A 57,671-nucleotide genomic window follows, 5' to 3' on the forward strand; every position below is an offset into this window, starting at 1 on the left:
GTGCTCGTAAAAAGGAAAAGTATTACAAATCGGGTTGGGGCAGAAAAACGCTCAAATCCAAACTGGAGGAATGGCAGAGTGGTCGAATGCGGCAGTCTTGAAAACTGTTGAGGGTCACACCTCCGGGGGTTCGAATCCCTCTTCCTCCGCAAAGAAAAGCTTCACCCCAAGTGAAGCTTTTTTTATTTCCTGAAACAAGGGAAAGCTTGCTTTCCAGTTGTGAAGGGGAATAAAAAAACAGCTCCGACAAGGAGCTTTTCTTTGCAGGCCTCCCCTATTGGGATGCACGACCGAAGGGAGTGAATCCCCTTTCCCTCAAAAAACCAACTTGTTCCGGCCCGCCGAGAATAAAAAAATAGCCCCGCCAAGGAGCTTTTCTTTGTAGGCTCTCCCCTATTGGGATGCACGACCGAAGGGAGTGAATCCCAGCCGCATCCTCTGGCCCCTCTATTCAAAAGAAACTACTCATATCGAATCTAATCATTATTTTAGCTTAGCATACTTTTGCCTCTACCGCAACCTTGACGAATTGAGTTTCCATTGAATTTGTCAGTAAGATGTTATGGCATAAGAATCTTAGGCGGAATCCTTAGGTTGTAAAACATATAAAGCAAGTAATACAAAATTACCATTTTGCGAAAATTCATTTTTGAAAAAAGAAAATACGGATTCGAATTGCTGATGGATTTACATAGGTTCGAAGGGAATCCAAACGTCTTTTTTGACCCTGCTCCACACACAACTGATTTTTTTGAGATCCTAATTTTTGAAAAAGCAAATGGAAAGATCGAATTAAATGGACAGTTATTGGATATCGTGGAGAATAGCTTTTTTTTTATTTCTCCCTTTCAAAAAAAAAGTTGCAAAATAGACCTCTCTGGAATCAGAGGTTTTCATCTTGTTTTTCAAAATGACTTTTTGTCTGACTTTTTTGATGATAAACTCTTCACGTATCGGTTACAATACTTTTATAATTCCCAACACCCACAATATGTGCAGTTAGAAAATGAAGATTACCGTGTTATACGATTTGCGTTGGATGAAATTATAACTGAGATCAAAAATTTTCAAAATGATAGCCTGCACATATTGCGTCCACTTTTGTATTTCTCTTTGTCCAAGCTCAACCGGTTGTTTTCAAAACGCTACAATATTTCCCCCGACACACAATCAAATTCAACAATTTATAAGTTCAAGGAATTACTCGAATTAAACATTTGTACAATACATTCCGTTGAACAATATTGCAGTTTTTTAAACGTCTCCCGCCATCAATTAAATGCAATGGCAAAAGAACATTCCGGATGTACATCAAAGGAAATGATCAGCAATAGGTTGCTTCAAGAGATAAAAATGGAACTTCGATATTCCGATAAAACAATCTCCGAAATAGGATATGCCTTAAATTTTAGTGAATCCAATAATTTGACAAGATTTTTTAAAAATTTAGAAGGAATTAGTCCCTCTTCTTATAGGGATAATTACCAAAATGATAGTGATTAATAATAAAGTGATACAACGATAGAAGTTATAAAGACTGACATTTGTAAATAAAAAATGATGAAAAAACTTCTGTATCTATTAACCGCTTTATTGAGTTATCAACTATCCATTGCCCAAGACACTACAACAAAAATTGATATGGTCGCTTCTAGTTGGGACTTGCCCTTGGAAGCTACTTTTGAAAGATTTGACCATAGGGAAACCCTTCTTCTAAAGAGTGGAAGGGCTATGGTCAAAAATCAGAAATTCACCAATGGAACCATTGAAGTGGATGTGTATGCCAATGCAATCAGGAGTTTTGCAGGTATTACTTTTAGAAAGCAAAAAGAAAACATGGAGGAAGTATATATGAGGCTTCATAAATCCAACCAAGTGGACGCTATCCAATATACGCCCATTTTTAACAATGAATCAAATTGGCAATTATTTAGAGAATACCAGGCAAGGGTTTCCTTTAAAAATGCAGGTTGGAATACATTACGTGTTGAGGTGAACAATAAAAGTGCCGAGGTTTTTGTGAATGATGAAAAAGTAATGTCTATCGATCAGCTAGTTACTGATAATGGTGCAGGGGAAATTGGACTTTTTGCTCTATTTAGCAATAGGTTTTCAAACTTTAGATTTACCCCCAAGAATGCAACGGAGTATACTGAAACTGGGGATAACAATCCGATTGACCCAAATATTATAACCCAATGGGAAATTACGAATGCAAAGCCATACAAAGGGGAGGAATACCAACTTGATGATTTTTCAAAAGAAGAATACACGACTGTCACGACCGAAAAATCAGGACTTTTACCTATTTCCAAGTATATTAAGAAGACTTCTTCGGGCAATTTTGAGCAAAATAAGGAGGACTACATCATTGCGTCTACAACGGTTTATTCAAACAGCAGCGAAACAAAGCTTTTTTCATTTGATTACAGTGACAAAATAATTGTTTATTTAAATGGCAAAGCCATTTTTAGAGGCAATAATGCTTTTAGGGCAAAAGGAATACAACACATGGGGCATATGGGCATTGATGTCAACAAATTATACTTACCACTTGAAAAAGGAGAAAACAAACTTCAATGTGTAGTTATAGATAAGGCCAATGGTTGGGGTTTAATTGCAAAATTGGAATGATACACTTTACCACAGTTTTTATGTTCTTCAATCGCTTCAAAAATGAATTCGACCATAGCCTATGATTGCGGATTTAATGATGCCAATTATTTTTCAAAATCTTTTCATGGTAAATTCGGTGTATCACCAAAAATGTTCTGAAAGAGGTTTTCTTAAATTTCATAAAGTTGTCACACAATGGGAAAAACTTCATCTAAGTAAAAAGTGTATCATGGAAAATCCATTTTTAAAAGAATACAAAAGCGACATTGATGACCAAAAACTAGTTGCCGATGCTCAAGAGGGTGACAAAAGTGCCTTGGAAACACTTATTTTAAAACATCAACCTTTTATTTATAATATTGCTTGGAAGTTTGTACGCAATCCATCCGATGCCGAGGATATCACTCAAGAAGCTATTATAAAGATTATAACAAATCTTGCCAAGTTCGAAAATCGAAGTGCTTTCCGCACCTGGGCATATCGTATTGTGGCCAATCACTTTCTACTGATACAACGTAAGCCAATTGAACAGGTTTTTGAAAACTTTGAAGCAATGGCCAACGGGCTGGCAATGACACCGGATCAACCGCTTACAGATCTTGAGAAGGTTCAACAACAACAACTCATAAGAGAGATGAACTATAGTTGTATGAGTGGAATGCTATTATGCCTTACCCGTGATCAACGCATTGTTTATATATTGGGTGAAATGTTTAATGCAGATCACACTATTGGGTCCGAAATATTGGAAATCACCAAGGATAATTTTCGAAAAAGGTTATCCCGGGCACGTAAGGATCTGTATAATTTTATGCAGAATAAATGTGGTTTAGTAAACAAATCAAACCCTTGCAGGTGCCATAAAAAAGTAACCTTTGCTGTTGACAACAAGATCATTGACAGTAAAAATTTATTATTCAATAAAGAAGAGTTCAGCAACTTTAAACAGTTCATTAAAAAAGATGCAGATGAGATGCTGGATATTGTAGATGATAAATATGCAGAGCTATATGGAGCGTTACCCTATAAGGAAGATTTTGACAAAAAGACCTTTATGGAGGACATCGTGAACGATGACCATATTCGTAATCTAATGAAATTGAACTAGAGGTTTCAGCATTTATATTTTGAACCTGAGCATTTTGTTCAGGTTTTTTTATGCAAAGTTGTCACAGCTTCCCTTTTTCTTAATCTAAGTGAGAAACACAAGACGATGAAGTTTCAAATAACAAGACAAATCAACGTTCCAGATAGTAAAGTATGGGAAGAATTATGGGATCGGTATCACAATGTATGTGATTGGGCCAGTACGGTTAACAAATTGGATGCCCGCGAAGTAGGGAGCAATTATAAAAACGGAAGAACGTGTACCTCCACTTGGGGAGAAGTAAGTGAGATTGTAGATAGTGCGGATGAAGAAAATATGACCTATTCCTATTACGCGGACCGTCTGCCTAGTATGATGAAAAGTGCTAAAAACTCATGGAAAGTAGTCGCTAAATCCGTCAATGTAAGTGAAGTAGTAATGACTGGTAATATCGTTTTTGCGCCTTTACCAGGTTTGTTAATGGGTTGGATGATGAAACCTAAAATGAGAAAAGACCTGGAACAAACCCTAGACGATTTCAAATACTATATGGAAACAGGTAGGCAAACCGAGGCAAAGAAAAAGTCAGATACAAAGTTCAATAAGAAAAAAGGCAATAAGGCCGCATAATGAATACGCTTAAGTGAAAGCGTAAAAAACTAAAAACCAAATGAAAAGAACAGTCGTAAAATCTATAGTCATTTTAGCGTTAACCATAGGAATAACTTCTTGTAAGGAACAGGTTGAAGTTGCAGAAAAAGAAACCATCAAGGATGTTTCTAAACCTAAGGATATTCAAGTGCTAAAGGCACAATATGACCTTCAAGCATTCTTATTGTCAAAGAACTTGAGCGACGTTACAGATGCTGAAGCTAGCAAACACATTAAAAATGCCAATAGTCTTGCTTGGATTGCAGGGCATACGCTGGATATTCAGTATAACCTAGCCATGCTACTGGGGCAAGCAAATGAGAATCCCTATGCAGCGCAATTTGCTTTTGGAAAGAAGTTTGATCCCAACGCCTTTTATCCCCAGTTATCTAAAATGATTGCTGATTGGAATGCCTTATCCCCCAAAATTACGGAGGCGTTGGGTAAACTAACAGAAGAGCAACTGAACGCCACACCACCATTTCAAATTCCATTTCCTGAACAAACCATGAGAGGTCTTTACGCCTTTCAGATGCATCACTTAGGTTATGAGCTAGGGCAAATAGGTCTCTACAGAAAGTTCTTGGGGAAATCGAGCTTTAGGTATCAATAGCACAAATCATCTAAATTCTTACTACCATGAAAATTACAATCAAATCTTACATTACCATGGCCATTTTTGGCTTTGTAGCGACTTCAATTTCTGCGCAAAGTATGAGCAAAAAGTTCAAAACTATTAAGGTAGAAATGAAAATCAATGCTCCGGCAGAACGCGTGTGGGAGGCCATGGTATTGGATTATGGGGAAATCTCAAACTTCTCACCGTACATCTATACATCAGATTACATAAATGGCTCTGTAAAAGGAGTTGAAGGCGCTACCAGAAAATGTTCATTCAATGAGAAAGGCACACGTTGGACACACGAACGGATAGCCGAAATTGACAAGATAAATATGACCATGCGTAACGTAGTTATAGAGGCCCAGAAATTCCCGCTAAATATGGACAACTCGCAAGCCTTTTATACAGTACGTGACAATGGGGATGGTACCTGTACTGCGGGCTATGAATTTCAATATAGAACAAAACCTGCTTTTATGGGAGGCTTGGTGAAAGGCCAATTCAAGAAACAATTAGGTGGAACCCTTGTAGGGCTAAAACATTATATAGAAACAGGAGAAGTAGTACGAGCTGGCAATGGTAAATATGACGAGATAAAAAACAATTATCCGAAAGCAACAGCAATTAAAATCAAATCTTAATTCAAGTATAATGACAAATCAAGAAGTAGCAAACCGTTTGGTGGTTTTGCTAAGAGAAGGTAAGTTTAACGATGTTTATGATGAGTTGTTTCATCCAGACGCACATCATATTGAACCACAATCACACTATTTTGCAGATGTAAAGGGTGTAGAAGCCATTAAGGCCAAAGACGCTGCTATGGGCGAGCATCTTGCAGGGGTAGAATTTATGGACATTGGTAACGCAGTAGTTGCCTCTAAACATATTGCCATTCCTTATAAATTGACTGCAAATCTTAAAGATGGCAAGCAAATGATGTTGGATGAAATTATAGTATATGAAGTAGCCGATGGGAAAATTTTAAGTGAGCAATTCTTTTACTAATATGCTGAAGACCCAAAAGCCTGAACGTTGTGTTCGGGCTTTTTTTGCGAAGTCATTGCACAAAACCCTTTTTAATCTAAAATGTGCATAACATATATTCTAATGGCAACAAGCATTTCCTTTAAAGAAACTATATATAAGCCTAAAGAAATAGTAAGCATTGCTATCTTAGAGGCTTTTGAGATATTGAACGGATTTGGACATATTGAAAGCACAAGTTATTCTGGAAAGCATAGTATCTATTCTATCCTATTTAAGGATGGAATTATTTGTAAAAACATATTTAATGCTACTGCTGTGATATACTTTAAAAACAATAACAGGACTAACAGGGGTAATCAAACCAATATAGAAGCAATACTTTCCTATAGTATCACGTCAAACTCATTTTTGTCACGGCTTTACCTAAATTACTTTGGCAGACTTTATATTGAAAAAATATCAAACTATTTCATAAGTGATTTTATGAAGCGAATTGAGAAATAGCTGTGATTATTTCGTTGGAAAATTAAATTTTGGGACTTTTCGTCTCTGGAGGAACATTCTTACCGATTTACTATATCCTATGCAGAAAAACCCAAGTCTTTTAAGCTATTGGCGCGGGGAGGAGAATAGTCGGTTACGGAGAAAAGGCTTACTTCTTTTTTACTTTGTTCTTTGCTCTATTCCGTATTTTACCAACCAACATAGGACGGCGATTTTATCCCCATCATTCTTAAATAAACGACCAATTGTCCACGATGATGTGAGAGGTGGTTGTCCATAGTGAGCAAGATAGATTCTCTAGATACTTTTCCATACCACATTTCCACTATTTCAGCTAATTCCGAAGCATTTGTGTTTTCCAAAAAAGAGAGAATCCTATCAAAGAACTCCTCTAAGTTCTTAGCAATATCTTCCTTGGTTTTGGTGGAAGATTTTTCGAGTTCAGTTCCTGTAATAAATCTACTGTGGGTTCGCATCCAAGTAGTAATGTGGCTTAGCTGTAATTGGTAGGTTTTTGCTCCATCAATCGGTTTGAATTTTAAGTCTTCCTCATCAACCAAATCAACAAATTTCAACGTATAGCGCTTATTGCCTTTCCACTTTTTGATGAGCTGTTTAATTTCCATTGGTGCTAGATATAAAGGTTCAACAAATACATAAATCAGACTAACCCCTCTCGCGATACTCCGAAGGGGAAACCCCATACTTCCTGGAAAAAGTTTTCGTAAAATTACTCAGGTCCCCAAACCCACATTCATAGCAAACATCGCTAACCCTCTGGTTCGTTGAAGAAAGAAGTTGCGCCGCACGTTCGAGCTTAGTCCCGATAATATACTGCCCAGGTGAGCTGTTGTAAATCTCTTTAAACTTTCGCCTAAAAGTAGAAACGCTTAAGTTCATTAAGGTAGCAAACTCCTCCATGGACAGGTTATGAAAGACATGCGCCGTTACTACTTTTTTAAATTCAACTTGATGGGGATTGAACATATCGGATAAAATCTCCCTTACTTCCTCACTATCCAGTTGATATAGTATGGCGATAAGTTCCCTTAATTTGAGCTTAATCGTATCGGTATTGAACAATTTGGGATTGTCGAAATAAACCAGTAGACCATCTATATAACTTTTGAGAATGACGTTTTTTTGTATTTTCTGAAAAACACGATGATGGTTGTTAATGGGGTATTGCAAGTATTCGGGAATGCTATTTTCAAAAATAAATTTCAACACATCTGGAAAAAAATGGATGGTAATCGCTTCGTATGGGTTGACTTCTTCGGTTACCTTCCATTTGCTGATGAAGTTTCCACATTTCATTAATACACATTCATCTGTACTGATGGTCGAGGTTTTATCGCTACCATATACATCACTAGTACCATTAACGGCGTAAAGCATACAGGCTTCACTCTCCATAATCTCCGCACCGCTGATAGGAGGTTTGAACTTTATACGTTTAAAAACGGTCTTGTCTAAAAGTTCTATTTTTTGAAAATCGAGTATCATGTTGTAAAGATATGGGTTGAGCAAGAACACCAACTCAACCCATATCTGTTTTTTAATTGAATTTCTTGTCGAATTGAGCCATCGCCTCATCTAAAGCAGACCCCAAAAAGCCTAAAAACTGCTCTTTCGTCATATGTGGGTTTTCGACAAATGTCCAGCTTGTAGAGTTCCAAACCACCATCGACTTTTTGTAGCCTAAGTCCACAACCTTGAACATATTAACCATATCCTTGGCAGGAACGCCGGAAACCGCGTAAGAATAGAAACGTTTCTCATCATCAAACTCCGAAATGGTTTCGCTATAGGAAACAGTACCTTTCTTTTGTCCAGGCGAAGTACATTTTCTTACTAAACCTTCTTTAGGAACCTTATAATCGTCAATCCAAACTTCAGCTATGAAATTTGGAAACAACTCACCAAATTTGTCCAATTGTCTGAGTTCCTCCCAGACATTATCTACCGAAGCATTGAGAACTACCGATTTTGTCATAATGGCGTTGGCCTGTTGTGCTTGTACATTCATTGTCATTAAGATTGTGATTACTACTGCAATTGTTTTAATAGGATTTTTCATTATTTATTAATTTTATAATTGTTTAATGGCTTTTTTAGCTTAAAGAAATTCCTGCATCGACAGTTATTTCCTCTCCGGTGATATACGCTGCTTCATCAGATGCCAAAAAGGCTACTACGTTCGACATATCTTCGGGTTGAGCAGGTCGTCCCAATAGAATTTTAGGCATCAATACCTCCTCCAAACCTTCTATTTGTTTCTCTGTCATCCCTGTTTTCATAATAGCTGGTGTCTCAGTAAACCCAGGGGAAATGGCATTTACTCTTATTCTTTGCGGCGCTAATTCTGCTGAAAGTGCTTTTATCAATGAAAGTAATCCACCCTTACTAGCCACGTAAGCGCTCATCGTGGTCCAGGCTCTGTCTCTTGCGGTTGTAATGTTAAAAATGAGACTCGCTCCTGCATTCAAATGTGGAACAGCAAATTGAGTCAAGAAATAGGGTCCTTTTATGTTTACATCAAAACTCTCATCAAATATCTCTTCAGAAGTGTCTGTGAAGCCTGCGAACTTTACCACACCTGCATTGTGAAAAATGATGTCAAGCTTGCCATATTTTTGTATTGCTAAAGCTATCAGCTTCTTATTTTCTTCTATTTTTCCTTGGTCAGCCACAACCGTAGTGAAATCCCCTTCCACATTTTGAAACGCTTCTTTAAGGGCTTCTTGTCTTCGGCCCGAAATCACAACTTTTGCTCCTTCTTTTATAAATCTGAGGGCAGATGCATAACCGATTCCACTATTACCTCCAGTAACAATGGCTACTTTTCCTTCTAATTTTCCCATTTTGTTCTTAAAATTTGAATAAGAAAAGCTGTTAAATGATAGATTATTAAACAGCTTTTTATGATAGATGTTAAGCAGCCGTGGTAGCTAATTCCTCTAGCTTAGAGGCACCCTCAGCATAAATATGTTCAATCTGTCCTTTCAGTTCTGTGAAGATTTCGTCAGATGCTACGTTCATCTCTACTGACCAATACATCGTCGTTGAATTACCGTTTTCTTCCAATTTAATGTAACCTACGATGTCCGTGGCTGGAAAAGAGTGTTGTTTGTGAATCTGGTAAACAAATGTTTTCTCAAGATCGGAAACCAAAAAGATTTCTTCAAAAATGTCTTTGTTGCCATCTGGAGTAGGCACATCACAAGTTCTAGTGTTGCCTACTACTTTTGAACCCGCAAGGATAGGTAACCAATCTTCCCATTTTTCACCTGTTTTAATCAAATCCCATATATCGGTGATTGGAGCTTTGATCTTATGTTGTGTTTGAATTCCTTTTTTCATTGTACTGATTTTAAAATATTATTGAATAATTTAACAGTACAAAAGTGCAAAGTTGAAGAGCAATTCCTTTGGTAAATGTGTTCAAGGATTTGGTAAATTCAACCAAAAACATGAAGCTGCAGTACAAAAGTCTGTCGTTTTGAAAGTGCAGAAAGTGATTCTCGCGACCAAAAAACACCAGAAAGGGGAAACCCAATCCTTTTGACCGGTTTAAACGTACTATTTCGCCATGCAAATCAATCGTATCGTTTGACGCTTTATTCCGTTTTTGAATTTGATAACAAATGGTATTTAGCGGGGGACAAACCTAGGTTGGAAAAACAGTACTAACGGTAATTGGTGATGGCCATGACCTGCCAATTTATCCGCCCTTTTAGGGCACGACAGCCTGTTGCACCTAGCGTCTTGCCAAAATATAAATAGGAAGGTAACGCCGGTATTTGATTCAATCAAACGATGCCTTCCTCTATTTCCCATATTCTAACATTTCTGCCATCACCCAGGAAAGACGTGTCTAACCAAACGTTCAAAAACGCTTCCGAAATATGGGAAGCACCTTCCTTACAGACCTTGTAATAAGGCACATTGGGGAGCAGGTCGTTATTTACCAACCTTCTTCCGTTGTAAAATTCTGGAGCGCACAGGGCATAGGCTTCTATGTGGTCTGCCTTATTGCCTTCAAAGGGGGAACATGAAATTTTCACTAAGGAATACCCCACTTCGCGAGCAATAAAAGCATCAAAATCTGACCGTTCAACCTTTCTTAATACGCCGTTTGCCACATCGGTGGTCTTCCCAGTATATTGCAGGTTGAACACGCCAAAATATTCGTCCCCTCTTTCTGGGTCATCATAGATTGGCCTACTTCTCACATTTTCATCTGGATCATAATTTAGTACTCTTTTGACGCCCATTCCCAATACAGGTAATAATTCGGTTGAACTTTTAATAGCTACTGAAGAGGAGTATTGATTGATCAGACTACCATACCCAAACAAATAAAAACCATCAACCGAGTTAAGAAATTCACGCCATGGATAGGATATTAGTTTTTCACTGCGGTTCATGCGCTCTAGTAAGTTTTTTTAATTCTTGCCATCTGGAATAACATATACCATAGGTTAACCAATTATTTTCCCTGACGGAAACAAGTAATTGTTCGGCTTCTATTTTTCTTTTCGAAGCAACTTCCGTATTCCCTATTCTATAATTCGTAAGTCCATCTAAACACAGGGCCCTAAAGTACCTCATGGTCTTGGCCAATCCATAGGTTTCACAATCCACAACACTCCTGTTGGCCATATCCAGTGCTAAATCGTATTTTTCATACAAATAGTAAAGTTCCGCCAACTCCGTTGATCCAAGAACCATGGATTCATGGTATTTAACCTCTTTCAACTCCTGGTAACTTTCCAATAGTATTTCTTCGGCTTCTTTAAATCTGCCATTACTTTTAGACATTCTTGCCAACAATCGACCATTGCTTTGCTTGTTGATTAAAAACCATCCATAGGGGCCTTCCTGTTTTAAAATATTGTATGCTTCTTCAGCTTCCGTTTTCCCCCTTTTTAAGTCCCCGGTATCGGCGTATAGCAATGCTAAATTGGTTTTGAAACCGAGAATCCACCTATCTTCCCCTAAATTTTGATAATTCTTTATGCATCTTTTAAAATACGTCTCTGCCATTTCCGCATCACCAATTCTCCAGCTAAATATTCCGGCATAATTCAAAACCTTGCCCAGTTGTACATTATATCCCTCTAAATAACCCGCAGCCTTTTGAAAATTGTCTTTTGCCAGTTTTAGCTCCCCGCGTTTTTCATAACGTTTGGCGTCCTCCAGAATGATAAAAGCATAGTTTGAGATACCCAAGGCATTTTGCTGTTCTTTTGAAAAGTTTAAGACTTTTTCGATGATAGATTCCCGTAGTTCAAATTTCCCCAGCTCTGCCGACAGATAGGTGCCTATCCTATAACATTCACCAAGTGTGGAGTTTATTGACTTTTCTGCCTCCAAAATGTTTATGGCCTCAATTATAAGATCCATGCTTTCATGTCTTAAATTGGTACTTTTTACTACTCTGGCCTTGGACATTAGTAATCTGGAGCGCTTTACACCATCCTTAAAATGCTGCAGGAGGGGGTCATATAATTCTTTGAGAATTATATAGGGCCCGGTTTCATTTAGTACCCGCTCGATTCGGACCAACAAATCGACCGCCAGGTCTTTTCTATGCTTTGTGCACCATTTAATGAAGTTCTCAATATTTTCCAGATCAAGTCTGACCTCTTTTACAATTTCGATGTAGTTTAAATCCTGTGAAGTTTTACCAAAAATTAGTCTTTCTATTTCAATTATTCGATCCAGGTATTTGTGGCATATCGCCTCGAGATATTCATGCTGTAAGCTTATGTCTTGAGAATCCATTGTAATCTCAAGCATTTGCCGCGCAAAAACATACATCTCGTACTTAGGTTCAGAACAGTTGGGGTATTCCATGTAACGCAGTAAACTATGCTTGAAGAGCATAATGGCCGTATCCTTGGTTTCACCCTGATTTTGGTGGCTGGGCCATATGGGAAGGTTTTTCAAAAAGAAGCCATTTTTAAAAAAGCTCAAATAGGCGAAGAACCTCTTTTCTTCTGGTTTCAATAAATTAAAACTCCAAGAAAATGCGTTGTACAAAGACCTTTGTCTGTCCGACAAATCACCAAACGCAATGGGAATTTCTTGTTTTAAAGTGTCCTGAAGCTCTTGTTTAATGTCTATCAATTCTTTGTCTATACTTCTTACGGCCAATAACCTAATGCCCAAGGGCAGACTGGAAACGCTGTTGCAAAGCTCTATAATTATTTGACAATCATTTTCGTTGAACTTTTTTCGCGTTCTACCTTCTTCAAAGCACAGTTGATTATGAATTTTAAAAAAGAGTTTGATTGCGGAATATCTATCTGCCAGTTCCTTTATCGTAAGTCCTTCGGTAGAAATCGCATTTTTAAGAGGTTTAAGCTCAAATAGCTTAGCCCTGTAAATACTGATTCGGCTGGTAATTATAATATGTACCTTTTCGTTCTTCCGAAAAGGATCTATCAATTCTTTTCGGATTTTAGCATCCAATTTATTGTTTTGAACTATTTGCTCATAATTATCGATAAAAATCAGCGTAGGGACCGATATTCCCATCGCTATCATCTCCAAATCTGAATTTTGTTCCAGATTTATCCCTCGATTGAACGCATTCCTAGCAGATTTAAAGGCGTCTTCCACGGTTTCCCCTTCTTCATTATCTGGTGGATTGACATCTTCCAAGTCAATTTCAAATTTCTTTTTGAAAAGCTCGAGCTTTCCTGAATGGCAAACTTGTTGAACCAACCTTGTCTTACCCACGCCAGAAGGGCCTAACACACAAACCATCTTGTTATTGATGATTACCTCACTTAACCGATCAAGATTGTCGCCATCTGAAACATATACACCTTCAGGGTTCTCCACCGTAATGTCTTTGGCTTTATCTACTTTTTTTTCCTCTCTTTTCCTCCTAGCGTTCTTCATCCATGGGAGGTTGTTCAGCCACCAATCGCGTTTGGTTTCATCGCTCTTCGCAGTGCCAAAACTGTTCACATATGCAAAAAACAAGGAAAGAACAGCTACAGTAACAAGAATAATGGTTTGCCAAATACTATCCTTTGAGAAAATCCGATCTAAAATTCCTTCAAGATCTTGAACGATAGGAATTGATAAACCGACTTGTAAAATTTTGGTTAGCATTGGTGGCTTTGAGAGGATTTAAAAATGTATAGATTTTCCCTTGAATAATTTCAACTACGGGGATAATTAGTTGAATCAATTAAGTTTAGGGTTGAAAATAATTTATAATTAAATAGCATGCAAGAATTTATCTCCTTGAATTGGACAATGTTACACCAAAACTTGTCCCGTCAGGAGTGTTTTTGGCAATTGTTATTCGGAAATAACAAGAATCAATCGAATAATAGGTCATTGAAAACTCGAGAAACACCCTCAATTATCCCCCAACTGTCCGCCAAAGTAAGTATGGCCTGTTTTAAGCTGTAATACACAGGTATTTTTTTCTACCTTCCCAATGAAATAGCGTGCTGGCTCTAACAAACCGAGTCAACCAGTAACAAACACCCAACCCATCGGCTCAACCCTCCATGAAACTTGCGACAATACCTAAGAATGAAAATGCAAGAATTGCGGATTTGCTTTCCATAAACCTATCCGCGTCGGATAAAAAAGCACAGTTTGACCGCATTGTGATGATCGTGTCCAAATGCCTCGATGTGCCCATTGCCTATATTTCGTCCATAGGATCTACACAACAGAACATCCATGCCTCCTGTGGTCTAAGTTTCCAATCCTCTGATCGCTCCACCTCCTTTTGCGGGCATACCATCTTGCAACCCGAAACCCTTATCGTGGAGGATACCTTGCAGGATTCCAGGTTTTTTGACAACCCTATGGTCATCAACGACCCTAAGATTCGATTCTATGCGGGCTTTCCCTTAACCAGTTTGCTGGGCAACGGCATAGGTGCGCTTTGTATAGCTGATAGCATTCCTAGAAAACTGAATGAAACTGAACGCTTAATATTCGAAACCATCGGCAACCTCCTCGTAGAGCGCATTCGGATGTATAAGCTGGGGGATCTTCAGAAACAAATAAATATTTCCCAAGAAAAGTTGGAAAAAGTCAATAATCAACTTAACCAAAGCAATCAATTTTATCAGCAATTGTTTGGTCAGTATATGAGTGAGGCCTTGTTGAGAACCATCGTGGAGGACAAGAAAAATACCAAGTTGGGAGGAGAAGAACGCTATGCCACGGTATTGATAAGCGATTTGAGGAGGTTCACCTCCATGTCCGAAGCCTACAGCGCCGATACCATCGTGAACATCCTAAACATCTATCTCGAAAAAATGATTACCATCATCCATAAACACGAAGGCTTTATCAATGAAATTCTGGGGGATGGCATACTGGTCATCTTTGGAGCACCAAACGCTCTGGAGAACTGTGCGCAGCGAGCCATTGAATGCGCAAGGGAAATGCAGGCCGGACTCCAGGAGGTCAATAAGGAATTGGAGACCAAAAAACTTCCCTCCCTAGAAATGGGTATCGGCATTAACAGTGGCTTCTTGGTGGCCGGAAATATTGGCTCCAAAAAGCGAATGAAATATGGCGTTGTAGGGGAAACGGTAAATATCGCCGCAAGAATAGAGGCGCACACCATTGCCGGACAGATCTTAATCTCCGAAACCACCTATGACATCGTCAAGGACTGGGTGGAATACATCGGGAAAATCCGGGTGAAGATCAAAGGCATCACTAATCATATCACTATTTATGATGTTTCCCAGGATGCCTAACCGATATCCTATTGGTCAGTTTCCATCGCACACGCCATGATTTGGCGCAAAGACATAGGTTACATTGCCCTGTTTCCATTTTCCTGCAATCATTTTTTGGATATCTATGGGATAGTAGGTCTTTGCGTTGGACGGATCCGTGATTTCCAAATAATAGGCTTTCTCGTATTCCAAAACGTCCCAATCGCCAGAATTGGCCGCTTTGCCCGCACCATAGGCTCTGTTGTCTCTATTGGTAGTGTTCTGGGTGCCTTTGACCGTGTACGATCCCTCGTAGTCGTAGTGGTACCTCCCATCGGAACAAAAATTGACATAGGTAATCGCACTGGCCGAATTGTCCGTGACATAGGAAGATTCCGAATAGATGACCAATTGGCTCCCGGCTATGTACTCCTTTAATTTTTGTATCTCGTCCTGAGCGTTCATTTTTGGGCTTATGGCCATCAGGATCGCCGTTAAAAAAAATATTCGATTTCGCATGGTTCTGATTTTAATTATTCGATGAGTTTATTCAATTCCTCCAAGGTGATGGTTTCATTGTAGATTCCCGATCCTACTTGAATTCCTAAGCTTTTTACGGTCATAACGTAACTGATCTTACGCATGGGGTCTCCCCCCTGGGGTCTCGGCCAAATGTATTCCACCCACACACCTTTGGGTCGGCCACTTTCCTCACACATTTTTACGCCATAGCGAAAGCCATTGAAGTCCGTGTGCTGCTTGATATCGCCCCCTACCCGATCGGGAAATGCCGGATTGGCCAACACCTTGTCCTCGGCACAATTGAAGGAAAACACATAGGTATCCTTCCAGCTAAATTCCGAACTGCCGTCCCGTAAGACCTCCAATCCCTTCATACCCTGATCTTTCAACAGTTGGGCCGCCTTTTTTACCTTGGTCACCACCTCTTGTGGTGTTGCATGTTCCGTGCTCGGGTTTTTACAGGACGATAGCCCCAAAAAAGTTATTAAAATTATAAGGAATCCGCTGTGGGTTCCCCTCTTAATCCGGTTTAATGTTCTGATTTTTTCTAAATAGGTTTTCTGGATCATATTTCTTTTTGATTTTTTTTAGTTTGATAAATGTACTGTCCGAATAGGCATCCTTTACCCTATTCTCCCCTTCATTATCCATGAAGTTTACGTACACTTTGCCTGTTCCTTTTTGTTTTAGTTCGTTAAACAGTCGGTTTGTCCATAGTTCTTGCTCCGTAGTCTTTAGGGAATCGAGCCAGCGGGTCTGAATGACCATGCCAAATCTTGATTTCCGGTTGCCGAATGCAGTGGCATGCTCGGGCATCCGCCCGAACGCGCCCTCTAGATGTTGGATTTTAACGTCCGAATACGGCGAGCCCTGGGGAACATTCCGCTGGAGTACCTCGACAATTTCATCCGTTACCTCCATAAAATAATGGCCCTTCCAGATGTTATGGAACCCGTTGCCCCAAGCCCCATCCAAACTGGACTGCCATGCGGTATACGTCCTGGTCTTTACCAGATCTGCCACTGGCGGGACGATATTTCGTAAGGGAGCGCTGTAGTCTTCCCCTTCCGATATTGGACCGTTATAGGTTATGGCAATAGCTACAATGGGTTCTCCATGTATTTCCTCGGGCAACTGGGCCGATATAGGGGCCTTACGAAACAATAACCAGGTTCCCAAGGCATCGGGCACCTCTTTTATATACTCTCGATAAAACCTAACCACTTTTTTGGCATCCGACATCCTGTAGAACACCAAACCGGCCAGGATTTCCGGCCCTACTTCGTGCAATTTGAACTCAAAGGAAGTGACGACACCAAAATTGCCGCCACCCCCTCGAATCGCCCAGAAAAAATCCCTGTTTTCATTTTCGCTTAGTTGAAGCAGCGCTCCGTCTGCCGTAACCATTCTTGCGCTTATCAGATTATCACTAGCGGCACCCAGCGACCTATGGAGCCACCCGAGACCACCCCCCAGGGTATAGCCACCAATACCCACTTGGGATATGATGGCCCCTGTTGTTGCCAGTCCATAGGCCTGTGTGGCCTCGTCCAACTGACCCCATCTGACACCAGGTCCTACCCTAACGGTCTTTTTTTCGGGATCAACGGCAATAGCATCCATTTGCGATAGATCCAGTACCACACCCCCATTGTTGAGGGCGAAACCGCTGCTGTTATGTCCCCCTCCGTTAACGGACAACAGAAGACCATGGGTCCTTACAAAATTGATAGTCTTGACCACATCTTGCTCATTCTGGCACTTTATGACCACTGCAGGACGTCGCTTTTGTCGTTTGCTGTTCCAAATCTCAATAGCGGTTGTATATTCCGAATCCTCTTCCGTAAGTAGTTGACCTGCAATCGATGCTTTCAGTTTTTCCAAGGTATCGCTTGCAATACTGACATAGCCAGCATCCATAGATTTAATGGATAAGGAAGATACTTTCTCTTTGTTGGGATGGCAACCGTACAAACCGACAATTAGAAGGCCTAATAAAAAGATAGGGATAGGATTGATGCTTTTCATCATACGAATTCAATTAGGTTTTAAGACCCAAGGTTCCTTACACCGGGACCTCCGTTAACCTCAAATAGGGTTTTACGGTCTCAAATCCGTTGGGAAACAATTCAGAGGCCTGTTCGTCGGATACCGAAGGAACAATGACCGCCCTATCACCCTTTTTCCAATTAACAGGTGTGGCCAGTTTGCGGTAGGCCGTTAGCTGTAAGGAATCAATGACCCGCAGCAACTCCTCGAAATTTCTACCGGTGGAAGCCGGATAGGTAAGCGTTAGTTTCACCTCTTTCTCCGGTGATATCATAAAAACGGACCGTACCGTCATCGTAGAATCTGCATTGGGATGGATCATCCCGTATAATTCTGACACGCTCCGATCATCATCAGCGATAAGGGGAAAATCCACCTTCGCGTTTTGCGTTTCTTCGATATCCTTTATCCATCGCACATGGGACTCCAGGTCATCCACACTGATGGCAGCTACCTTTACATTTCGTTTTTGGAACTCTTCCCTATAGTTGGCCATGGCACCAAGTTCGGTGGTACAGACGGGGGTAAAGTCGGCCGGATGGGAGGCCAGCATGCCCCAGCTATCGCCCAGCCATTCATAAAAATTGATTTCTCCTACTGTTGTTTTCGCATTGAAGTTCGGGGCCTTATCCCCTAATTTAATTGCATTCATATATTGGATTTAAAAATTAGATTGTTGTATATTTTTATGGGTAATCTTGTTTTGCCCGGATATACCGCCCATGGTTTAAGCGCCAACCTCTGTTGGCGCATGTTCTACGGAACCTATATCATAACAATTCTCATCATCTCCCTTACAAGAGACGAACATCAGGGCAGTACAAGCGAGCATTAAAATAATCTTGACAGTTTTCATAATGTATGTATTAGTTTTAGCCAAATGTACGGGCAATGGGCCGGCTATTTTTAACCGAAAAGCAGCAAAAACCAAAATGGCGGAAAACAGGTAGGGAATACCTTATGGCAGTTAAATAAGGCCCTTGTGGATAGCGTATTTTACCAGTCCGGCAGCGTTTTTTAGCCCGAGCTTCAGAAGAATGTTTTTACGGTGGGATTCTACCGTATGGACGCTCAGGAAGAGCTTTTCGGCGATTTCGTTGGTGGTATACTGGTCCGCTATAAGCTGTATGATCTCTTTCTCCCTGGGGGAGATTTCCGTGGAATGCTTATCGTCCTTTAAACTGTCCATGACAATGCTCACCGTCTCGGGCGTATGGAAGGTGCCGGTGCTATGCACGGTACTTATGGCTTGGACGAGTAGCTTCTTTCCAGAATCCTTGGGGACATAGCCATTGGCCCCCGCCTTGATGATGTTTTTAATGAATTGTGGGGATTTGTGCATGGTAAGCACCAGGATTTTGGGAACATTTGGCATTTTCCTTACCGCGCGCATGGTGTCAAAGCCATCCATGCTGGGCATTTCGATATCCAATAGCAGTACGTCTATTGGCGCTTCCTTTAAAAGAGCCAGCACTTCCACGCCGTTGCTTGCCTCCCCTATCACGGTCATAGTGTCCTGTTCCTCCAAAAGGGAAGCCAATCCTTCCCGGAACATGGTATGGTCATCTGCTAGGGCAACGCGTATCATATTACAGCGGTATTAAGATGTTCATGGTGGTACCTTTTCCCAACACTGAATCGATGTCTACCGTACCTTTTAGAAAGGCCACTCTTGATTTAATGTTGGACAGTCCCATCCCTGATGGGGTGTCTGTCTCCATGCCAAGGCCATCGTCTTCGACCATCAGGTTCAAATGTTTTTTGTGCCTATTGAGGTAAATATTCAACTGGCTCGCCTTGGCGTGCTTGATCACATTTTGGATGATTTCCTGAAGGATCCTGAACAAATGAATTTCTTTGGTAGGGTCAATTCGGCCCTCCATGTCGTGCACGTACAACTGGGCTTTAAGTTCCGTATCCTGTAATTGATCCAAGGTAGTTTGGATGGCCGAAACCAAGCCAAACTTCACCAGTTCACCGGGCATAAGGTTATGGGATATTTGCCGTACCTGTTCCGATGTTCTGGTCAAGGTTTGTAAGGAATCTTCCAACTCCTTGGACTTCCCCTGGTCTTTTTCATAGAGACTCAGCAATTTGTTCTTTGTCAGGGCCAAGGATCCACCAACGCTGTCGTGCAGGTCCTGTGAGATGCGTTTGCGTTCTGCGATCTGGGTGTCCGCAATGGCGCCAATAAGCTCCTTTTGCTTTCTATTTTTACTATACTGTCTAAAGATGACGAATATGGAACCGAACAACAGTATGGCTCCCAGTAGGCCTAGGGATAGCCGGCGTATCTTTAAATTTTGTTTGGCCATGGCAGCCTCGTCCTTTAATTTCTGTTGGGAAAGTGCTAAAATGTCCTTTTCCTTTTTCTCCGTGGCGTACTTTATTTCCAGTTCGCTCACGTTCTTTAAGTGCTCCTCGTTGACAATGCTGTCCTTCCATTTTTCGTACAACTTGCGGTGGGCTATGGCTTTGGACAGGGCACCGATCTTTTCATAAGTCTCGGCCAGACCCAAATAATTGTTCAGCACCACGTCCCTATAGTCCAGCGCCTTTGCTATTTCCAGACTTTTTTCAAAGTTGTCGATGGACAGGGTATACCTTTTCTGTTTCGAATAAAGGTTGCCCAAATTGTGCAAGACACTGGTAAGGGTAGATTCATACTGTTCGGCTTCGGATGTGTTAAAACACCTGGTGTAATATTCCAGTGCCAGGTCGTAGTTCCCTTCCTTTTCATACAGGGCCCCAATGTTGTTGTAGTTTCTGGCGATGGCCCGTTGATCGCCCAGTTCCTCACAGATGACATTGGATTCTAGGTACGCAGCTATGGCATCCTGATAGCGGTCCAGATGTTTGTAAATAATTCCCAGGTTGCCCAAGGTATAGGATATGCCCCTCTTAATGTCATACTTTTTGCAGATTTCGAGGGATTTGTTCATATATTCCTCCGCATTGTACCAATCTTCCAATTTGATATAGGCAATACCAATGTTGTTGAACACCTGGGCTTTGCCCTGCTCCATTTCGTGGGCACTACTAATTTTTTCCGACTGTAAATGCGAGGCGATGGCCTTGGCGTATTCGCTTTTATAAAAATGGGCCGTGCCCTGCATGGTATAGGTATCGATCAACTGTTGGGGACCAAGACTTCCTCGCTTTTGTAAGGCCAGTTCCACGTAATGGAGTACGCTATCGTACCGGTTGTTGAGCATATGATCCTGGATCTGGGCCACGATGACCTTGCCGACCAGGGAATCGTTCTCGGTCCTTTTTGAAAGCAATACGGCCTGTTTAAGATGAAGCTGGGAGGAATCCGTATTGCTTCGCTGTAGTTGTTTGAACAGGGTTAAATGCAGCTTTGCTTTTTGACTGTTGTCTTTGGCCAAGGCGAGTTCACTCCTTAAACTATCCAAGAGTCCAAGGTTCTGAGACATTGTAACTGAGGGAGATAGCAGTGTAAGGTATAGGAGAAAAAAAAAGACTACACGCATATATCAACCAAAAAACATGAAGAAAGCCAAGTGTAAAAATACGATGGGTGAGGCTATTTTTTCCTAAAAATTGTGTAAACATCCTCTTTTGGGACATAAACGGTCGTGTAATCTTTATAAACGACTATTTCAAACCCTGATCCTAAAAAAGGCACCGTAGATTATGGCTCCGTATACCCCTATTTGTGCCGTTTAAGCTTCCCTCCAAAACGATTACCAACTCCTATACCCTTTCCGGCTGTCCCTTTAAGCGCTTTTCTATTTTTTTCTTTTTGACCGTCAACCGTTTCATGATATCCATGAGATTGGAATCCTTGGTCTTTTTATAGATTTCGTTGATTGCTAAAATAAGTCGTTTTGCCTCTCTAGAGGCTGCTACTCTATCACTGGTAGACATATGACTCATTTTAGCGCTTTCAAAAGCTGCTACTTCGTGTAAAATGTCCATTGTCTTTGTTTCTTTTGTTACAGATTAAAAGTAAGCAAACAAATGAATTATAACCAACATATTCCATTGATAATGTTTATCCTATAATCAAGGAAAACCATGGTGAATAAAGTGCCTCAAAAAAAGAAATCCCACCAAATATGCTTGGCGAGATTTTTGGGCTTTGGTATCAGCAATCAAGGGCAATCATCCATGGCATCCTCATAACCCATAAGCTTGGCCATTTCACAGTCATACTTTTTCATGGTAGCTTCCATGGATTTGTATTCCGCTTCGCACCTTTCACTAAAGTTTATAAGGGGCCCGCAGGCGCCGCCGGAAGCGGAACAGGCACTGAGACTCTGTCTTAGGCGGGTGCACTTGTATTGCTTATCGGCCATCTTGTCGGCGAGGGCCAGCATATCATTCCTGAGGGTCTGCTGTTTCGCATTGAAGTCGGATCCTGCAGCACCGGAATACGATGGGTTTTTGGGCAGGTCATAAATGCTTTTTTCCCGCTTTCTTTGCAGCAGTATCATTTCCTTTTCCACATCCCTGGCACAGGCGGCATTGTCGCCACAGGCCGCTAGACGTACCATCAATTCCTGGAAGTCCTCATTGTATTCCTCATGGGTCTCGGTAAACGCATCGGTCTGCGATTCCGTCATCGTCTCAAATCCTCCTGTATAACCTGCCAAGGTCATTTTCTTGTATTTCCCCCCGCTAAAAGTGAAGCACTGTCTTTCGAGCAATAACAGATTGGCCTCAATATAGGTGCCATCTTCCCTTTCGAACTTGGAATATACCAAATTCTTGTTCCTGCCATGCTGGTCTTTCATAAACCCTACCATAAAACCAAAGGAGGGTAAGGGGCTACTGGCTACGGAACCCTGCTGGGAGATATAGCCTGAAATCTTGGTTTTCGTACCAGGCCGCTGGGGATCGGGCTGTCTGTAGGCATGGCCCTGAGCCCTGTTTGCCCAGATGCTCCCAGTGGGCAAGGCGGCCGGTCGTATTCCGCTGCCAATAGCCTGGTCCAAAAATTCCCTGGTTTTAAAGGCCCGTACCCCATTGACATCAGCTCGAGTTTGATTTAGTGCCAGGGTAATGGCCCGCTTGATACCCGTTTCCTTTTCCCGAACATAGGCCATCAACTGCCCGTTGGGGAACATAAGGGCCGCATCCAAAATAAAGCCCATCCCTGTATCGTCGCCAAAACTGGCAAAAAAAGAACCCTGACTAAAAAGCATGGACCCATCAATAGAATTCACATAGTATTTCAAGGGCTGTACAAGCCTTCCTTCTTCTGTAACGGTCACGATCTCCGATTCCATGTAATAATCAAACAGGAAGTCCCCGTTAAATTTCTCCACGGAGGGGTTGGCCGCCACAGCAGTACAACAATCGGCCCGTTTCTGCAAGGTATAGTTCACCACAAGACCGCTTAAAGGTGCATTTTCCAAATGGCTCGCCAGGATCTTGAAGGTGGTCTCGCCATCGCATTTTCCTGGTACCGTCACCTTCCCTACCCAATCGCGTACTTTGCGGCTTTCGGAAATAATTGAAAGAAAGGGCAGTTTGCCGGTTGAAGCTCCATAGTCCAAAATTACATCGTATCCCGACGGAAGAACAAGTTCATACATGGAGAGCTGTTCCGTAGGAATATCCCCGGGCTTAAAGGGAACGGTACTATCCGGATCAAAATAGAAGAGGTCCGTGGCCGGAAATACATTTTCCTCCCTGGGGATGGTGCCCCCGCCCAGGTCTTTCATGAGCGATTGGTAATGTTCAAAATACATATGGTGCAGTACCTCGTCCATACTTTTGCTGCGCAGATACCCACGCCGTGAATCGTCCGTGTTCGTACCCGCCACGCCGCGCATAAGTTGTACCAGACTGGTTGGCCTTCTGTACCTTTGCAGATAGGCCTGTATCAACGGATAGGCGTTGTAAGGTTGGCGGAAAGATCCGCCATCCAGGTCAAAGTTCTGGGCAGAGCCGTGTTCCCTATTGGTACGTGGATAGACGACGGCCGAAAGGTATTCGGCCACACTCTCGTCCAACCAATCCATATCATAGCTGTCCGGTGTAAAATTGGGTACGTTCTCCATGTTGAAGCAGTGCCCTATCTCGTGGGCCATTAATTGTTTTTTTTCAGCCATGTTATCCCAACGTAGGCTTGGCGCTCCAGATTGCATCCAGCACTGATCGCTCTTACGGATCAACCAAAAGGCCTCCCCGGGAAAACTGCGGTTCACATCATCAAGGATATAATACAGTCCGTTGTTCAAACTGCCGTAATCCTTATAAGTTCTTCGTGAATCTGTCAGTGCCTCCATCGCGGCATCAATAAAGCTTTTCTTGCCTGTAGGGGGAGTTCTTCCCCAACTATGTGGAGTAATCACGTAATCCTTTCCGTTGGGATGGTGGTGCACCCAACAACCGTGACCCCCTAATCCGGCGCCGTTCCCATCGTAATAGATGGCCAACAGGTCATCCCCAAAGGGCGTTACCGGCCTTAGGCCCAGAGAAGAACAGGAAGATACCGTTTGGGCACTCAAAGAAGCCATAAGGAACAACAAACCTAGCGATAGGGCGATGTTGTGAAAAATGGAGGGTGCTGGATTTTTCATTTTGACTTTCTTTATGTATTAATTTTAGTCAACTATTATAGTTCAGTGATTGTTATTTTCTTAAACCGTAACTTGGGTTTGATGGACGTTCTGGAGCAAGATCCGGCACGTATCGGAATGCCCATAAAACCTGAGGACCTGGCCTGTACCACAAACTCCAACTTATTGACACCAGTGGTGATATCAAAGGCATTCTGAACCCCGTTAAGCTGAATGATCAGTTTGGGGTTGTCACATTTGGCCGCCCCTTGGATAAAATCGTTGTGGGCATTATTGAGTTCCAGGTGCACCAGATAGCTCTTCCCGGATTTGGCGCTGAAGGCTGCCCGAAGATTGTCCGAAGCCTGAAGGTCTAGCCATATTTCATTGTCCTTGGCATTAAAATGGCCGTTGGTGGTAAGATATCCCTTGGAGTTGTATACCTTTCGAGGGGTAAGTTGTAGGTTCAGCTTGCTTTTGGAAGAGGACACAACAGCGGGCAAAATTGTGGTTTTGGTATTCTTTGGCAGTTTTTTTGGCACGGCCGATTTGGAACTGTAGTTTACCTTGCGCACCACATCTTTATTGGTCACCTGGAACAAGGGTACCTTGGCAAGGTTGGCCTTGGGGGTTTTTACCACTTTCTTGGTTGATACCTTGGTATTTATGGCTCTTTGCTGCCCATAGGTAGCGCTCATAAAGAAGGTGAATAGCAGTAACAGACTTAAATCCCTTAAAAGTTTGGAGAGCTCGTTGCTAAGTATAGAGCTATTTTTTAGTGATGTTTTCATGACTTTTGAATTTCTTGGTTATACTTTATGTTTATGGGAACTATAGTTTAATGAATTCGACCCTTCGGTTTTTGGCTTTGCCCTCTGGCGTGCTATTGTCCGCCACGGGTTCCGATTCGCCCCGACCCTCCGACAGAAGCCGTGAGGCGTCTACACCAAATTCCGAGATCAGGATATTCTTTACCGCCTCCGCACGCTGTTCGGACAGGGATAAATTGGTGTCCTCATTTCCATCGGCATCCGTATGCCCCAGGATAAAGACCGAGAGCGATCCGTCCAACAGGACTGTTGCGATGCTTTTTAGCACGCCATAGGATTCGGCCTTGATAGTAGCGGAGCCCGAGTCAAACAAAATGCCGGTCGTGGAGAATTTCCCCTCGTTCATCAATTGCGCCCTGAGATCCTGCCCGCCCGCAGCCAGTTTAAAATTGGAAATCAAAAAATCCTCCTTGTAGTCCTTCATTTTCATTTTGAAATTGGCCATGGTCACCTCGGGCACTAAACGGGGTACGTCTACCACCTTCAGGGCATTGATCCACATTCGAAACCTTCTATTGTTGACCGCAACGGATATGTGTGCCTTGTCGTAAAACTCTTCGTGATACCTATACTTTAAAGAATTGCGTATGACGTGTTTTCTATCGACCCTATTGTTTATATAGACCGAATTTTCAAGGGCAGTCCAGAAAGTCAGCGCTACCTCGGCTCTATTTTCGTTATCTAAATCATATCCCGTACTTTGATCTATCCACACCCAAAGACGCGATACGGGACCGCCATCATAGGCTGGGTATCCCGGGAGCAATACATCAAACTCTGCCGTGAACTCCTTGGGCAAAGGACCATCCCAAATGGGGAGTACCGTCGCTCCACTCTGCAGCCGTAGCCATTTGTTTCCATCGACTTCCACGATTTCCCCGCCCCCATTGCTATCCCAATTACTGGGAAAATCGCCTGTGGCATCGGCCGAAAAATCATCGTACAGGATAATCTCCTCGCCCGGAACAAAATCGAACTTTCTAAAAACCGCTAGATCGGTTCCGCTCGCGGTATCCCCTTCGTATCCCTCGGCCCCGTCTTCCACACCATCCGAAGTGTTTTGATCGCCGCTTCCATTTTTCTTATCCTTTTTAAGTTTCTTATTCTTCTTCTTTTTGGCTGCCAGGATACTGTCCATGGCCCGCTCTGTTTTTTCCGCTGCTTTTTCCTCGGACTTTCGGTAAACGGTCTCCTCGGCGGCCTGTTCGACCCGTTTCTTCAGTTTTTTGAAAAACTGGGCCTGCACGCTACCTGCGAAACAGAGTGCCAAAATCAATACTAGGATTCTAAACGTTTTCATAATGGGCTATTTTTTAAGGTTCTATGCTCTACTTTAGTGCTATTACTCAATCTGTTGTACTACTTTTTATCAAATGTGGTTTTTTTTATGACCTTGTTCTTGTGGATCACCTTTAGCGTATATTTTCCTATTTTCAAATGGTTGACATTCAGGTAAATTTGAAACTTGGGCATAGGTTTCAACGATCCTTCATATACAGGTCCTTTGTTTTTTTTAGACATCGGTGATACTAAGAGTGGGGGATTGTTTTTCGAAAATACGCAGAGAAAAATGAGCAGTCTATGAGCTATGTAACAATAGCTATAAGCATTGTAACATGGCTGGGGTTACCAGCAAATAAAGGGGTTGTTAGGGTTCAGCTGTCCTTTTTGGCGTACTCGGAAGGGGTCATATGGTACAGTTCGCGGAAGCATTTGGTAAAATAGGAATGGTCGTTAAAACCGACCGCGTACCCTACTTGGGAGACATTGCTGTCTGATTGCTGCAACAATTGTGCGGCCAATTTTAAACGTTGGGAGCGGATAAACTCCGTGGCGGAAAGTCCCGTGAGCGCCTTAAGCTTCCTATGCAGTTGCATCCGGCTCATGCCTACGGCTCGGCTAAATTCCTCAACAGTGAAAGCAGATTCCACCAAGTTTTGGTCCAGTACCTGCTGTACCCTTTCCAAAAAGCGTTCGTCTATCGAAGTAATGGCAATATCTTTGGGTTTGAGTACCACCTCCTGGCTATACCTGTTCTGAAGTTGTTTCCGTAGCGCGATGAGTTTTTCCACCTTGGATCGAAGGAGGTTACGCTTAAACGGTTTTACCATATAATCGTCCGCTCCGGTCTCTATGCCCTTTAATTCATTCTCCTCGCCCGCTTTGGCTGTCAAAAGAATGACGGGAATGTGACTGGTACGCTCATCGGACTTCAGTTCTTTGCTAAGCGCGATACCGTCCTTAACGGGCATCATGATATCCGAAATGATCAGATCTGGTATGTATTCCAGGGCTTTTTCCAAGCCTTCCTCACCTTGTGATGCGGTTATGACATTGTAGTCCTTCGTGAAAGTCTTTCGCAAAAGCTCCCGAACCTCGGCATGATCCTCCACGACAAGAAGGATGGGATGGTCCTCTTGGGGAACCGGATCTTCGTTATGGACTGGGGAATCCGCAATAGGAATCTGCCGTTTGGTCTGGCCCGTTATAGGATCCATTAACCGTTCTTCCTTGCTAAAACGACCTTCATCAACTGGTAAGCTCACTTCAAAGGTTACTTCTTCTGCCTCTTTCCAAGCCCGTATATGACCTTTGTGAAGACTTACCAACTCCTTGACCAGTGCCAGACCAATTCCGCTGCCCTCCGATTGCGGACTCGCTTGATAAAAACGATCAAAAACGTTGATCAACTCCTCTTGGCTAAGGGAAGGTGCGCTGTTCCTGACCGTCAACACCAAATTTTCCCCTTCTTTATGCTTGCCTTCAAAAACAACCGAACCGCCTTCTCCTGTATGTTTAAAGGCATTGGACAAAAGGTTAAGTACAATTTTTTCCATCATATCCCGATCGTACCAACTGGATATGCCCCCCTTTTGTAGTTGTATGCTGTAGGTAATGTTCTTTTGTTTGCCGATGTATTGAAAGGATTCGGAAAGTGCGCCCAATAAATTGAACAGATCGCCTTTCTGCACCTTCAACCGCATATTTCCGGTATCGATCTTGGAAAGATCCAACAACTGGTCCACCAAATTCAGTAAGCGGTCATTGTTCCGTTGGATCATCCCAAAGGTCTGGCGGTCCTCGACCGTCAGCTTTTCATTTTCCAATTTTTCCTGGATCGGACTGGATATTAAAGTAAGTGGGGTCCTAAACTCATGGGAAATGTTGGCAAAGAAACTCGACTTCATCTCATCGAGCTCTCGGAGCTTGGTGTTGGTCCGCTGTTTGTTTCTATACAGAAAAAAGAGACCTATGAGCGAAAGTGTCAATACGGAACCTCCTGCAAAGAACAAGTTGCGCTGATTGCTCTTTTCCTGTTCGGCCAATTCATTCTGGGCCGTGAGCAGTTCTATTTCCTGCTGTTTTTTTTCCGTTTGGTATTTGGTCTCTATTTCCTGGACGTTGCGTACGTTTTCTACCTCTCGCAAGCTGTCGGTCAACCCTTGGTACTGTCTAAAAAACCGCAAGGCCTCCCTATCGTTGTTGAGACCACTATGGGCCTCGGCCAAACTTTCCAGTATAGGTGCTTTGTTATAGGAAACCCCCATTTCTTCATAAAGTACCAATGCCCTTGAAAGGTAATCGATGGTGGACCTAAAATTCTTCCTGCCCTTCGCCACCTCCGCCAGGCCCATATAGGACTGGGCTTCCAGGAACTTATTTGCTGCTTCCAAGGCCAGAGCCGCCCCCTGGGAATAGTAGCCTTCCGCCCGGTCCAGATCATTCAGTTTCAATTGGGCCTCTGCAAGCATTCCGGCCAGCGTGGACATTTCCATTTTGTTTCCTACCGCCTCGTAGTAATCAAAGGCAGGAACTAGTATTTCGGTTGCCTGTTCATACTCCTCCTGGCTTATTTTTAGTCCCGCCATTTTTACATCGATCAATACCTCGCCCTCCTTTCGGGACATTTCCCTGTACACTTCCTTGCTCTTCATGTAGTACTGCTCGGCCTTCTCATAGTCCTTGAACTCCATGAAAATGGAACCGATCTCGTGTAGGGAACCGGCCAGGGCCGGTTCTTTTCGCGCACGGTTTTGAAAAATGGAATCCACTTTAAGATGGTAGATCAAGGCCTGATCAAAGTTACTTTCCAACTGGTAAAGGTTGCCCAACCTATGATAGCAAAAGTACAGTCCCTCCCAATCATTGTTCTTTTCGGCAATCTCCAGGGCCTTAAAGGTAAGATCCCGAGAAGCTACCTGATTGCCCAAACTGGACTGGGCCATGGCCAGACGTACATAACAATTGCTTATTTTACCATCGTCTTCCAGTAGGAGCGCGTGTTTTAGCGCACCGTTCATCGATGCGATTACGCTATCGAATTTGGAAGAGGTCCAATAATAAACCGCCTTGTATAAATAGGCCTCGTAGTACCCGTGGTCAAAGTTGGTCTTCTCCGAAATAGAAAACATTTTCTGATAGGCCCATTTAGCCGAATCCGGCTTGGTGTACATATAATTGTCAAAGATCCATTGCAAGGTCGTTATCTTCACAGTATCATTGGGGGTGGTACGCAAAACTCGATTCAAGGAATCGACGTTATATCTGTTTTGGGCCGTTGCGAAAAAGCAGACCCAGGATGCTAGGAAAAGGAAAGCGTGTTTCATAGGAGTTAAGAACTGAAAATAACCGACGTCCAATATTAATCAAATGGCCCTGCACGCCGTGCCAAGTATGTATCAATTAAAGTTACATAATTTATAGCCTCCTGTCCAGTTTAATTATTTTCTGGCCCAAACCCATTGATTCTAGTACTTCAAAAACCATTTATACACAATTTACTTCCATTGGCACATTAAAAAAGTTAAAATTCAAGGGATGCTTTATTTTAACCCGAAAATTCCCTAAATTTAAGGGAAACCAGAGCTTTTATGTCAGAAACCTTCTGGCAGTGCGTATTTGAATCCAAGAAATCTTGATTATTTCTTGGTTTTAAGTACAGATAAAATTGCGTAGTACGTTGCCCCCTTGCTTTCCCCCTTAGTACAGCAAAGTGTTTTTACATGGAGAAGTTGACTTGATATCAGATGTGCTTTGATCACTTATTTGTTATGGAAAACTCCAAAGGATTTTATAAGAGAACCTTCCTCTATGAATAACTTTTTCATGCTTGGGGTCCATTCCCCATTTTCAACACTACAAGGACAACATTGCTAAAATAAACTATTGATTATCAATTAATAAAACAATTATGGGTAAGGATGTAAACATAGAAATACCGCAGCCGTTTGAGCTTGATGTGGATGCCAACATGACCACCAACAGCTTCTTGTCCATGGCGCCAATTACGGTAGATATGGGATTAGACGACATAAAAATGGACATGGAGATGAACTCCACGGTCGATATGGGGCTGGACAATGTTAATGTGGACATGGGACTGGATAATGTTAATGTGGATATGGGATTGGATAATGTAAATATGTGCATGTCATTTGCCATTAAGGAACTCCCGTCCATGAAGATGCAGTTCCCTGTAAATTTTGATTTTGGGATACGTTTTTTGGGACTACCGCTTTTGAATTTTGGGATATGCGGTAAGGCCATGGTGCTGACGGAAGAAAATTCCAAACGCCTATTCCAGGTACCCAAGCCGCCAAGATTTACAGCTTCCACACCAAAGGGCAAGGATAGCCTAAGGGTTACGATAGCAGATAACAAATAACCAAGAATTGCACCCCAATGGCTAAAATAAATATCAACACCGCCACTATTGATCAGCTAAAATCACTCCCAGGAATAGGTCCAGGTCTGGCTAAAAATATACAGGAGCATATAAAGAAGTACGGCAAATTTAAAAAATTGAGCGATCTCGGTTCCGTTAAGGGAATTAGCAGGGAGCTCCTACAAAACATTGCCAAGTTGGTTACTGTCGCCCCATCCAATACGGGCACAAAAAAGGCATCCGCTGATAAAAAAACGGGACCAAAGGTCAAGTTCCATGGAACCCTGGGCGGCGCAAGACGAAAAATCAGATTCGTTTCCAATTCAAGGGAACCTGCAAACATAGCTTTCGCCAATACCAAACTGCTGGGAAAGAAAAACGTTCCCCTGTCTTCCATGACATTTAAAAGACTCCCTACGGTACATTCGGACACTACCAACTTTGTAGATGTGAAGATACCCCTATCGCGATTTACCCCACCGGGCACTCATGCCCTGGATGTACTGGTAGACGGCACGAGTCATTCCGTGGAGATCGATGTAGAGGAAAAAGTATTCGTAAACCTAAACCCGGCCCGCTTTTATATTGAGGCCAAGCCCGGTTCCAAGGTCAACAAGGATCTTTTTGTTAAAAATATGGGCAATTTTCCTGTTTTGTTTGCCGATCCCGGCGCGGTGATCTTGGAAACCGATTTCATTGAATGCAGGGCCATACGACATGTGGCAAGGGCCTTGGACAAGGACAGGGCCAGCTTAGATCAGGTCATTTGCCTGACGGCCGAAAAATTGGAGGAGATCTATGACGAGGGAAGCACTATGAAGATACGTTTAAACGGTGCACCCAAGCTCATAGCACCGGGCAAGACCGAAAAATTCAGCTTAAGCATTTCAATCCCGGGCACGCTTAAACGCCCCAACCGATACGACGGTATGTACCGCTTTTACAACTCGGCAATTTCGTTCACCGTTATGCCAACAAAAAATTAATAGACAGAAAAACATGTTATAAAAATTAGCATCATGAACACAGCATGGGAAATTGATCATCGAAAGGCCAGAAAAAAATCGGCAACAACTATTACGACAGACCTCCTGGACATTGGTTTTAGAGGTTTAAGCGACACCCTCAATATGGTCAACGACCTGGTAGCCTCCGGTTTAAAATCGGGGAGCAAGATAAGCAATTGCAATTGTGGGTGCGAATGCCAAGGCTCGCTCATGGACTGCTGTACCTGCGGCAAGCTCAGTGCCAGCGTGGATATCGATGTGCAGGCCCGCTTGGGCGAAAGGAGAATGGTTTCCTTTTTAATAGAAAACAATAGGTCTTCCCCCCAGGAGGTGGAATTGCAAGTGCCCATTTTAATCGATGGTTGTGGCGAGCGACTACAGCCTGGGCAGAATTTTCGCTTTGATCCACCAAAATTTGTTATCCCGCCCTGTCACTGCCAGCGCGTAAAATTGGCGATCGATCTTATACCTCCATTCAAGGAATGTACCGCTTACTATGCCGAAATTCGCATGACGGGACATTGTATGGATGAGAAAATATGCCTTGGTATTTACGTGCAACCCGACAACTACGTAGATCACTTTACACTCACCGATAGCTGTAGGCCCAAAAAAGGCGAATTCGTGGAATTTGCCAGCTGTGGACCATGTGATTGCGAATGTGGCGATTGTTCTTGTGAATGCTGCGTTAACACCAAATCGTATTACCTATGTGATCCAACCGGCACAGCTTTCGAGAGGATTCCCCAATAGGCATCCGGAAAACTGCTTTGCATTTTGTGTACCTCATTGTAGAACCTATAACCGCCAAGTCATGGACGATTCATTAGAGCATACCTTTAAAACACTTGAAAAAATAACGGACCTGAGATACAAAAGCGATCAACGTCTGATAGATATTGTGCAATCCCAATTGGAAAGATCTAGCACTGCCACGATGAAACCCTTGGTAAATGGTGGTATGAACTTTCTCAATTCCATGCTTGAAAACCGGCATGACCTGGAACGCAGTGTATTGAGAAAAATTAAAAAGGAAGCGGAAAAAAATACCGATAGTAACACTGCCCAAACCCCTGGTACGGATGTTCCTTCCGAACCTGCCATTATTGATTCCGGCACCTTTATGGTCCGATCATTTTTGAGCCAGAAAAAAGTGCAGATTCCCTTAAATATCAATAACGTCCATGAGGTTTCCCAAGAAGTGGTTGTAGATCTTGGGGAGCTAAAAAATATGCGTACCGGCGAGGTGGTCAAAAACAAAATTTCCGCAGACAAGACCCTGATCGTACTTCCCCCCAAGAAAAAGGATCAATTAAAAATAAGCATTGACCTCAAAAGCGGACTAAGAGTCCAAAACCAATATTTTGCCACGCTGATACTCAAGGGGAACGAGCATCGGGTGTTTCAGGTCATCTTAGAGGTCTTATCGGCCAAAAACAAAAAGGAGAAGGCGTCACTGACATTTTTACCCCCCCAACAATCATAGAAACACTATAAACCGAATGCACTATGAAACAAAACTTTGATATTCATAGAGATATTTGGGGGCCCTATATGACGATGATCACCAACCTATGGGCAGAAAGTGTCTTTAAGTCCATAAATCGGTTGCAGGAATTGGACATACACCTAAATAACACACTTGGGACTCTGCCAGGCATAGACCCCAGGACGGAAAACAGACCCAGACTTACCGAGGGTGGAATCTTCCTAAGACGACTCCATACTACCCCGGGGGATAAAAAAAAAGTAAGGTATTTTGACCTGTGTGCGGATGAATATGAACTAGCCACCCACAAATTTAAATCGCGCTTTCTAGACCGTGCTTTTGAGATCCTGGAGACCCAGGTGGAAAATTCATCCTATATTTTGGATGCCGCCTGCGGATCGGGGCACGAAATGCTGAAATTAAGACAATTGGTCCCACAAGGGGAAGTGATTGGGCTGGATCTGTCCGAAGGCATGATCAAACGGGCCTATCGCAATGCCAAGTTACAAAGACAATCCCATGTTGGTTTCTACCAAGCGGATATCAACGACCCTCCACCAGAACTTACCGGCCATTTCGACCTTGTTTTTTGCAATATCTCGCTTCATTATTTTGAGACCGTCGAGAATGTTTTTCACAAATTTCACCGACTACTCCGCAAAAAGGGAAAACTTCTTATCATAGAACCGCTGGGCTCCGCTACCCAAAAGCTTTCCGAGAACGTTTTAAAGGGCGCAATCCCCCATTTCAAAAGGTTTTACCGTTGGGAGGAGCAAAAACAGCTCTTGGAAACCGCTGGGTTTACCTTCCAGTATTGGGAAGAAATACAGAAAGATATAGGTTTAACCATTGCCAGTACGTGATCCATGCACAACAAAACGATCATAAATGATGCTTTGGACTATACCCGATTGGCTGTGGGTAAAAAAATAGCGGAGCTGATCGAGCAGAAAAAAAATGTTGAGGGCGCTTATGAACCCTTGTATACCATGCTTTCGGACTACCCTTTTCGAAAAGGAAAGGGCCTGCGCCCTACCCTTTGCATCAGCGTGGCAAGGGGTGTACATGGTATGGGACATGCGGCCTTGGTTTCCAGTACGGCATTGGAACTGTATCACAATGCCTTTTTAATCCATGATGATGTGGAGGACGGGTCAGAAAACAGGCGGGGCAAGGAAACCTTGCATCAGCTCGTGGGTATTCCCCGTGCGGTCAATATAGGCGATGCCACAAATGTACTGGCCGTAAGTTTGTTGCTGGAAAATCTGAATGAAATAGGGGTCGCCAAGGCCTTGCATATCATTCATGAAATTGAACAGATGGCAAGGCAGTCCGTAGAAGGGCAATCCATGGAGCTCGATTGGGTGGCAAACCATCAATTTGATCTGAACGATGAAGACTATTTTGTGATGTGCACCAAAAAAACCTGTTGGTACACCTTTATTTCGCCCTGCCGTATAGGGTATATCGTAGGCGCCGAATTTTGGAAGGATATGAACATGCCCCAACACCTGGAACAACTTACAAGATTTGGTATGTATCTCGGTATCGCCTTTCAGATCCAGGATGACCTGCTTAATCTAATAGGCTCGGAACAAAAGTATGGGAAGGAAATAGCCGGGGATATTTACGAGGGCAAGCGGACCATTATGCTCAATCATCTTATTAGGAATGCGGGCAAGAACGAAGCCAAGATCAAAAACATCATAAAACTTGCCCGAACCGATAAAAAACAAGAGGACGTAGATTTTGTCCTGTCGGAGATGCATCGTTGTGGGAGTATTGTGTACGGACAGGAATTGGCACTTAAAATGGCAAAAAAAGCTAGCAAGCTTCTTGAAGAAATGTCCTTTTTTATGAAAAAATCGCCCGTTCAAATCGATGAGAACTGGGAAAGCGATGTAGTGGATTATCGCTTTATAAGAGAAATTGTAAACTACGTTATTGAACGAGACCTATAAACCCCATCAAAATTATGCAACCCATTAGTATACAAGCCGCTTCAAACAGCCTACTCATTTTAAGGGTAAATCTAATAAGTAATATTATCGCACCGGCGGTCATACAACCAAATTTGGACCACTGGGTGCGCAATGACGGTACCATATATGAGGCCGACTATGGCTTGGAACCGGTGTATTCCTTTCTTCAAACCGGAGGGGAGGCCAAACTGACCTTTAGTATCCAATTGCCCAAAAATCTTAAAAAAGGAAACGTCCTCTATGGGGCACTTAATGTCCCAAGTTCGGAAACCTATGTATTTCCTATTGAAATCGAGGTCGTGTCCAGGACCCCAAAGACCAAAAAAGCGTATCACCATACCACCCGTATCACCATTCCCCCTATCTCCCTTGAAGAAGACCAACCCCCTTCCAACAGCGTTTTGGTATCCAAGAGTACCATCAAATTGCTAGCGGGTTTGGCATCCCTAGAGGTTATCCCCTCCAAATGGATCGTCTCGGAGCTTGTGCTTTCATGCTGTAACCTGGGTTATAAATATGCCATTACCAAAAACGGTAGTGAGGCCTTGGAAAGCCTTTCCAGAACGCGATTTTTCAAAAACGGGGTCTTGATCTTCCAGGGAACCCAATTTGTGCAGTGGATTAAATTGGCGCTTTCCATTTCTTCGGGCATCAATGCCTTTGCCGAAGGAAAACCCAAGGAGGCCATGATACTGCAACATTGGGAAGAATGGCTCTTTAACCTCGTGGACCAAGACGTGGAATCGCCAGAATTTAAATACCGGGAAGTAGCATTTCCAACACCAAAAGATTACAAAAAGGTATTGGATGTTATGGCCAATGACACGGAAAAATGGTTCTCTTACTTCATTTTGGGGTTGGGGAAATTATCGCCCAGAATAGAGACCGTATTAAAGCAGCTCATAGAAAAAGTGGAGCTTCCCCCGCCCACAAAACCAAAACCTAAGACAAAATCGAGGCGCGTGTTGAAGGAAAAAGGCTCTATAATGCGATGAAACAGTTTGATACCATATTGTACCATTTGGAAGAATTAAAGATTCCCATCTCTTCCCCTTTGAGTCCGGAAGACTGGAAAGATTGGTATCACTATATTTTGTTAGATCCGGACAATAACATAAGGATCTTGTTTAACATAAGTTTCTCCGGAAGACCGGAGCAAGGAGAGATTACGACAACCTTTCAGCTTACGATGCCTTCGAACGGGTCTTTGACAAAACTGGTCAATTATGGGTTTCTAAAGGTGGATAAATGGACCGAAAAACCTGCCTCTAGGATGCCATTGGAGTTTAAGGTTCCAGATTTTTTGGAGGTTTCCATCGCCAAAGACCATTTTAGGATATCGGTAAAGCATCAAACACCCAAATTTTCCTTCGAATTAGAAGGAAAACCGGAAGCAACACCTTTGTTGGTGCCGGAACTTTTCCCCTATGGGAGTGGGTTTATCGGCTGGGGATTCATCCCGGGGGTGACCCCTAACGGATATGTAACAAACGAGAACCTAAACCTTCCCATCACGAGTAGATGGTTTTGTTATCACGACCATAATTTTGGACGCTTTCGATGGGGCGATAAAGAGGTAGGTTGGGTTTGGTGGGTGGTTACGATGTGGAGCGAAACAAACGATATCTATACCTTTGTTTTTCACCGGGGCAATAGCAAGGATTTTGCCAAAATCGCAAAGCCGTTCCTGTTTATCTATAAAAACAATGCCCTTAAAAAGACCTTTGTGGGCAGGTCCGTGAACATAACATTTCAGTGGACGCGCACCCCGGAACGAATCCCCATACTGCCTGGGGCACTGGCCTCTGTTTTTAGTCATCGAAAAGTATTGACCCCGGAACATATCAAGGTGCATGCCAATGACGATATCCATAGTGTTGAAATAGACATGATCATCGATACCAAAATGGAAATTGTACTGCCAGACTACGAGGACAAGCAGTATACCTTTTTAAAGGAACTTAACGGAAAGGCCAAGGCTGCACTAACATTGGAGGGCAAAAAAAATTATTTAAAAAAAGGAATGTTCTATGCCGAATTCGTACACTGAACAAGAACAATTGTTAATTGTGTTGTTCCAAGCCTTGGTCAATGATATCCGTTACAGTAACAATTTTATTTTTGGACTGCTCAAAGAGGTGACCCTATCCAAAAAAGTGATTGTGGATATTGATGGTGCCAGGCTAGAATTATCGGCCAGCCATAATGACCAATATACCTTGCACATAAATTCTGTAGACGCCTTGGCCCATGCAAGCTTTATAAGTAAAGGGGACTATTTAAGAGAGGTGGTTGCAGGGACCATCACCTTAGATCATGCGATTTCGAGTAACAAAATCCTATTAAAGGGCGCTTTAGAGGACCTTTTGGGTATTTACAGATTAGTGGTTGGCCTGTTGGTAGAGGGTCCCACCTCACCTCATTTAAGGGCACTTTGGGATAGTTTTGATAAAAATTGGCCGCAAACTGTTCCACTGGGTATGCTGATCGATCTAGACGTACAACAGGTTTCCGATTATTTCACCGACCTGGATGTCAACGCAGAAATCAAAAATGTGGAGATTACCTATTAAACAAATTGTCCCGCGGGGTTAATCTGGATTCATACCATGATTTACGCTATAAAACTATTCTTGTAGTCCGGTAAGCCATCGTACACAATTCACAAGTAGCCCTGCATTGTCGCTCTCAGGGTCGTGAATGGTTACCGGAATCCTTTTGTCATCGATAAGCAGGTCCAAACTTCTAAAAATACCCTGATCCGTGCAGATAACCACCCTTCCCTTGCCGTACTGGAACCCGATCATGCCCGCATAGTCATTGGAGCTCTCATCCAGGTCCTCATTAGAAGTGCGTGAAGGGGTATAATTGATGGTATTCTTGGGAAAGGGCAGGATGGCATCCTCGGGGCTGCGGAACACGGCCGCCCCGCAATAGAATTTTATATTTTCTGGCAAAGTGGCGGTATCCAGCGTACTTTTAAAGACCGGGTGGTCCTTGTTCAGCATTTCGTTCCCTGTGTGCATTAAAAAATGTCCGCACCTCCCCCCCTCGCTGATATGGTGTTCCGATTGATAGGCGTAACCGTCACGAAACTTTACACTAAAGGCCTCCAAAAGTGGTAGGGCTCCACTCCCTCCCGGAAAATGGGACAGAAAGAGCAAGAGGCTTCCACCTTCATGGACGTAGGTGCCAATATTGATTACCTCTTCCTTGCTAAGCGGGGAGGTGTACAGGGTTTCTTTTTTACCATCGGCCTCCAACACCTTTTTGTCATTGGGCATACCATGGATAATCAGTAAATCGACGGTGCTGGCATGTACGGTTGTGGAGTCCAGTTGCTGTTCGGTAAAAGCCAACTGAAAACCATCAGCTTTCAGAATACGGAGCATTTCCCTTGCCGATTGTTTGCCATAGGAGAGTGAATAAATGGTATTGTGCGAAGCGTCGATCACTACCCTTTTGGTGTGCTTGCCTTTTAAGGTGTTAAAATCGTACCTATAGATGGTATCAAATTCTGCCTCTACCGTGCCTTGGGCATACATAGCATAGGTAAGGAGCGAAACAGCGCACAAAAGAAAACTTCTAGGATACCGCATTGGTGTTTGAATTATAACCTGGCTACCCTGCCGGAAAGCCTTAGATCTTATTAGTAAGGTATCCGTAAGATATGTTACAAATCCAAATAATAAAATTTTCGTAAACCCTGAATCGTCTTTTTTTTGAGAATCGCCATGTGCCACTGCCCAATCCGCCCCAAACTTAGGTCATTTTATAAAATGAGTCGAACCCTACTATAGGGCTGCCTACTTTTAACGAAATATTAAGACATCTAAACCAACTCGTATGAATGAAAAGATTTCAAGGACATTTCTTGTGATGCTCCTTGTACCGCTGTGGGCCATGGCCCAAAATCTGGTGACGGGAACTGTCACGGAAGATGGTAGCAACCTGGCACTGCCCGGGGTAACCGTCCTCATCAAAGGAACTTCAACTGGTACGACCACCGATTTTGATGGAAACTATCAAATTAACGCCAATACCGGCGATGTACTGGTCTTCTCTTACATTGGCTTTAAAACGGTAGAGGTCACCGTTGCCTCCGGCACCATCAACGTTTCGCTAGAGCAGGACGTTGCCAAGCTACAGGAGGTTGTGGTCATCGGTTATGGTACTACCACGAGAAAGGACGCCACCGGTTCGGTGATCGGGGTCACGGAAGAAGAACTCAACCAGGGTTTTATCGCTTCGCCTCAAGATTTACTTGTAGGTAAGGCCGCCGGGGTCAACATTACTACCAACGGGGGTGCTCCCGGCAGTGGAAGCCAGATCCGTATCCGTGGAGGCTCTTCCCTCGATGCCAGCAACGATCCCCTGATTATCATTGATGGGGTGCCACTGGACAATCCCGGATCGGACGAGCAACGGAATTCGGGCTCGCGAAACGTCTTCGATTTTGTAAACCCCAGTGATATTGCCTCCTTCTCTATTTTAAAGGATGCCTCTGCAACTGCTATCTACGGGTCCCGGGCCTCCAATGGGGTGATTATTATCACCACCAAGAAGGGTATTGCGGGCGACCTAAAATTTTCCTTTAATTCATCGGCCTCAGTAAGTACGCTTAAAGAGGTGGTTGGTGTGTTCAGCGCAGCAGATTTCCGTGAGCTGGTAACGCAGCGACTACCCGACAGAGTAGATGATCTGGGATCGGCCAATACCAACTGGCAGGAACAGATTTTTTCCACAGCCCTGGGTACCGATACCAATTTCAGTGTTCGTGGGGGCATAAAGGGTATTCCCTTTAGAGCATCCATCGGATATACGCAACAGGACGGTATTCTAAAAACGGAGGCACTGGAAAGGACCACGGCATCCTTAAGCGTTACTCCTCGCCTGTTTGACGATAAATTGAGAATAGAGATCAACGGTAGGGGATCGTATACGGAAAACAACTTTGCGGATACGGGTGCCATTGGTAGCGCACTGGAATTTGATCCCACCCAACCCGTTTTTGACGCTTCCTTGCCTGGAGGGTTCTTTGACTATTACGAACCTGATGGTTCGGCTACCTCCAATACGGTGAACAACCCCTTGGCCCTTTTGGAGCTTCGGGATAACAGTACCATTGCCAGAAGGTTTGTGGGGAATGTAAAGTTCGATTACCAGTTGCACTTCTTCCCTGATATCACCGCCACCCTTAATTTGGGAATCGACAAATCGGTCGGAGACGGTAGCGACATCCAACCTGCAACCCTAGCCGCCCAGGCCATAGTGCAGGGGCGTATACGTAATTTTGAACAGGATGAGGAAAACAAGCTCATGGATGTCTATTTCAAATACGCCAAGGAATTCGAAAAAATCAAATCCAGATTGGATTTTACGGCCGGTTATTCTTATCAGAACTTTTATGAGGACCGCATGAGCGAAGATCTCAGGGGCGATGGTGTTGGAGGCGCTTTGATCATCAATACCATTTTGGAAAGTAATCTACAGTCCTTTTTTGGTCGGTTGAACTATACTTTGAATGACAAGTATCTTTTAACAGTTACGTACAGAAGGGATGGTTCCTCCCGTTTTGGGGGCGACAATCGCTGGGGTAATTTCCCCGCGGCTGCCCTGGCCTGGAACATAAGCGACGAGAACTTCCTAAAGGATTCCAACATACTTTCCAATCTAAAACTTCGGATGGGATGGGGTATCACAGGACAGCAGGATGTACTGCAAGGTACGGACACACAACCTTTCTTGCCCCAATTCTCGCCCAGTCAGAACGGAGCGTCTACCCAGATAGGGCAAGATGCCAACGGCAATCCAATATTTGTGACCACCTTACGGGCACAACCTTTTGATGCCAACATTAAATGGGAAGAGACTACCACATATAACGTTGGTTTGGATTATGGTTTCTTCGACAACCGCCTAACCGGAGCCATAGAGCTTTACTACAGGGAAACGGAAGATTTGTTGAGTACTGTTAATGTGGCCGCTGGAAGTAACCTGACGAACAGACTGCCGACCAACATCGGAAGCCTCACCAACAAAGGTGTGGAGTTCTTCCTGGATGCGGCCGTTTTTGACCAGGAAGAGTTTACTTGGGATCTCGGGTTCAACTTTGCTTATAATGAAAACGAAATAGATCGTTTGTTCCTCACCGGTAATACCCCTGGAAGCGGTATCCCCGTAAGCGGTACCTCGCTTATAGGTATTGGAGGGGACGACGGGGCACAATGGCATTTGGTGGGCGAGCCTACCCGAAGCTATTTTGTTTTCCAACAAGTGTTTGACCAAGCCGGTAATCCTATAGAGGGCGTTGTACGCGATCTCAACAACGATGGCATCATCAATGACCTGGACAGAAGGGCCTATAAGCAGGCCGCGCCGCTGGCCAATTTTGGCCTCAACAGTCGGTTTACCTACAAACAATGGGACTTCAGCTTCTCTGCACGTGCCAACTACGGGAATTACAACTACAATGGTATTGACCTGAACCGCGGGAACTTTAGGAACCTTAATATAGGACAAGATCTTAGAAACGTGGGTACCTCCGTACTGCAATCTAACTTTGAGGGCACCAGCAACGAGGTTACCTTCTCCGACTACTATGTGCGGGACGCCTCTTTTATCCGTATGGACAATATGTCCCTTGGTTATACCTTTAAAAAGTTGTGGAACGAGGAATCGAGAATGCGGGTCTTCACCACTTTACAGAATGTCTTTGTAATTACGGACTATGACGGACTGGATCCGGAGATAACCAATGGAATAGACAATAACATCTACCCTAGGCCCTTTACGGTACAGGCGGGATTATCGTTGGACTTTTAAAAAAACAATAGCATGAAAATCAGTAATATACATCAATTCATTTCTGTCCTTCTGTTTCTCCTTGTGTCCATAGGATGCACGGACGATCTGGACAATATAGAGACGAACAATATCAACTCGGAAAATGCCTTCGACGATCCCGCAAGCTACCTTCAGTTTTTGGGAAAGATCTATGCGGGGCTATCGGTAACCGGACAGCAAGGTCCGGCAGGACAAGGGGATCTTATTGGTTTCGACGAAGGAAACTCCCAATATACCAGGACCTATTTCTACCTTAACGAGCTAACCGCCGATGCCGTAAAATGGCGTTATAACGATGCCGGTGTGCCTGGATTGTTGATCAATACCTGGACTCCCGACAACGACGTTATTTCGGTAGTCTACAACAGGATTATCTTCCAGGTGACCCAGACCAACGAATTTTTGCGGCAGACCACTCAGGAAGTGCTCGATGGTAGGAACGTTTCTACCGATATTCAGTCAGAAGTAGCTTTCTATCGTGCCGAAGCGCGATTCCTAAGAGCGTTGAGTTACTACCATGGTCTAGAACTCTTTGGGGGAAATGTCCCCTTTGTAACCGAGGACGATCTGCCGGGGGCATTCCTTCCGGAGCAGACCAACGCTGCGGCGCTTTTTAGTTATATTGAATCCGAATTACTTGAAATCGCCGATCTTTTGGTTCCGGCCAGACAAAATGGGTATGGAAGGGCTGATCAGGCAGCGGCATGGACCCTGTTGGCCAGATTGTACCTCAATGCGGAAAGTTTTATTGGAGAAAACCGCTATGCAGACTGTTTAACGTTTTGTAACAGGGTTATTGGAGCAGGTTATACCTTGGAACCCAATTACAACGAGCTGTTCCTCGCTGACAACAATACCGCGGAAGGAATCATTTTCCCCGTAACACACGATGGTATACAGACCCAATCCTTTGGGTTTATGTTCATCATGGTCAACGGTACCTTGGATGCCAACATAAACGCCTCGGACGATTTTGGCGCCAATACCGGAGGTTTTGCTGCGCTTACCTGCAAGGAAAGTTTTGTACGTCTTTTTGAATTTCCAGGAGATGATCCTTTCCAGGACAGCCCTGATCAACGCGCCTCCTTTTTCTTTAAGGACGGGCACTCCCTGGAACTGACCTCTCCTCCTACGGGAAGCGACTTTGAGGAAGGCTTTGGGTACACAAAATACCGTAACCTCAGTTCAGCCGGGGCACCCGGGCAGGACAACACCTACCCGGACATTGATCTACCGCTCTTCCGTTTGGCCGATATTTACCTTATGTATGCCGAAGCCTTCCTTAGGGGCGGCGGTGGCGATCTGGCAACAGCCTTGAGCTTTGTAAATGCCATAAGGGAACGTGCCTATGGGAATACCTCGGGGAATGTGGCCGCTATTGACCTCCCTTTTGTCCTCGATGAACGTGGCAGGGAACTTGGATGGGAAGGCTATAGAAGAACTGACCTGATACGTTTCGGGCAATATACCGGAAGTACCTATCTATGGGATTGGAAAGGAGGCGTGGAAAATGGCACCGCCATACCCGAGCACCTAAAACTATTCCCAATACCCTCAGGAGACTTGAATGCCAATCCCAATCTAATACAAAACCCAGGTTACTAATAATTAAAAAACCAATTGAAGATGAAATATCTAGGAAAATTTTTAGCATTGATTTTAATGTTCTCGTTTATCGGATGCGAGGAGGATGATACCGTCATCGTGGCATCGGCAGTTTCTCCACCGGTACTGGCACCTCAGTTAAACGGTGCTACCGTGATACTTACAGAGGAAACGGCCAGCAATATTGCGGTGACCTTCACCTGGTCTCCGGCCGATTTTGATGTTACTACGGTAGAGAGTTATGAACTGCTTATGGGCATAGCAGGCAACGACTTTGCCACTCCCCATAGTTTTGGGAATACCACGAGCACCTTTGTTTCGCTCACCGCCGGGGAACTCAATACTTTGATACAGGATACCTTTGAGCAGACCGTGGAAAAGGATGCGGATGACAATACGATTCCTGTTCAAATGGAGGCCAAGGTAATCGCTTCCTTGGGTAGTTCCCTATCCATGGAATCGGACCCTATTAACTTTAGTGTGGTGCCCTTTGAACTCACCGGTCCTATTCCGGTGAAGGACCTGTTCTTTGTAGGTCCCGCTACTATTGCGGGATGGGAAAACAACAACGGCAATCAAGCGCTGTTCCGTGATCCCGAAAATAGTGACCTACACCATTATACCGGATTTTTTGCAGCAGATGCCTTTAAGATTTTGGAGATTTTGGGACAATGGCAGCCACAATGGGGTACCAATGACGGAACTTCCGTAGAGGTCAATGACGGTACGGGTAGTGACCCCGGAGTCTTTTCCATTGCAACCGAAGGCTACTATACCTTCCAGATCAATTTGGCCGAAGCAACCTTTAGCATAGATCCCTTTGATGCGACTGCAGCGCCTACTTATACCACCGTGGGATATATAGGATCGGCCAGGACCGGGGACGATACCGGATGGAATTCCGATATCGACTTTACGCAATCGACCTTTGATCAGCATATTTGGTTTGCTACGGACGTGACCTTGTTTGATGGTGAAATGAAGTTCCGTGCCGACGACGATTGGGCGGTCAACTGGGGATCGGACACCTTCTTTTCCGGTGCCGCTACCCAAGATGGTCCCAATATTCCCGTCACGGCAGGAGTCTATGACATTTGGTTCAACGACCTGGACGGAAGGTATCTTTTTATTCTTAAGGAATAATACGGGCCTCGCCCTAAGGCGGGAACCAATTAAATCACTATTAATCTAATGTTATAACATGATAATCAACACGATAAAAAAAGTTGCTTTCCTAGCTATTTCGGCTTCCATATGCATGGGCAGCCATTCCTGCTCGGATGCTTTTGATCAGCCTACCGGACTCATTGAATCCCTTGATACGGATACCGGAGATGAAATATCCCAGGGCCAGGACCTCACCGCTTTCTTGAACGATAGGGGTGTTATGATGCAGGCATTTTACTGGGATGTGGAACCCCGATTTGATTGGTGGGATGTTATTGCGGAAAAAACCGACGCCTGGGCGGCGGCAGGTATCGATAGAATTTGGTTGCCACCGGCCTCCAAAGGGCAGTCTGGGGGATTTTCCATGGGGTACGACCCATCGGACTACTACGATCTAGGGGAATACTTTCAGCACGGTACCACCGAAACGCGTTTTGGGTCCCGCGAGGAACTGGACAATCTTATTGCCAAGGCCCACGGGAACAACATAGAGGTCGTGGCCGATATTGTCATGGGACATAACAGCGGAGGAGGTTCCGAATTTAATCCCTATCGGATGAAGGAGACCTTTACCCTATTCAACGAACTCAATGGCAATGCTTCGGGCATGTTCAACAGGGGTTTTGAGGATTACCACCCCAACAGTATTCACGAAATGGACGAATCTGCCTTGTTTTTTGAGGAACAGGATCTCTGCCACCTTCAGGATAACGTACAGAACTGGTTCTGGAAATTCGACAACTCTGTTGCCAAATATTACAAGAACACGGTGGGTTTTGATGGCTGGCGATTCGACTTTGTAAAAAGTTTCAGCCCGGAATTTGTCAAGGCCTGGGTCGATGAAGTGGGTGGATGGACCGTTGGTGAATTCTTTGATGGCAATGCCGACCTGGTACGCGCATGGGTAGCCGATGCAGGGGTGAACGCCTTTGATTTTCCCTGTCTCTTCCAAATGAGGGATGCCTTTGAACGCAATGACCTGAGTATCCTTCAAACGGGAGACATGCTCTGGAAGACCAATCCCGCGGAAGCGGTCACCTTTGTCGCCAACCACGATACGGACCGCGAGCCCGTAATTGAGGAAGAGTACAAACTATTTGCCTATGCCTATATTTTAACGCATCCCGGCTATCCCACTGTTTTTTATCTGGACTACGAGAATGCCGAATTCCAGGCAAAACTGAACGACTTGATCCTGATCAATCGCACCATTGCCAGTGGGGAATTGGAAGTCCTCTATGCAGACAACGACGAGTATATCGCCCTGCGAAGAGGGGAAGGCGATAATCCGGGACTGGCAGTGTATATCAACCGGAACGGTTTGGAGCTTTCACGCAGTGTAGCCACGCAGTGGACAGAACAAGAATTGCATGATTATACAGGGGGTATCACCTCCTCCCTACTCACCGATGAAAGCGGTACGGTAAGCCTAAAGGCCCCTGCCAACGGCTATGCGGTATGGTCTGTAAAATAATGAAGTGCCGGGAAGTGCAACCACGCTGATAATATCCCTGACTTCAGAAAAAATCTAGCATCAAATTAGTTTTGGGTTAGTAGTTAGTTTTAATTGAAACCCCGGTCCAGTATGGCCGGGGTTTTTCATATTGAATCTTGTTTTACAGGAAGTGCGGCAGTAGTTTGGACTGCGTTTAACTGTTCTTTTTTAGGTTACCCAATCAAAAAAAAATTGCCCTAACCGCAAATCAAAAGGCCATAAATAATGATTCGAAAAAAAGGGGGATTATTATTGATTAATCCTTAATTTGCATCCCAATTACGGCCATGCCTAGGGGAAGAAAATATTGTTTGGAAAAAGAGGGCTTTCGAAAAGTCCTAGTGCTCCTAATGTTTGCAATTCAAGGCCTTTATGCCCAGACTGTCTTTGTAATCGATCAACTTCCGGAGCACACGCCCCAAGGGGATTCCTTTTTTCTTGCCGGTATTTTTAATGAATGGGATGCCGCTGATACGAACTATCGGTTCGAACAGGGTGCTGATGGCAAATACTACACAAAACCCAAGACCTTTAAGGATGCCACAATCTCCTTCCTGATCACAAGAGGGAGCTGGGAAACGGTAGAGACCGGAAGCAAGGGCGTTCCCATAGTAACAAGAAAATTATCGTTTACCAATGCCCGGGACACTGTTGTGATGCAGGTAGAAGACTGGTCCGATACAGGGTTTATCGAAAATCCGGTGCAAAGGGTCACCATAAAACTGGTGGAAATCCCGGAAAATACCCCGCCCGATGCCCCAATCTATATCGCCGGAAACTTTAACGGCTGGGTCCCCGGCGATAAACGCTATAGGCTAGACAAAGCGGAGGATGGCACGTTTAGCGTCCAGGTACCAGTGTATTGGACCCAATTGGCCTATAAGTTCACCAGGGGCAATTGGCATACCGTGGAAGGAAAGGCCTATGGCCGTCCACGCTTGGATCGCGTTAGCCAAATTGATGCCGATCCCTATAGGGAGCCCGTGGTCGCCAGAATTATGCACTGGGAAGATCAATCTTCGGGCCTCTTCAATCCCTATACGTTGATCTTGATCCTGACCGCTATACAGGGTATCCTTCTTATCCTTATCATCAATTCCTATGAGAACAATAACAGGAATGCCAATAGGATCTTGAGCATCCTGCTGTTTCTAATTTCCTTTGTTCTGCTGTCACGGGTCTCCATTTACGATCGGGACGTGTACAAACTATTCCCACGGCTCTCCCTTCTTCCAGATTTGGTGTACTTTCTTTACGCTCCGCTGTTTATGGTTTATATAAAGCGCCTCTTAAAGACCCCAGGCGAAAAACGCAGACGATTATGGCTGCATTTTATTCCCTTTGCCTTGCAGGTTTTGGTCTATATCCCACTGCTTTTTGAACCTGTGCACCTCTTCATAGACCGTGGCCTGTCCCAGTTGTACCCCTCCACCCTATATATTACCATTGGTGGAGTGGCCCTGCTCTTCAATATGTGGTATTGGTTCAATCTGCGATTCATTATAGCGCGCTACCTTAAAAATGTGGAGGATACCTATTCCACCGATCAAAATATTGTGTACCTCAACAACATTATGGCTTTGAAGGCCATATGTTTGGGGCTTTGGTTAATTACGTACATCATTGGTGCGGTGGGCTATGCCATAGGCCACGATTTTAAAGGGCTGACCTCGGCCTTGGTAGACACCACTTGGGTGGTGTTTTCACTGACGGTTTATCTTCTGGGCTATTTTGCCATAAAACAACCGGAAATATTCAAGATCCATGAGAAGGCAGAGCATGAAACGGCTAAGCTCACGCTGAACGATGTGGAAATCGTACACTTAAAGGAAGAGCTTAAAAATGCTATGGAAGCAGACAAGGCGTATCTAAATCCTTCATTGAACTTGCCCGAACTGGCCCAGCAGATCAATTCCAACGTGCATATGCTATCGCGTGCCATCAACGAGGGCTTCGATAAAAATTTCAGGGATTTTGTGAACTACTATCGGGTCATGGATTTTATTGATCGTGCCAAACAGGGCGATTATAAGAACCAGACCTTTCTGGGCATTGCCCTGGATGTGGGTTTCAACTCAAAATCATCCTTTAACCGGTCGTTCAAAAAGATTACGGGGAAGTCGCCACGTGATTATTTCAATACCATCGAATAGCTACACTTTCTCCCGGGCTACAAGTATAGGTCACTTTATAATTTGAAGCGAAATAACCGCTCCCATGCGCTACTTTGAGCCAATAAATTCTAAGGAAGCGCCCAATGTTCCACAACCAATCGATAAAACCAAGTACCATGCGTCCAATTTTTGTTTCTCTTGCCATCCTGTTCTTTCTTGCCCAAACCCCTTCCCTTGCCCAGCAGACCATAAGCCGGGTAGAACCTCCCAATTGGTGGGTGGGCATGGAGCTCAATACAATCGAAATCCTGGTCTATGGCAGGGAGATCGGTGCCCTGGTCCCTAGTCTGGAATCCTATCCCGGGGTGCAGTTGACAAAGGTGAAGACCGTACCCAACAACAATTATCTGTTCCTAACACTCCATATCGCTCCCGAAACGACCCCGGGCAATCTCAAATTTGTTTTTGGCGGAGAAAATGGACAGCGAATTCCTTATACCTACCCTTTATTGGCCCGCGAAGATGGAAGAAAAAATAGTATCGGCTTCAACAGTTCCGATGCCATATACCTGATTACGCCCGATCGCTTTGCCAATGGCAATCCGGGCAACGATAACGTAGAGGGGCTGACGGATAAGGCCGACCGTTCCGACAAAGGGGGCAGGCACGGAGGAGATCTGGAAGGCATTATTAAAAACCTGGATTATATAGATGACATGGGTTTTACCGCAATCTGGATGAATCCGGTCTTGGAAAACGCAATGCCCAAAAACAGTTACCATGGCTACGCCACCACGGATTACTACAAGGTGGATCCGAGATATGGATCCAATGCCATGTTCAAGGAACTCTGTAACGAAGCCAAGGACAGGGGCATGAAGGTGATTATGGACATGATCGTTAACCATTGCGGCCTGGAACATTGGTGGATGAAAGATCTCCCCTCGGAAGATTGGATCAATCAATGGCCAGAATACACCCAAACGAACCATAGAAAAACGATAATCCTAGACCCCTATGCCTCCCAGCTGGATACCAGGGAATTTTTTGATGGGTGGTTTGTGCCCAGTATGCCCGATCTTAATCAGCGTAATGCCTCCATGGCCAGCTATTTGATACAGAACAGTATTTGGTGGATCGAATACGCGGGTATCGATGGTATCCGTATGGATACCTATCCCTATCCCGATATGTACTTTATGGCCGATTGGACCAAAGCCATCATGGACGAATACCCCAATTTCAACATTGTGGGCGAAGAATGGGTCACACGGCCCACAATCGTTTCCTACTGGCAAAAAGGCAAGGAAAACTCCAATGGTTATACCTCACATTTAAAAAGTCTAATGGACTTTCCCCTACAGCATGCCCTAGTGACCTCCCTGGTCTCGGAAAAAACATGGAGCTCTTCCTGGGTACATGTGTATGAGGTTCTGGGACAGGACTACCTGTATCCAGACCCGAAAAACCTGGTCATTTTTCCTGACAATCACGATATGAGCCGGATCTTCACCCAGCTTAACGAGGATGTGGACCTTCTAAAAATGGCCCTGGTCTATACGGCAACCATGCGGGGCATTCCCCAATTTTACTATGGTACCGAGGTATTGATGAAGAATCGGGAATCCGATGATCACGGTCTTATCCGTTCCGATTTTCCCGGAGGTTGGGAAGGCGACAAGATCAATGCCTTTTCAGGAGAGGGGCTGACTCCTGCGGAAAAGGATATGCAAAGCTTTTTCAAAAAACTGTTGAATTGGAGAAAGGACACCCCTACCCTACATACGGGCAAGTTGATGCAGTTTTCCCCTAAAAACGATACCGAAATCTACGCCTTTTTCCGATATGATGATGACCGTAAAATCATGGTAATTTTCAACAAGGAAGCGACCGAGGTGCAACATACCCTGGATCAATACCAGGAAATCCTGGGCACCACCCTCTCGGGCAAGGATGTCCTCTCGGGGACCACATTTGAGCAAGTCAATAGTCTCCGAATTCCTGCTAGAACGGCCATGATTATTGAAGTAAACTAACTACGGGGAAGTCCTGTATTTGAGGGTCCAAGAAAGTGCTATGGCAACTTCTCCTCCTTGGTGTGAACCTCTAAAATTTTGTCTTCCCAATTGCCCAATAGTATGCCACTGCCATCGTCCATGGCCAAGTGGGTTTTTCCACTATAGAACCACTTCATCCACCGTTGGGAAAACTGGTAATCGAAGCGCACGATCAACAAGGTCTCGCCCGCTTGTACCTCTTTCAACGACCAAGTACCCTTAAAATGATTAAAGGGAAAGGGAAAGCCTTCCTCCGTGTTCACATCAAAGGCATAAGCACTCCCTTCGTCCCACAGGATGCAGGTCTCTGTCCAACTGGCCTCGCCCTGACTGCAGGACCTAACCATCCCAAGGCCTTGTCCAGAAACGATCTCTACTGCGGAAATACCCGTGGCATAATGATGGTAATTAGCCACATCGGCCATAACCTCCCAGGCGATGTTCTTGGGTGCCCGGATCAGCTTTTGATTTTCATGGGTCTCCCAAGAGGGGGAAGTAAAAGCCACCAGCAGCGTCAGGAGCAGGATTCCGGAGAAAACAAGCAACACTACTTTTGATTTTTTCATGGGTTCGGATTTTTAAGGTTTCCCAATACTAGGAAATGCCCAGATGGTAAACGTACCTCTAAATTGAGCGTGACAAAAAAGACTTACTTTAAGTCCGTACTGCTTTGAAGAAAGCGGGATGGGGTAACTCCGGCATGCTTTTTAAAGACTTTGTTGAAGGTGTTCTTATTGTTGAAACCTGCGTCAAGAGCGATGGCCAAGATGGTCAAATGCCGGTATTGCGGATCTTTCAATCTGCGTTTTACCTCCCGATACCTATAGGTATTGAGCAATTCGTAAAAGCTGGTGCCCAGCTCCATATTCAGGGCCTGGGAAATGAGGTATTTGGGCGTCTCCAAATGGTCCGCTAGTTTAGATAGGGAAAGTTCCGCATCAAGATAGGCCCTATCCTGTTCCATATAGCTAACAATTTGTCGTGAAAGTTTCCGCAGTTCGGAAGGGGGTGCCTTGGACGCTTCGTACTTTTCCCTACTTTGGTTCAGGAAGATCTCGGTGAATACTTTGTTGTTCTTCAGTGCAAAGACCAATAAAACATTGATGACCACCGCACAACCGAGCATGGTAATATAGTACGCTTCCCTATGTATTTCGCCCTGGCCCACAAACCACAATACCCCTATAAAATCCATCGCCCAAAAAATAAGGAAGGCAAAGCCGAATTTTTGCAACCAGCGATATTTGTTCTCCAAAACACGTGGGTGGTTCCCAATTCCTCCCCGCTTCAGCATTTTGATGCTAAAATAAATGTAACCGAAGCTATGCAAAATCTGAAAGATCAAAAAGCCGTATACATCGGGGGTCAGTACTTGTTTTTCCGAGGCCATCTGGGCATCCAGGAACGCAATCTTTGCCGTTCCGTCCAGCGTATAAAAAGGCATAAAAAATACCAGGGTCAGCAAGAATGGAATTACGTGCAACAGGTCGGAGGCCCTAACACGGAAATGCGCTGCCCATAGGGATCGGATATAGAAATAATAACAAGGGCCCAACAACAGAAGAAAGGGGGTGGCCAGGTGCGTCAAGTGGGGGGAAAACCGATAGAGATGCGAATGTAGGATAAGGTAGTTGAACAGATTGAACACTACGGTGAACAACAAGAGCGAAAGAAACATGTTGGACAGGTTCCTGGGATATACCAAAAGCAGTATGCCCATAAAGAAAAGACCCTGGAACAGCCCAAACAGCAGGATGGCCGACCACAAATCAAAGCTGATGTTAAAAATATCATCCATACGTTGCTCCCTAAAACTACAAATTTAATAGGTGATGCCGTATGAAGTGCTTCCCAACACGCTACAAATAGGTCACCCTCAATTTAGCGGTACGCAAAACCAGGGCATTTGCAATAGTATTGCACCAAAAACAGCGGTAGGCCAAATGGCCCTTTCGCATAAACAGCACAGCTATGGAAAAGGCATCACTGCTCAGAAAGGCCCTAAGGGCCAACGGATTTTTCTCCTTGGGTTCGGCCCTGGTAGCGATCTTATTGGGCAATAGCCTAAGGGCCGTCAACGAGATGGTCAACGGACAGCCAGTGGCTTTTGCCGTACAACTTGTTGTTTTCGGAAGCATTGTATTGTATGCGGCCTACCGGAAAAAAATACCTAAAATATTGGTCTGGGTCATTATTGTGCTCGATTTTCTCTATGTGCTCATGGGATTTGTCCATCTGGGGATGCAAAACGAATTCAGCTCGGTAGGTATTGCGCTGATCGTACTCACCAATTTGGCCGTGTTGATTTTTGCCATACTGCAGACCCTGGGCATCCGCAGGTATATGAAAACCCAAAAAAGCAGTACTTTAACGGACAAAACCTTATAAGGTATATATGACTGTTTTGGACAAACTGGCTTCCTCCCTGGACCGGAGGGACGAAATTCCCAACCAGGAACTGGCACGGGAAATCGTTACCACGGAAGACGAGGAGGCCGTAACGGAACTAATGGGCCTTTTGAACCATAAGGACAAGGCCGTACTTCACGATTGTATCAAAGTGCTCTACGAAATCGGGGAGCAAAGGCCTCAGCTGATCGCTAAACACTGGAAACGGTTTTTAACGCTTTTGGAACATAAGGACAATCGCTTGCAGTGGGGCGCCATGACCGCCCTGGGCACGATTGCCAGGGAAAGGCCCAAAGAGATCCACGCGAAACTCCCGCTCATCATGGATGCGGCGGACAAAGGTTCGGTCATTACGCGGGACCATGCCGTGAACATTCTGATACAGCTGGCCGCATTTCCCAAATATGCTAAAAACGCCTTTGCACTGCTCAATGAACAATTGCTGAAAAGTCCGGTGAACCAACTTCCCATGTATGCCGAAAGAAGCCTGCCCATCATCACCGATCATAACAAAACCCGCTTCGTGGATACGCTTCAACTGCGCTTAAAGGAGGTAGAAAAGGAAAGTCGCCGTAAGCGCATTGAAAAGGTCTTGAAAAAGGTGATGAAATAGCCTAGGGCCACTTTTGGGGTCGTGCCTTGCCCCACTTCCCCAAACCATAGATAATCTGCCGGAAAAAACCCTTCGGGACCTCTTCATCGCCCGGAAATCCAAGCCCAATGGTGCCACTGTCCTCGGGAATGTAGTTGGTTCCAAAGAGGTAGTCCCACACACTTAGACTGATGCCGAAATTAACCCCATACTTCCCTTCGGGCAGTTCATAGGCGTGGTGGTACAAATGCATTACCGGATTGTTGATGAGATATTTTAACGGACCCCAACTCAGCTTAATGTTGGCATGGTTTAGATGACCGATGGCAATGGCCAAAAAGTGTACAATATAGGCCTGTTCGGGCTCAAAGCCACCCAAAACCATAACTCCAAGGGTTTTTAGGGGCTTGTACAGAATATTTTCCATCCAATGGTAGCGCAAGTGGGCGGCAAAACCCATTTCCTTTACTGAATGATGGATTTTGTGGAACTTCCAGAGAAAGGGATAGCGGTGTAGCAAAATATGGGTAAACCACTGCACAAAATCGAGCACCACAAAAAAAACAATCAACTGTATCCAAAGTGGAAGGCCCGACATGTCTACCAGAACCAAACTTTTTGAGGAAAGCCCCAGGTCGGCGAAGCCCAATTCCAACAGTTTGTAGAACCCACTGATGACAATGGAAAAAATAAAAAAGTTGAAGAACATATAGAAGCCATCGAGCCAAAAATCCTTCCTAAAAATGGACTGTTGCTTTCGCCAGGGGAAGCGAATTTCCAGGCCCCAAATAAGCAAGGAGATAAGGATAAGGCCCCAAAAATAATTGATGTACCAGGGTACCTGGAAAAGAATCGATTTCCAGGTCCAATCGACGCTGCCCCAAAAAGAATCCGTGAAGGCGTTTATATAGTGTTCCATATCGCTTTATACACGCTAAAATAGGTCAATCTCCCAAGAAATAGATGGCAATGATGGCCAAAACGGTGGTCAGGGCCAGGATAACGATCAAGATCCGGTACAGTCGCCGCGCGGTTCGCCTATATTTCCTGTGCGTATTCAAAACTAGCGTGTTTTGGTTCATTTTAGGTAACCCAGGTTACCTTTTGGGGTCATTCTTTCTTTAGAGCACCTGAAACCCATGGGCATAGGGATCGTCATCGTCAATGACAATGGTGTTACGCCCGTAGATCTTGGCCCAACCCTGTATGCTGGGTACAATGGCGGTATGTCCAGCTAGGGTGGTCACGGCCTCTATCCTTCCAATAAACTGGGACCCAATGTAGCTTTCGTGTACAAAGGGCTCTCCCGGCTTAAGTTTTCTCTGGGCATACCACTGCGCCATCCGTGCCGAGGTACCGGTGCCACAAGGGGAGCGATCAATGGCCTTGTCGCCATAGAACACCGCATTCCTTGCTGTTGCCTCTGGCGAAATGGGCGTTCCTGTCCACAACATATGGCTCACGTCCCTGATGTTCGGATCTTCAGGGTGTATAAAACGGTCCGGGTACTTGAGGTTGATCTTTTTTCGAAGCTCTTGGCTCAGTCCAATAAGTTCACTGGCCGAAAAATCCTGTATGCCGCTAAAATTGGTTTGTGGATCCACAATGGCGTAGAAATTCCCTCCATAGGCCACATCAAAATGAAGTTCCCCCAATGTTGTGCTCATCACGGCAAGCCCTTGGGCCGCTAGGTAGGATTTTACATTGGTAATCTGTACCCACTGTACCTTACCATCGGTCTGTTCGTAACGGATCTCCACCACGCCCGCGGGCGTCTCCATCCGTAGTTTTCCTGGGGTTTTTGGGGTAACAAGGCCTTCTTCCAGCGCAATGGTCACCGTGCCGATCGTACCATGTCCGCACATGGGCAGACATCCACTGGTCTCAATGAACAGTACGGCAAAGTCATTTTCCGAATCGGCTGCGGGGTACAGCATACTGCCGCTCATCATATCATGGCCCCTTGGTTCGAACATGAGTCCCCGACGGATCCAATCGTATTCCTCCATAAAATGCAGTCGCTTTTCCTTTATGGTCTTACCCTTCAGTTTGGGCTTGCCGGAGACCACCAGGCGTACGGGATTGCCACAAGTATGTGCATCGATGCAGCTAAAGGTGGTTCTGGCCATACGTTCTGTTTAGGATTCGAAAATACCATCAGTTTGCCTACGGATACCCAAGGGATTGGCTTCCTTGAGTTCTTCCGGCAAGAGGGCATCGGGCCAATCTTGATAGCTTACCGGTCTTGCCCAGCGTTTTATGGAATGGATGCCCACCGCGGTAAAGCGGCTATCCGTGGAAGCGGGATACGGTCCGCCATGCTGCATGGAAGCACAGACCTCCACGCCGGTGGGTACCCCGTTGAAGATCAGGCGCCCGACCCTGTTACGCAGGGCCGAAATGACCTTGTCATAGTCCTTTGCCTCGTCCCCCTCGGCAAGTACCGTTCCTGTAAGTTGTCCTTCGAGTTGGGCAATAATCTGTTCTAGCTCTTCCGCATCCGCACATTGCACAATCAGCGAATAGGGGCCAAAAACTTCTTGGTGCAGCACCGGATGTTCCAGAAAGCGTTTCCCATCTACCAGCGCCACGGTCTGTCCGGCAAAATTCGTTCCGACTTCCTTGTCGTATCTCGCCAGGACACTTAGGCCCTCCTGGGACAGGGCCTTCGCCCGGTTCCCTTCATAGTTCTTCCTTATATTGGGATGCAACATACAACTGGGATCGATCTTTAGGATTTCTTCCGCCAAGGTTTCTGCAAAAGTGCTTAGATTTTGGTCCGCCAACCCCAATAACAGGCCCGGATTGGTACAAAACTGCCCGCTACCCAAAGTGATGGAGCTGGCGTAGGTCTTGGCCCACTCGTTACCACGGTCCCGGACAGCGTTTGGTAAAAGGACCACCGGATTTACACTCCCCATTTCAGCAAATACGGGAATAGGTTCCCTGCGACGGGAGGCCAGATCAAATAAGGCTCTTCCGCCCCCAATGCTCCCGGTAAAGCCTACTGCCTTTATTCCGGGATGTTGCACTAGTTGGGTGCCCACGGCAATTCCACTACTGTTCAAATTGGAGAAGACCCCTTGGGGCATTCCTGTTTTTTTGGCCGCTCTCACAATGGCGGAAGCTACCAGCTCGCCCGTTCCGGCATGCATGGGATGGCTTTTGACTACTACGGGACATCCTGCGGCAAGGGCGGCGGCCGTATCCCCACCGGCCGTGGAATAGGCCAAGGGAAAATTACTGGCGCCGAAGACGGCGACGGGCCCCAAAGGGACCAACATTTTCCGTAAATCTGGTTTTGGGATGGGCTTGCGGTCCGCTTGTGCCCGATCAATGCTTGCCTCTACCCAGGAGCTCTCGGCCACCAATTCGGCAAAGGCACGTAGCTGTCCCACCGTTCTACCTCGTTCCCCCCGGGCCCGCCCTTGGGGCAGTCCGGTTTCCGAACAATAGGTCTGGATCAAAATATCGTCCAAGGCAAGGATCTCATCGGCTATGGCCTGCAAGAACTCCGCTTTCCGATCACCCGATAGTTTTCCGAACTTGTCAAAGGCTTCCGTGGCCAAGCGGACCGCCTCATCGATCTCTGCCTCCGTGGCCTCGTAAAAGGTAGCGGGATTGGCCCGTTCCGTAAGCGGGTCAAAGGTGGTAAAGGTTGTTTTTCCGCTGGCGGACAGTTCCTGCCCGATATAGTTTTTTCCCGTTATCATATTTTTCCTATTCGTCTTAGATGTGCCTGTACATCCACCGGTTTGTGCACTATTTTTTTGGACACCGGATATTTCTCCAAGAGGTCCTTGGGTCTAACGGGCCGCGGCGTAAAATTGCCCCCGCAATTGGGGCAGACCTCATGCAGCACATTTTCAACACAATCGCGGCAATACGTACATTCAAAGGTACAGATCATAGCCTCCTCCGAATCATAGGGCAAGGACGTATTGCAATGCTCGCAGGTAGGCCGTATCGCTAGCATGGCTGTAGTGCTTTGTAGTTCGGAAGTACCGGTCTTGTCTTTAGTCCTGCCTCAATAATTTGTAATACGCGTTGTCTTTCCGCTCCCTGCAAGGGTAAGCGCGGTGCCCGCACCTGTTCCGTACCGATCCCCGTGGCCACTTCGGCCAGTTT

General features: G+C 44.6%; 53 protein-coding genes and 1 tRNA gene (1 of these 54 cut by a window edge). 28 read left to right on the forward strand and 26 right to left on the reverse strand.

Annotated features, from left to right (window positions below):
• Window positions 1-64 precede the first annotated feature (64 nt).
• The 10 genes from ACRD67_RS09945 (at window position 65) to ACRD67_RS09990 (ending at window position 6,467) form a co-directional block, all read left to right on the forward strand.
• Window positions 65-149 (forward strand) — tRNA-Ser (locus ACRD67_RS09945).
• A gap of 484 nt (window positions 150-633) precedes the next feature.
• Window positions 634-1,503, forward strand: a complete 870-nt coding sequence (locus ACRD67_RS09950; protein WP_430966987.1) for an AraC family transcriptional regulator — start codon at window positions 634-636, stop codon at window positions 1,501-1,503.
• Between the two features lie 54 nt (window positions 1,504-1,557).
• On the forward strand, window positions 1,558-2,634 hold the full coding sequence (locus tag ACRD67_RS09955; RefSeq protein WP_430966988.1) for a 3-keto-alpha-glucoside-1,2-lyase-like domain-containing protein: 1,077 nt from the start codon (window positions 1,558-1,560) through the stop codon (window positions 2,632-2,634).
• A gap of 42 nt (window positions 2,635-2,676) precedes the next feature.
• Window positions 2,677-2,775, forward strand: coding sequence for an AraC family transcriptional regulator (locus tag ACRD67_RS09960; protein ID WP_430966989.1), 99 nt, complete (start codon window positions 2,677-2,679; stop codon window positions 2,773-2,775).
• Between the two features lie 70 nt (window positions 2,776-2,845).
• Window positions 2,846-3,724 carry an RNA polymerase sigma factor gene (locus tag ACRD67_RS09965; RefSeq protein WP_430966990.1) on the forward strand — a complete coding sequence of 293 codons (879 nt, stop codon included), beginning with the start codon at window positions 2,846-2,848 and terminating at the stop codon, window positions 3,722-3,724.
• A 105-nt stretch (window positions 3,725-3,829) separates the two neighbouring features.
• Window positions 3,830-4,333, forward strand: a complete 504-nt coding sequence (locus tag ACRD67_RS09970; protein ID WP_430966991.1) for an SRPBCC family protein — start codon at window positions 3,830-3,832, stop codon at window positions 4,331-4,333.
• Window positions 4,334-4,373: 40 nt separating this feature from the next.
• Window positions 4,374-4,967, forward strand: coding sequence for a DinB family protein (locus ACRD67_RS09975; protein ID WP_430966992.1), 594 nt, complete (start codon window positions 4,374-4,376; stop codon window positions 4,965-4,967).
• Between the two features lie 26 nt (window positions 4,968-4,993).
• Window positions 4,994-5,617 (forward strand): SRPBCC family protein, encoded by a 624-nt coding sequence (locus ACRD67_RS09980; protein WP_430966993.1) that lies wholly within the window; start codon window positions 4,994-4,996, stop codon window positions 5,615-5,617.
• A 10-nt stretch (window positions 5,618-5,627) separates the two neighbouring features.
• Window positions 5,628-5,981, forward strand: a complete 354-nt coding sequence (locus ACRD67_RS09985; RefSeq protein ID WP_430966994.1) for a SnoaL-like domain-containing protein — start codon at window positions 5,628-5,630, stop codon at window positions 5,979-5,981.
• A 102-nt stretch (window positions 5,982-6,083) separates the two neighbouring features.
• The gene (locus tag ACRD67_RS09990; protein WP_430966995.1) at window positions 6,084-6,467 is read left to right on the forward strand and encodes a hypothetical protein; all 384 of its coding nucleotides are present in this window, start codon (window positions 6,084-6,086) and stop codon (window positions 6,465-6,467) included.
• A 188-nt stretch (window positions 6,468-6,655) separates the two neighbouring features.
• Here the strand turns inward: ACRD67_RS09990 and ACRD67_RS09995 are convergent, their stop codons facing one another.
• The 7 genes from ACRD67_RS09995 to ACRD67_RS10025 all read right to left on the reverse strand — a co-directional run bounded on the left by ACRD67_RS09995 (window position 6,656) and on the right by ACRD67_RS10025 (window position 13,382).
• The gene (locus ACRD67_RS09995) at window positions 6,656-7,093 is read right to left on the reverse strand and encodes a DinB family protein (protein WP_430966996.1); all 438 of its coding nucleotides are present in this window, start codon (window positions 7,091-7,093) and stop codon (window positions 6,656-6,658) included.
• A gap of 40 nt (window positions 7,094-7,133) precedes the next feature.
• Entirely contained in the window at window positions 7,134-7,973 is an 840-nt protein-coding gene (locus ACRD67_RS10000) for a helix-turn-helix domain-containing protein (protein ID WP_430966997.1), read from the reverse strand.
• A gap of 52 nt (window positions 7,974-8,025) precedes the next feature.
• Window positions 8,026-8,547 (reverse strand): SRPBCC family protein, encoded by a 522-nt coding sequence (locus ACRD67_RS10005; protein WP_430966998.1) that lies wholly within the window; start codon window positions 8,545-8,547, stop codon window positions 8,026-8,028.
• A 34-nt stretch (window positions 8,548-8,581) separates the two neighbouring features.
• On the reverse strand, window positions 8,582-9,331 hold the full coding sequence (locus ACRD67_RS10010) for an SDR family NAD(P)-dependent oxidoreductase (protein ID WP_430966999.1): 750 nt from the start codon (window positions 9,329-9,331) through the stop codon (window positions 8,582-8,584).
• A 70-nt stretch (window positions 9,332-9,401) separates the two neighbouring features.
• Window positions 9,402-9,830, reverse strand: coding sequence for an SRPBCC family protein (locus tag ACRD67_RS10015; protein WP_430967000.1), 429 nt, complete (start codon window positions 9,828-9,830; stop codon window positions 9,402-9,404).
• A gap of 449 nt (window positions 9,831-10,279) precedes the next feature.
• A complete protein-coding gene (locus tag ACRD67_RS10020; RefSeq protein WP_430967001.1) occupies window positions 10,280-10,744 on the reverse strand; it encodes a hypothetical protein in 465 nt (154 codons plus the stop codon).
• A 139-nt stretch (window positions 10,745-10,883) separates the two neighbouring features.
• Entirely contained in the window at window positions 10,884-13,382 is a 2,499-nt protein-coding gene (locus ACRD67_RS10025) for an AAA family ATPase (protein ID WP_430967002.1), read from the reverse strand.
• 623 nt (window positions 13,383-14,005) lie between these two features.
• Between ACRD67_RS10025 and ACRD67_RS10030 the strand changes: the two genes are divergently transcribed.
• Complete coding sequence (locus ACRD67_RS10030) at window positions 14,006-15,220, forward strand: adenylate/guanylate cyclase domain-containing protein (RefSeq protein ID WP_430967003.1); 1,215 nt, start codon at window positions 14,006-14,008, stop codon at window positions 15,218-15,220.
• A gap of 15 nt (window positions 15,221-15,235) precedes the next feature.
• On the opposite strand, the gene ACRD67_RS10035 is transcribed toward ACRD67_RS10030, so the two are convergent.
• The 11 genes from ACRD67_RS10035 to ACRD67_RS10085 all read right to left on the reverse strand — a co-directional run bounded on the left by ACRD67_RS10035 (window position 15,236) and on the right by ACRD67_RS10085 (window position 29,644).
• On the reverse strand, window positions 15,236-15,700 hold the full coding sequence (locus ACRD67_RS10035) for a hypothetical protein (RefSeq protein WP_430967004.1): 465 nt from the start codon (window positions 15,698-15,700) through the stop codon (window positions 15,236-15,238).
• Between the two features lie 14 nt (window positions 15,701-15,714).
• Complete coding sequence (locus ACRD67_RS10040; RefSeq protein ID WP_430967005.1) at window positions 15,715-16,179, reverse strand: cache domain-containing protein; 465 nt, start codon at window positions 16,177-16,179, stop codon at window positions 15,715-15,717.
• 43 nt (window positions 16,180-16,222) lie between these two features.
• Window positions 16,223-17,734: an FAD-binding oxidoreductase gene (locus tag ACRD67_RS10045; protein WP_430967006.1), complete on the reverse strand. Its 1,512-nt coding sequence runs from the start codon at window positions 17,732-17,734 to the stop codon at window positions 16,223-16,225.
• A gap of 34 nt (window positions 17,735-17,768) precedes the next feature.
• On the reverse strand, window positions 17,769-18,404 hold the full coding sequence (locus ACRD67_RS10050) for a peroxiredoxin (RefSeq protein ID WP_430967007.1): 636 nt from the start codon (window positions 18,402-18,404) through the stop codon (window positions 17,769-17,771).
• A 315-nt stretch (window positions 18,405-18,719) separates the two neighbouring features.
• A complete protein-coding gene (locus tag ACRD67_RS10055) occupies window positions 18,720-19,340 on the reverse strand; it encodes a response regulator (RefSeq protein ID WP_430967008.1) in 621 nt (206 codons plus the stop codon).
• A gap of 1 nt (window position 19,341) precedes the next feature.
• Window positions 19,342-21,189: an ATP-binding protein gene (locus tag ACRD67_RS10060; protein WP_430967009.1), complete on the reverse strand. Its 1,848-nt coding sequence runs from the start codon at window positions 21,187-21,189 to the stop codon at window positions 19,342-19,344.
• A 280-nt stretch (window positions 21,190-21,469) separates the two neighbouring features.
• Window positions 21,470-21,694 carry a hypothetical protein gene (locus ACRD67_RS10065; protein ID WP_430967010.1) on the reverse strand — a complete coding sequence of 75 codons (225 nt, stop codon included), beginning with the start codon at window positions 21,692-21,694 and terminating at the stop codon, window positions 21,470-21,472.
• A 176-nt stretch (window positions 21,695-21,870) separates the two neighbouring features.
• Window positions 21,871-24,306, reverse strand: coding sequence for a hypothetical protein (locus ACRD67_RS10070; RefSeq protein WP_430967011.1), 2,436 nt, complete (start codon window positions 24,304-24,306; stop codon window positions 21,871-21,873).
• 35 nt (window positions 24,307-24,341) lie between these two features.
• A complete protein-coding gene (locus tag ACRD67_RS10075) occupies window positions 24,342-25,076 on the reverse strand; it encodes a hypothetical protein (RefSeq protein WP_430967012.1) in 735 nt (244 codons plus the stop codon).
• 40 nt (window positions 25,077-25,116) lie between these two features.
• Window positions 25,117-26,415 (reverse strand): OmpA family protein, encoded by a 1,299-nt coding sequence (locus ACRD67_RS10080; protein WP_430967013.1) that lies wholly within the window; start codon window positions 26,413-26,415, stop codon window positions 25,117-25,119.
• A gap of 355 nt (window positions 26,416-26,770) precedes the next feature.
• On the reverse strand, window positions 26,771-29,644 hold the full coding sequence (locus ACRD67_RS10085; RefSeq protein WP_430967014.1) for a response regulator: 2,874 nt from the start codon (window positions 29,642-29,644) through the stop codon (window positions 26,771-26,773).
• A gap of 662 nt (window positions 29,645-30,306) precedes the next feature.
• Here ACRD67_RS10085 and ACRD67_RS10090 point away from each other — a divergent pair.
• The 9 genes from ACRD67_RS10090 to ACRD67_RS10130 all read left to right on the forward strand — a co-directional run bounded on the left by ACRD67_RS10090 (window position 30,307) and on the right by ACRD67_RS10130 (window position 37,831).
• Complete coding sequence (locus tag ACRD67_RS10090; RefSeq protein ID WP_430967015.1) at window positions 30,307-30,780, forward strand: hypothetical protein; 474 nt, start codon at window positions 30,307-30,309, stop codon at window positions 30,778-30,780.
• 17 nt (window positions 30,781-30,797) lie between these two features.
• Complete coding sequence (locus tag ACRD67_RS10095; protein WP_430967016.1) at window positions 30,798-31,766, forward strand: helix-hairpin-helix domain-containing protein; 969 nt, start codon at window positions 30,798-30,800, stop codon at window positions 31,764-31,766.
• Window positions 31,767-31,799: 33 nt separating this feature from the next.
• The gene (locus tag ACRD67_RS10100; RefSeq protein WP_430967017.1) at window positions 31,800-32,540 is read left to right on the forward strand and encodes a hypothetical protein; all 741 of its coding nucleotides are present in this window, start codon (window positions 31,800-31,802) and stop codon (window positions 32,538-32,540) included.
• A 61-nt stretch (window positions 32,541-32,601) separates the two neighbouring features.
• Complete coding sequence (locus ACRD67_RS10105) at window positions 32,602-33,273, forward strand: hypothetical protein (protein WP_430967018.1); 672 nt, start codon at window positions 32,602-32,604, stop codon at window positions 33,271-33,273.
• Between the two features lie 23 nt (window positions 33,274-33,296).
• Window positions 33,297-34,139, forward strand: coding sequence for a class I SAM-dependent methyltransferase (locus ACRD67_RS10110; protein WP_430967019.1), 843 nt, complete (start codon window positions 33,297-33,299; stop codon window positions 34,137-34,139).
• 3 nt (window positions 34,140-34,142) lie between these two features.
• On the forward strand, window positions 34,143-35,237 hold the full coding sequence (locus ACRD67_RS10115; protein WP_430967020.1) for a polyprenyl synthetase family protein: 1,095 nt from the start codon (window positions 34,143-34,145) through the stop codon (window positions 35,235-35,237).
• Window positions 35,238-35,251: 14 nt separating this feature from the next.
• Entirely contained in the window at window positions 35,252-36,253 is a 1,002-nt protein-coding gene (locus tag ACRD67_RS10120; protein ID WP_430967021.1) for a hypothetical protein, read from the forward strand.
• Window positions 36,250-37,308 (forward strand): hypothetical protein, encoded by a 1,059-nt coding sequence (locus ACRD67_RS10125; protein ID WP_430967022.1) that lies wholly within the window; start codon window positions 36,250-36,252, stop codon window positions 37,306-37,308. The genes ACRD67_RS10120 and ACRD67_RS10125 overlap by 4 nt, the downstream gene beginning before the upstream one ends.
• Window positions 37,289-37,831 (forward strand): hypothetical protein, encoded by a 543-nt coding sequence (locus tag ACRD67_RS10130; protein ID WP_430967023.1) that lies wholly within the window; start codon window positions 37,289-37,291, stop codon window positions 37,829-37,831. Before ACRD67_RS10125 ends, ACRD67_RS10130 begins: the two co-directional genes overlap by 20 nt.
• A gap of 54 nt (window positions 37,832-37,885) precedes the next feature.
• On the opposite strand, the gene ACRD67_RS10135 is transcribed toward ACRD67_RS10130, so the two are convergent.
• On the reverse strand, window positions 37,886-38,857 hold the full coding sequence (locus ACRD67_RS10135; protein ID WP_430967024.1) for a hypothetical protein: 972 nt from the start codon (window positions 38,855-38,857) through the stop codon (window positions 37,886-37,888).
• A 247-nt stretch (window positions 38,858-39,104) separates the two neighbouring features.
• Here ACRD67_RS10135 and ACRD67_RS10140 point away from each other — a divergent pair, with 247 nt between their 5' ends.
• The 6 genes from ACRD67_RS10140 (at window position 39,105) to ACRD67_RS10165 (ending at window position 50,521) form a co-directional block, all read left to right on the forward strand.
• Window positions 39,105-42,083, forward strand: coding sequence for a SusC/RagA family TonB-linked outer membrane protein (locus ACRD67_RS10140; protein ID WP_430967025.1), 2,979 nt, complete (start codon window positions 39,105-39,107; stop codon window positions 42,081-42,083).
• A 12-nt stretch (window positions 42,084-42,095) separates the two neighbouring features.
• Complete coding sequence (locus ACRD67_RS10145; protein WP_430967026.1) at window positions 42,096-43,709, forward strand: RagB/SusD family nutrient uptake outer membrane protein; 1,614 nt, start codon at window positions 42,096-42,098, stop codon at window positions 43,707-43,709.
• Window positions 43,710-43,730: 21 nt separating this feature from the next.
• On the forward strand, window positions 43,731-44,852 hold the full coding sequence (locus ACRD67_RS10150) for a SusE domain-containing protein (protein WP_430967027.1): 1,122 nt from the start codon (window positions 43,731-43,733) through the stop codon (window positions 44,850-44,852).
• Window positions 44,853-44,910: 58 nt separating this feature from the next.
• Window positions 44,911-46,350 (forward strand): alpha-amylase, encoded by a 1,440-nt coding sequence (locus ACRD67_RS10155; RefSeq protein ID WP_430967028.1) that lies wholly within the window; start codon window positions 44,911-44,913, stop codon window positions 46,348-46,350.
• Window positions 46,351-46,721: 371 nt separating this feature from the next.
• Window positions 46,722-48,524: a helix-turn-helix domain-containing protein gene (locus ACRD67_RS10160; protein WP_430967029.1), complete on the forward strand. Its 1,803-nt coding sequence runs from the start codon at window positions 46,722-46,724 to the stop codon at window positions 48,522-48,524.
• Window positions 48,525-48,661: 137 nt separating this feature from the next.
• Window positions 48,662-50,521, forward strand: a complete 1,860-nt coding sequence (locus ACRD67_RS10165) for a glycoside hydrolase family 13 protein (protein WP_430967030.1) — start codon at window positions 48,662-48,664, stop codon at window positions 50,519-50,521.
• A 38-nt stretch (window positions 50,522-50,559) separates the two neighbouring features.
• Here ACRD67_RS10165 and ACRD67_RS10170 read toward each other — a convergent pair whose 3' ends face one another.
• Both ACRD67_RS10170 and ACRD67_RS10175 read right to left on the reverse strand, forming a co-directional pair.
• Window positions 50,560-51,108: an SRPBCC family protein gene (locus ACRD67_RS10170; RefSeq protein ID WP_430967031.1), complete on the reverse strand. Its 549-nt coding sequence runs from the start codon at window positions 51,106-51,108 to the stop codon at window positions 50,560-50,562.
• 83 nt (window positions 51,109-51,191) lie between these two features.
• Window positions 51,192-52,340, reverse strand: a complete 1,149-nt coding sequence (locus ACRD67_RS10175) for a helix-turn-helix transcriptional regulator (protein ID WP_430967032.1) — start codon at window positions 52,338-52,340, stop codon at window positions 51,192-51,194.
• Window positions 52,341-52,513: 173 nt separating this feature from the next.
• On the opposite strand from ACRD67_RS10175, the gene ACRD67_RS10180 reads away from it, so the two are divergent.
• Together ACRD67_RS10180 and ACRD67_RS10185 are read left to right on the forward strand one after the other, a co-directional pair.
• Entirely contained in the window at window positions 52,514-52,930 is a 417-nt protein-coding gene (locus ACRD67_RS10180; protein WP_430967033.1) for a hypothetical protein, read from the forward strand.
• A 7-nt stretch (window positions 52,931-52,937) separates the two neighbouring features.
• Complete coding sequence (locus ACRD67_RS10185) at window positions 52,938-53,564, forward strand: HEAT repeat domain-containing protein (RefSeq protein ID WP_430967034.1); 627 nt, start codon at window positions 52,938-52,940, stop codon at window positions 53,562-53,564.
• Between the two features lies 1 nt (window position 53,565).
• Here ACRD67_RS10185 and ACRD67_RS10190 read toward each other — a convergent pair whose 3' ends face one another.
• The 5 genes from ACRD67_RS10190 to ACRD67_RS10210 form a co-directional block, all read right to left on the reverse strand.
• On the reverse strand, window positions 53,566-54,462 hold the full coding sequence (locus ACRD67_RS10190) for a sterol desaturase family protein (RefSeq protein WP_430967035.1): 897 nt from the start codon (window positions 54,460-54,462) through the stop codon (window positions 53,566-53,568).
• A 202-nt stretch (window positions 54,463-54,664) separates the two neighbouring features.
• A complete protein-coding gene (locus ACRD67_RS10195) occupies window positions 54,665-55,672 on the reverse strand; it encodes a 4-hydroxyproline epimerase (protein ID WP_430967036.1) in 1,008 nt (335 codons plus the stop codon).
• 9 nt (window positions 55,673-55,681) lie between these two features.
• Window positions 55,682-57,256 carry an aldehyde dehydrogenase (NADP(+)) gene (locus tag ACRD67_RS10200; RefSeq protein WP_430967037.1) on the reverse strand — a complete coding sequence of 525 codons (1,575 nt, stop codon included), beginning with the start codon at window positions 57,254-57,256 and terminating at the stop codon, window positions 55,682-55,684.
• Entirely contained in the window at window positions 57,253-57,519 is a 267-nt protein-coding gene (locus ACRD67_RS10205) for a DUF1272 domain-containing protein (protein WP_430967038.1), read from the reverse strand. Before ACRD67_RS10205 ends, ACRD67_RS10200 begins: the two co-directional genes overlap by 4 nt.
• Window positions 57,513-57,671, reverse strand: partial view of a dihydrodipicolinate synthase family protein gene (locus ACRD67_RS10210; protein ID WP_430967039.1) — the end only. It continues 765 nt past the right edge of the window; 159 of the gene's 924 nt are visible here — the last part of the coding sequence; its start codon lies off the right edge, out of view — the gene reads right to left on this strand; its stop codon occupies window positions 57,513-57,515. Before ACRD67_RS10210 ends, ACRD67_RS10205 begins: the two co-directional genes overlap by 7 nt.

This window comes from Eudoraea algarum (assembly GCF_050589645.1).
In the GTDB taxonomy this organism is placed as follows: domain Bacteria; phylum Bacteroidota; class Bacteroidia; order Flavobacteriales; family Flavobacteriaceae; genus JBNGOQ01.

Excerpts from the sequence above, each read along its gene's own strand:
- ACRD67_RS09965 (WP_430966990.1), top strand. The coding sequence starts at position 2,846 with ATGGAAAATCCATTTTTAAAAGAATACAAAAGCGACATTGATGACCAA.
- ACRD67_RS09970 (WP_430966991.1), top strand. The coding sequence starts at position 3,830 with ATGAAGTTTCAAATAACAAGACAAATCAACGTTCCAGATAGTAAAGTA.
- ACRD67_RS10100 (WP_430967017.1), top strand. The coding sequence starts at position 31,800 with ATGAACACAGCATGGGAAATTGATCATCGAAAGGCCAGAAAAAAATCG.
- ACRD67_RS10180 (WP_430967033.1), top strand. The coding sequence starts at position 52,514 with ATGGAAAAGGCATCACTGCTCAGAAAGGCCCTAAGGGCCAACGGATTT.
- ACRD67_RS10090 (WP_430967015.1), top strand. The coding sequence starts at position 30,307 with ATGGGTAAGGATGTAAACATAGAAATACCGCAGCCGTTTGAGCTTGAT.
- ACRD67_RS10185 (WP_430967034.1), top strand. The coding sequence starts at position 52,938 with ATGACTGTTTTGGACAAACTGGCTTCCTCCCTGGACCGGAGGGACGAA.
- ACRD67_RS10030 (WP_430967003.1), top strand. The coding sequence starts at position 14,006 with ATGAAACTTGCGACAATACCTAAGAATGAAAATGCAAGAATTGCGGAT.
- ACRD67_RS10095 (WP_430967016.1), top strand. The coding sequence starts at position 30,798 with ATGGCTAAAATAAATATCAACACCGCCACTATTGATCAGCTAAAATCA.
- ACRD67_RS10165 (WP_430967030.1), top strand. The coding sequence starts at position 48,662 with ATGCGTCCAATTTTTGTTTCTCTTGCCATCCTGTTCTTTCTTGCCCAA.
- ACRD67_RS10010 (WP_430966999.1), bottom strand. The coding sequence starts at position 9,331 with ATGGGAAAATTAGAAGGAAAAGTAGCCATTGTTACTGGAGGTAATAGT.
- ACRD67_RS10020 (WP_430967001.1), bottom strand. The coding sequence starts at position 10,744 with ATGGGCGTCAAAAGAGTACTAAATTATGATCCAGATGAAAATGTGAGA.
- ACRD67_RS10130 (WP_430967023.1), top strand. The coding sequence starts at position 37,289 with ATGCCGAATTCGTACACTGAACAAGAACAATTGTTAATTGTGTTGTTC.
- ACRD67_RS10190 (WP_430967035.1), bottom strand. The coding sequence starts at position 54,462 with ATGGAACACTATATAAACGCCTTCACGGATTCTTTTTGGGGCAGCGTC.
- ACRD67_RS10175 (WP_430967032.1), bottom strand. The coding sequence starts at position 52,340 with ATGGATGATATTTTTAACATCAGCTTTGATTTGTGGTCGGCCATCCTG.
- ACRD67_RS10070 (WP_430967011.1), bottom strand. The coding sequence starts at position 24,306 with ATGAAAAATCCAGCACCCTCCATTTTTCACAACATCGCCCTATCGCTA.
- ACRD67_RS10195 (WP_430967036.1), bottom strand. The coding sequence starts at position 55,672 with ATGGCCAGAACCACCTTTAGCTGCATCGATGCACATACTTGTGGCAAT.
- ACRD67_RS09985 (WP_430966994.1), top strand. The coding sequence starts at position 5,628 with ATGACAAATCAAGAAGTAGCAAACCGTTTGGTGGTTTTGCTAAGAGAA.
- ACRD67_RS10065 (WP_430967010.1), bottom strand. The coding sequence starts at position 21,694 with ATGGACATTTTACACGAAGTAGCAGCTTTTGAAAGCGCTAAAATGAGT.
- ACRD67_RS10045 (WP_430967006.1), bottom strand. The coding sequence starts at position 17,734 with ATGATGAAAAGCATCAATCCTATCCCTATCTTTTTATTAGGCCTTCTA.
- ACRD67_RS09975 (WP_430966992.1), top strand. The coding sequence starts at position 4,374 with ATGAAAAGAACAGTCGTAAAATCTATAGTCATTTTAGCGTTAACCATA.
- ACRD67_RS10055 (WP_430967008.1), bottom strand. The coding sequence starts at position 19,340 with ATGATACGCGTTGCCCTAGCAGATGACCATACCATGTTCCGGGAAGGA.
- ACRD67_RS10060 (WP_430967009.1), bottom strand. The coding sequence starts at position 21,189 with ATGTCTCAGAACCTTGGACTCTTGGATAGTTTAAGGAGTGAACTCGCC.
- ACRD67_RS10080 (WP_430967013.1), bottom strand. The coding sequence starts at position 26,415 with ATGAAAACGTTTAGAATCCTAGTATTGATTTTGGCACTCTGTTTCGCA.
- ACRD67_RS10200 (WP_430967037.1), bottom strand. The coding sequence starts at position 57,256 with ATGATAACGGGAAAAAACTATATCGGGCAGGAACTGTCCGCCAGCGGA.
- ACRD67_RS10160 (WP_430967029.1), top strand. The coding sequence starts at position 46,722 with ATGTTTGCAATTCAAGGCCTTTATGCCCAGACTGTCTTTGTAATCGAT.
- ACRD67_RS10035 (WP_430967004.1), bottom strand. The coding sequence starts at position 15,700 with ATGCGAAATCGAATATTTTTTTTAACGGCGATCCTGATGGCCATAAGC.
- ACRD67_RS10150 (WP_430967027.1), top strand. The coding sequence starts at position 43,731 with ATGAAATATCTAGGAAAATTTTTAGCATTGATTTTAATGTTCTCGTTT.
- ACRD67_RS10050 (WP_430967007.1), bottom strand. The coding sequence starts at position 18,404 with ATGAATGCAATTAAATTAGGGGATAAGGCCCCGAACTTCAATGCGAAA.
- ACRD67_RS09995 (WP_430966996.1), bottom strand. The coding sequence starts at position 7,093 with ATGGAAATTAAACAGCTCATCAAAAAGTGGAAAGGCAATAAGCGCTAT.
- ACRD67_RS10025 (WP_430967002.1), bottom strand. The coding sequence starts at position 13,382 with ATGAAGAACGCTAGGAGGAAAAGAGAGGAAAAAAAAGTAGATAAAGCC.
- ACRD67_RS10135 (WP_430967024.1), bottom strand. The coding sequence starts at position 38,857 with ATGCGGTATCCTAGAAGTTTTCTTTTGTGCGCTGTTTCGCTCCTTACC.
- ACRD67_RS09980 (WP_430966993.1), top strand. The coding sequence starts at position 4,994 with ATGAAAATTACAATCAAATCTTACATTACCATGGCCATTTTTGGCTTT.
- ACRD67_RS10155 (WP_430967028.1), top strand. The coding sequence starts at position 44,911 with ATGATAATCAACACGATAAAAAAAGTTGCTTTCCTAGCTATTTCGGCT.
- ACRD67_RS10115 (WP_430967020.1), top strand. The coding sequence starts at position 34,143 with ATGCACAACAAAACGATCATAAATGATGCTTTGGACTATACCCGATTG.
- ACRD67_RS10015 (WP_430967000.1), bottom strand. The coding sequence starts at position 9,830 with ATGAAAAAAGGAATTCAAACACAACATAAGATCAAAGCTCCAATCACC.
- ACRD67_RS10125 (WP_430967022.1), top strand. The coding sequence starts at position 36,250 with ATGAAACAGTTTGATACCATATTGTACCATTTGGAAGAATTAAAGATT.
- ACRD67_RS09990 (WP_430966995.1), top strand. The coding sequence starts at position 6,084 with ATGGCAACAAGCATTTCCTTTAAAGAAACTATATATAAGCCTAAAGAA.
- ACRD67_RS10145 (WP_430967026.1), top strand. The coding sequence starts at position 42,096 with ATGAAAATCAGTAATATACATCAATTCATTTCTGTCCTTCTGTTTCTC.
- ACRD67_RS10205 (WP_430967038.1), bottom strand. The coding sequence starts at position 57,519 with ATGCTAGCGATACGGCCTACCTGCGAGCATTGCAATACGTCCTTGCCC.
- ACRD67_RS10120 (WP_430967021.1), top strand. The coding sequence starts at position 35,252 with ATGCAACCCATTAGTATACAAGCCGCTTCAAACAGCCTACTCATTTTA.
- ACRD67_RS09960 (WP_430966989.1), top strand. The coding sequence starts at position 2,677 with ATGAATTCGACCATAGCCTATGATTGCGGATTTAATGATGCCAATTAT.
- ACRD67_RS09955 (WP_430966988.1), top strand. The coding sequence starts at position 1,558 with ATGATGAAAAAACTTCTGTATCTATTAACCGCTTTATTGAGTTATCAA.
- ACRD67_RS10110 (WP_430967019.1), top strand. The coding sequence starts at position 33,297 with ATGAAACAAAACTTTGATATTCATAGAGATATTTGGGGGCCCTATATG.
- ACRD67_RS10170 (WP_430967031.1), bottom strand. The coding sequence starts at position 51,108 with ATGAAAAAATCAAAAGTAGTGTTGCTTGTTTTCTCCGGAATCCTGCTC.
- ACRD67_RS10105 (WP_430967018.1), top strand. The coding sequence starts at position 32,602 with ATGGACGATTCATTAGAGCATACCTTTAAAACACTTGAAAAAATAACG.
- ACRD67_RS10140 (WP_430967025.1), top strand. The coding sequence starts at position 39,105 with ATGAATGAAAAGATTTCAAGGACATTTCTTGTGATGCTCCTTGTACCG.
- ACRD67_RS10005 (WP_430966998.1), bottom strand. The coding sequence starts at position 8,547 with ATGAAAAATCCTATTAAAACAATTGCAGTAGTAATCACAATCTTAATG.
- ACRD67_RS10075 (WP_430967012.1), bottom strand. The coding sequence starts at position 25,076 with ATGAAAACATCACTAAAAAATAGCTCTATACTTAGCAACGAGCTCTCC.
- ACRD67_RS10000 (WP_430966997.1), bottom strand. The coding sequence starts at position 7,973 with ATGATACTCGATTTTCAAAAAATAGAACTTTTAGACAAGACCGTTTTT.